Source organism: Bacillus sp. MYb56 (assembly GCF_002976445.1).
GTDB classification, from domain to species: Bacteria; Bacillota; Bacilli; order Bacillales; family Bacillaceae_G; genus Bacillus_A; species Bacillus_A mycoides.
On sequence record NZ_PCOH01000009.1, the window covers coordinates 57,672 to 115,342 of the forward strand.

Sequence of the window (57,671 nt, forward strand, 5' to 3'; positions counted from 1 at the left end):
TTCCTATTAATAAGAAGAAATGAGCAGAAATTAAAATGATGATTAAAATAAAATTCAAACGATAACTATTTGTAGATTCCATAACTTTGCTCGCTACAGCTGGTCCAAATGCCATACCGAAAAAGTTAATTAAATTATATAAACCAAGACCGACTCCAACTTTAGCTGGATGTAATGTTTTCGGTATAAATGTGTTTAATGATACTTGAATAGCTGAATAACTCATAAATGTTAAAATAACTGCCACTAAAATAATGATTAAGTTCCCGTTCGGAATAAGCCCTAAAATTAAAAAGCCAACGATCATAATGACAGACGCTACATAAATCATATTCACATTTCCAAACGAAGGGACAATCTTCCCCGTAATAAAACTAGATACAATACCAAAGAGTGATGCAACAAACAATGCAATTCCGATAACGAATGGCGACAATCCGTGCACTCTTCCTAACAGTGATGGCAATAATAATAGACTAGCACATAACGCCACATTAATTATAAACCCGACCGCTATTAAACGAAGAAATGGTTTGTTCGAAAATAACTCAATATCAATAAATGGATGCTCCGCGTTCTTCATACGAACCGTGAATAAAAATAAGAAAGCTATCGATAACACAAATAGCCAACTATTAATATTGACACCTAATAAAACAGTCGTAATGAATGCAAATAATAACACCGCTCCAATGTAATCAAAATGAAACGCTTCATCCGTATGCTGCGCTTCCTCTGGCATAAATTTTATAAGCAAGAAAATCCCAACTACTGAAATAGCCATAAATAAAAATAAATATGGCCACCCTAATGTATTTGTAATAGCCCCGCCAACTAAAGGACCAATGCCTATTGCTAATGCAATAGAAGAACTAATCATCGCTAATGCACCAGGCTTCTTAGCAGGAGCAACTAATTTTGCCACTGCAATCATACTAAGCGCAATAAACGCCGCGCCCCCACTCGCCTGCACTAATCTTGCAAGAATGGTAATCGCATAAGATTGATTCATAAATCCAATAATAGAACCCGCTACAAATATGATAATTGAAATAATCAATAGTTTTTTTACGCTATAACGATCAGCCAACTTCCCATATATCATCGAACCAATACCGACAACTAAGGAATAACCTACTACAACCCAACTTACTTTCGATTGACTAATAGATAAATCATTAGCAATATCCTCTAACGCTACATTAAATAAAACCGCATTCATCGGTCCTAATAAAACGATAAAACATAATGTGAAAACAAACCATTTTGAATGGTTACTTATATCTTTCCCCATGCGTAACACCTCTTCTGATTGTAGTAACTGTAAATGAAAAATAAAGTTATTTAGCTCCTCTATCACTACTAAACAACTTCATCAAATGTATAAATTTATCGCGCGACAAATTGAATTCGAAACGTAACATTATGTTGTTCGATATTCATGGAACTATCATAGTTTCAGCATTACAGTTTGTCAACGAAAAACATACAAAGTAAACTAATTTAGTGTTTTTAGTTTGCTTTGTCCAAAAGTTGTTATACACTAATTTCGAATCCGGTATAAGGGGGACTGACATGGTTATTCAAATTTGCAATTTCTAACTTAATACAATCAAGTAAATAAAGAACTTTTATATAGAAGAAACATTACAGGAGGATTATGATGAAGAAAAAAATGTTAGTTGTATTAACGAGCGTAGAAAAATACCCAAATTTAAATAGAGCTACCGGGCTTTGGCTTGGTGAAGCTGTCCATTTCGTTAAAAAAGTAGAAGAAGCTGGTTACGAAGTAGATTATGTCAGTCCACAAGGCGGCTATACACCGATTGATCCGCATAGTTTAGCGATGGCGGAGAGCATTGATTGGGAATGGTATCAAAAGAAAGAATTTATGAATCGTCTCGGTTCTACAATGAAACCGAGTGAAGTGAATCAAGAAGACTACGCTGTTATTTATTACGCGGGTGGTCACGGAGTTATTTGGGACTTCCCAGAAAACAAAGAACTTCAAACTATTAGCCGCAACATTTATGAAAATGGCGGAATTGTTTCCTCTGTTTGTCACGGAGCTGCTGGTTTATTCCATATCACATTAAGTAACGGGGATCGTTTAATTAACGATAAAAAAGTAACAGGATTCTCAAATGAAGAAGAGAAACTAGCTGAATTAGATCAATTCGTTCCATTTTTAACAGAAGATGAACTCGTTAAATATGGGGGACTTTACGAAAAAGCTGCGCAACCTTGGGAAGCTTACGCTGTAGAAGATAATTGTGTAATTACTGGTCAAAACCCTGCTTCAGGTGGTCCAGTAGCTGAATTAGTATTAAAACAGTTGCAAAAATAATATGTACTAAAAAAGCAGATTTCCCTCTAGTAAGGGAAATCTGCTTTTTTTACGAAATCATTTGTAGATTAGCTATAATTTCTTTTTCAATTTCAGAATCATCAACTACATCTAAAAATTCCGGTTTAAACAGTTGGTATTTCTTCAAATTGTAGAAATCAAGTATCGCTTGCTTTAACGTAATATCGTACTGAATGCAAAAAGTATGATCTATAATGCGTCTTAACATCACATCATCTTGCACCATAAATAGTTGCGCATTCATTTTATTAAAGTAACCTTGTTCCATACCCGATTCAAAAAACATTTGCAAATTACGATTGCGATTTTGTTGTGCAGCGACTAATTGATCCGACAAATGCGGATACGCTTCTTTCAAATCTTGTAAAAAGACATCCGAAATATACGTCACACATTTTAAAGAATGGATAAACGTCTTTTGGAAACGTTCTGCAAACGACATACTTTCATCTTGATTATCCGCATCTCCTTCAAGAAGATAGTTTATAAAATCCTCTACTACTGCCTCAATAATCTCATCTTTCGAAGAAAAACGTTTATATAAAGTAGCTTTACTAATATCCATATATTTCGCAATTTCATCTATTTTTAATTGGCTAAAACTCGTCTTTCGAATAACGGGCTTTATTTTATTAATATAAGTATTTGCACACGCTACTTTTCTCATTTAAAAGAGCCTCCCCTTTTGTTCATACAAAATAGTATAGCAAATTCATGAATCTTTATAAATGAAGTTATTATACTCATTACGTCTTTTTAGTTTATTACAATTTCAATCTACGCTATACATAAAAAGTACCCGCTACCTTTGTTAGTAGCGGGCACCTTTTCTATAATTTATTTACAACTCTTTTTATAGCCTTACTTATTCCCACACTAGACTGCGGATTCTGCCCTGTAATCAAACGCCCATCTACTACAACATGCGGCGTGAAATTAGGTGCTACATAAAATAATGCCCCTTCTTCTTTCAACTTACTTTCTAGCAAAAACGGAACTCGATTTTCTAAATGTACAGCTTTTTCTTCATCGTTTGTATAACCTGTTATACGCTTACCGGCAACAAAAAACGAGCCATCTTTATTTTTCACACCAACTAAAGAACTTACCCCGTGACAAACAGCCGCTACGATCCGGTTATTGTTATACATACTCACAATCAAATTCGCTACATATGGATTACCAGGAAAATCTACAATAGCCCCGTGCCCACCACCAAATAAAACTGCATCATAATCTGAAAAACGAACCTTCGAAATCGGCTTCGTATTTTGCAATAAAGAAGCGACATGCTTAAATTCACGAGGTATGCCATTCGGAATAGACACTCTATCAATTGGTACTCTCCCGCCTTTTATCGACACAATATCAACATCGAACTTAGCTTTTTTAAATAAATGATAAGGAGCTGCGAGCTCTTCCAGCCACAAACCAGTCGGGTGTCCATTCAAATCATGAGCGCTTGTTGAAACTAATAATACCCTTTTCAACATATCCCCTCCCTTACTACCTATTTATGTATGAAGCATCCTTATCATTCATATGTAGCATGAAACAAACAGAAAAATAGCCGACCTTTTGTATAAAAGTCGGCTGCTTTCTTATAGTTCTAGCTCTCCCATACGAAGAAGCTCAACAACTGCTTGTGAACGTCCTTTAACCCCTAGCTTTTGCATTGCGTTTGAGATGTGATTACGTACTGTTTTTTCACTTATAAACAGTTCACCTGCAATTTCCTTCGTCGTTTTATCTTGAACCAGTAATTCAAATACTTCTCTTTCTCTCTTTGTGAGTAACGGTTTAGATTGATACGCTTTTTCCTTCAACTGGTATAACCCTCCTTGCTTAAGCCAGAGCTGTATATGTGTAAGTTGGGTGTTTATTTAGTCAAGATATTGTATGAACGAAATGTGCAGGTGGTGAATGAAAATGGGCTTTATTTCTTATGTTATTTTAGACTTTTATACAGTGCGTACACCCTTTTTATCCACTTACTTTTCAGTACGCCATATTTGTTCTAGTAATATGCTGACAACTGTACCTACGAACAAACCATTTCCGAATATATATTGCATCACAGACGGCAAGGATTGGAGTGCTCCAGACGGCAAAAACATAACACCACTTCCAAATAATATAGCAACTCCTAAAATCGTTACATTCCTTTCGCTAAGTGGTACTTGTTTTATATTATGAAATCCAATTCCAATAAGCTGCACGAACGAAGCCATTAAAACCGCAGATGCGACCGCGGATGGCAGAGAGGCTAAGTAGCGGATAATACTTGGAAACAGCGACATACCGACTAATAGTACACATGCAAATAAGAATGAACGCATGTACTTTTGATTTGTTAAACGTATGAAACCTGCCGTTGCTGGTAGTGGAACGACACCTACAGTTGAAAACAAAGAGGAAATCATATGCGAAATCCCTCCGACCCACGTACCATTTCTCAACTGTTTTTGTTCAATAGTCGCTTTATGAATCGTAGCTTGATTGATTGCTATAATAGCTGCCACTGTATTTGAAACTAAAATACATACCATAACGAAACTTGATACAGCCATACCTGTATTCCATTTTGGAATTCCCCACGCGAATATATGTGGAAGTTGCACAAAATGAGTTACTTGAGATGGGATCGTCACTTTTCCTGCAATGAGAAAAATAATCCAGCCACTAATTAACCCCATTAAAACCGCATAACTTTTAACAAACCCTTTTCCGAAGTTGGAGAGTATGACTACGAATAAAAATATGCCAAAAGCAATTAATGCTGTAAATCCATCAATTTGAGAAACAGTAGCTGTAATTCCTAGCATTCCTTTTAAAAATACACCACTTAATTGTAAACATAATAAAAGTAAGAACGTCCCTGTCACGAGCGGCGTAAATAAAAATAAAATACGCCCGATAACTCCCGTTACTCCTAGCCCTATTAAAACAACTCCCGCAACCATCATTCCTAATTCTAAAATTTGCAATGTACTATGTAATTGATCCTGCCCTACAGTTGCATAAGCAAGCACGGTAAATACACCAACCCAAGATCCAGCTGGTCCATCCGCAATCGGAAGCTTATGTCCAAGCCATCCTTGTAAAAAAGAAGATATACCAACTACGAAAAACGTACGCTGCATTAAATAAAATACTTCTTCCGTCGTAAGATGAAATAATCCGCCAACGACAATTGGTAGCGCGATTGAGTTTGCTAATAAAAAAATAAACCATTGCAAAGTTCCCATAATATGATTTTGATTATGTTGATTGTCCAAACTTTTCATCCCTTCTTGCTTCCTTATAAGGAAGTATAGTACTTCCGTGTTTCTACTAAATAACAAAGAAGGGTTCTATTTTCACAATTAGAACCCTTCTCAAAACATCTAAACGATCCCTCTATACAAGATTATCAGATTTCACTTGATTTAAATCCCCTATAACAACATTCCCTTTATACATAACTACACGCTTCTCTGTTTGACGAGCCACTGCTTCCGCGGCGCATGTTGCATTCGTTAAAACAAAACTTGCCTCATCCCCTACATTCGGCCACACTCGTTTCCCTTCATTATTTAACGTTTCTTTCCCTCCAGTAATAAAACGAAGAGCTTTCCCTAAAGACCTTTCATCACTCCAACCAAATCGTTCTGCCAATCGATTTGCCTTTTGAAGCATATCACCTGTGCCAAACGGAGACCAATGATCTGTAATACTATCATTTCCTAATGAAACTTTAACTCCTTTTCGATCTAATAATGGAATTGGGATTACTTGTTTACCGATTGGAACGGTTGAAGTGATATCAATCTTTAATGCTGCTAGTCTTTCTGCCACTTCTTCAGCTTCTTTATCAGTAACACCACCAAGTCCAAGCGCATGACTAATTGTTACACGACCTTGCCATCCTGCTTCTTCCGTTAGACTTGCTAATCTCTTCATTGTAAACGTTCCAAGATTATTCGCATCGTGCAAATGAATATCAACATCCGCATTAAATTCTACCGCAATGTCCATAATCGTATGTAATGATTTTTCAATATCATTATCTACTGTAGCTGGGTCCACTCCGCCAACTAATTGTGCGCCCATACGCATCGCATCTTTCACAAGTTGCATAGAATTACTTCGCAATAATCCATGTTGCGGAAATGCAACTATTCTACCAGACAACCGATCTTTATATGTTCCTAAAGCCGCTAACGTTGCCTCTAAATTACGAAGTCCAATAACCGGATCCACATTACAATGCGTTCTAATATTTGTTGCGCCATTTCGAAGCAATAACTCTAGCATATTTTCCGCCCTGTCTTGAGCAGTTGCTAATTGCTTTGGTAAAATCCTTTTTTCTTCATTAAAACGTGTAAAAATATTTTCTGCTGGCATACAAGCTTTCCAAGGCCCACTATAATATGTTTTATCAATATGAATATGCATCTCTTCAAAAGCTGGTAAAACTAATAAACGATTAGCATCAAAAGTTAACGTTCCTTCCTCTTGGGCGATTCTCGATATAATTCTTTTAATTCGCCCATCTTCAATAAGAAGACTGCATATCTCAGTTTCCGTTTGTGAAATTTTCGCTTCTTCATATGTATAACCTGTTTCAAGCTTTACATTAGTCAACCAATATAATGTCATTACCATTTCCCCACCTTATATTAGAAAATACGTCACACCCTCATTTTCATTTTAATACCAACTGAAAATTAAGACAATTAATCCACTGTATTGTCCTTTCACAAAAAAATGTAATATAACCTAATGGTCTTCTCATAAAGTGAAACTATAATCAGTGGGGGGGGTCATCCCCCACTGATTATTAGCCTTCACCAATCGGGCGTTTACGGGCAGTTGATCTCCCACCTAACTTCTTTGCTTCAGCCGAATTTTGAGGTGGGAGTTTTACTGCCCGTTAATGCGGGATAAATTTCCATATAGAATAAAAGTACACTGTATCACTCATACATAACAGCGGTGATATAAAAAGGAGAGGATCATAATATGTCGAAGAGGTTATATAAATCCGAAACTGATAAAATGTTATTTGGTATATGCGGTGGTTTAGGAGAATATTTTGATATTAGCTCTACTCTCATTCGCATACTTTGGGTCATTGCTATTTTATGTTTTGGGACGGGGTTTTTAGTTTATTTTATTTGTTTATTACTTATGCCACGCTCTTACTAATAACATTCTTTCATATATTTGAGCATAGCGTATAAAAAATCCCCTATAGATTTTTCTATAGGGGATTTTTTCATGAAGAATATTTCATCGTTAAATGTAATACCGCTACTTCATCCTCTTCATTTTTATAACTATGTTTCTTATTAGCTTCAAACTGAATGGAGTCAAACTCATTTAGCACATATACGTCATTCTCAACTTGAATAGAAACTTTCCCTTTCATTACTGTTACCAGCTCAATTGCTCCTTCATGATGAGCTTCCGGTTCATATATACTATTCGCTCTTAAACAAGCACGGTGCATTTCCATCCCTGTTTCTTTCGTGTAACGGAACATCGTTTCTAAATGCCATGCTTGTCCTACATCTACTGCAAATCCTTCTCCGCAGCGCGCAACAGCTACAGGTTCTCCAACAACCATTAATCTCGATAAAGGAATCGATAACCCTTTCGTTATTTTCCAAATGACAGCTAACGTTGGATTCGTTTCGCCTCTCTCAATTTTCCCTAATGTTAATTTACTAACCCCTGTTTTTTGGGCTAATTCTTCTAAACTTAATTTTTGTTCATTTCGAATTTGTCTTAATAGCTGACCTACTTGCTGAATTACTTCTTTCGTTTGCATATCTTCATTTTCTTTCATATATAAAAACCACCTTAAAATATAGAATAGTTTACTTTTATTATCTTTAAGTATATTATACTATACATAAATACTCAATTCCGAAAGGAGTGCCATACTTCATGCGCGCAATATTACTAGGTCTTTTATCATCGGCCTTTTTTTCTGCAACCTTTATTATTAACAGAGCAATGAATGTATCTGGAACAAGCTGGGCTTGGACTGCTTCCTTCCGTTTTCTATTCGCTCTCCCTATTTTATTCCTTATCGTTTTATTTCGCAAAAACTTAGGAGTTTTATGGGCAGAATTAAAAAAACATCCATTTGTATGGATCGGGTGGGGCTCGGTCGCTGGCATCGGCTTCTATTCTTTATTAAGTTTCGCAGCTGTTTTTTCTCCAGCTTGGCTCGTTGCTGGAACTTGGCAAGTTACGATATTAGCAGGTTTACTTTTATCGCCATTATTCTTCATTAAAATAGAAACAAAATCAGGTACAAAACTTGTACGTGGAAAAATTCCACTACGCAGTTTATACGTCGCTTTATTTATTTTACTTGGTGTACTTTGTATGCAAGCTACTGAAGCCGGTCATATTACAATGACTCAATTCATTTCTGGTTTTTTACCTGTCGTTTTAGCAGCTTTCTTATATCCCTTCGGTAACCGAAAAATGATGGAACTTGTTGGCGGGCGTCTTGATACATTCCAACGTGTATTAGGAATGGCAATCGGAAGTCTCCCTATTACAATCCTACTTGGTATATACGGATTTTCCACTACCGGTATTCCATCATCAAGTCAAATGATGCAAGGATTTTTGTTAGCATTATGTTCCGGAGTTATTGCGACGATGACATTTTTCTTTGCTACTGACTTAGCAAAAGACAATCTTGCTTTACTTGGAGCTGTTGAAGCAACACAAGCTGGAACGATGGTCTTCACTGTGCTTGGTGAGATTATTTTCTTAAATGGTTCATTCCCTAGCGGGCTGTCACTGATTGGGATGATTATTATCATGCTAGGAATGATCGTAAATAGTGTTTTAAACCGTTCTGTTCCAGTCATTAAACAAAAAAAATCAGCATAAAAATAGATATGGTTCTTCTTCATAGAACCATATCTATTTTTATTATCTCCCTATTTCGCCTTATCAGAATAGTATTTCATTAGCTGTTTATACTAAAACCTATGTTATAATACGTTTCATGTGCATTAATAGGAGGTAAATTATGTTAAAAAAAGCAATTGCTGAATTTATTGGTACATTTGTACTTGTATTATTCGGAACTGGAGTAGCTGTCATTGGTGGCGGAATTGAAGGAATTGGAACATTAGGTATCGCTATGGCTTTCGGATTATCTATCGTGGCTATGGCATATAGCATTGGAACAATTTCTGGATGTCATATTAACCCAGCAGTATCAATCGCTATGTTCATCAACAAAAGAATGAACGCTATGGAACTTAGCTATTATTTATTAGCTCAAATTTTAGGTGGTTTATTAGGAACCGCAACGTTAGTAACAATTTTACGATCTGCTAAAACACCTTTAGATAATTTAGGACAAAATAGTTTTGGGACTCTTGGTTTATCTGGAGCATTTTTAGTTGAATTCATTTTAACTTTCGTATTTGTTTTAGTTATCGTTGCTGTAACAGGTAAAAAGGGAAGTTCTTCTTTAGCTGGACTAGTAATTGGTTTCACATTAGTATTAATTCACTTATTAGGTATTCCATTAACTGGAACATCTGTTAACCCAGCTCGTAGTATCGCACCAGCTCTATTCGCTGGCGGAGAAGCAATTTCTCAACTATGGGTGTTCATCGTTGCCCCAATTTTTGGTGGTATCGTAGCAGCTGTTGTAGGAAAGTTTATTTTAAATACGGAAAAATAGAACTTTCAATATTTCCGAATAAAAAAAGCGAGCCCTCATCATGAGGAAGCTCGCTTTTTTTTATTCTTTAATTTTCGACTTTAAATTTGTAACTAATTGCTGCACCGTTACATTTGCAAGTACGTTTTCCATCGCTTCTTGCGATTGTATTAAAATAATCTCTAATACCGATTGAATATTAGCTCCTACTGGACATTCAATGTTGGGATTTTCATGGAAAGAAAATAGATGTCCTTCTTCTACAACTTCCACAGCTTTATATACATCAAGTAATGTAATTTCATCTAAATCACGAGCAAGTGTCGTACCACCTTTACCAGCTTGTACATCAACAAGTCCTGCTCTCTTCAACATTCCTGTAATGCGACGAATCACAACTGGATTTGTATTCACACTACCAGCAATCCATTCAGAGGTACAGCGAGAGTTTCGATCTATTGCAAGTAACGTTAACATATGAACACCTACTGTAAAACGACTACTAATTCCCATCTGCACACCCTCCTTTTTATTCATTCTATTAAAAGACGACTCTTATCATTATATACTATTTTCAATTTATACATAAAGAAAAAGCATGATTCCATTAGAAAACCATGCTTTTCTCTATTATTGACGCTTTATAAATTTCGCTAAATCTTTAAACTTCACTTTATCAGAGTAATTCATTACACCGTTTACATAGATACGGCTTGTAATCGCATTTAATATACCAATCGTCGCCAATAAAACTACTAATGTTATCGTAATCTCTAGCATACCTGCTTCACCGGCTACAATCCGCGAGAAGGTGACCATCGGTGTGAAAAACGGAACATACGAACTTACAACAACAATAGTACTATTTGGATCACTTAATGATTTAATACTAATGAAGAATGCAGCCATGATCAAAATCATTATCGGGAAAGATACAGCTTGTAAATCCTCTGTCTTAGACACAACAGCTCCAGCCGCAGCGTACATCATCGCATAAAGTAAATACCCCGTAATGAAATAAACAAGAAACATACTTATAACCTTTGCATCTAATTTTGTAAAGTCAATTGGAACACCAAGTAATGAAGCACTTTCTAAATCGACCCAACCTAACAAATAAGGAATAAGGTAACCACACGCCAATATTACAAGTTGTAATAACGCCGTTGAAACAACCGCCAAAATTTTCGCATACATCATCGTAAGAGGCTTTACTTTCGGAAGCATTACTTCCATTACACGTGACGCCTTTTCAGATGCAATATTCATTGCGATTGTATTTCCGAAAGCTACAATAAACATATACAAAGCAAATGTAAAGAAATATGCAATTCCGAAAGAAGATGTACGATCTTTTATCGCTTCTTGCTTCACTTGAATTTCTGCTTGTAATTGCTGCGCAATTTCTGGTGAAACATTATTTTTTGCAATCGTCACCTTCGTATATTGTTGTTTTAAATAACCCGCCATAATCGCAGAAGTTGCTTGGCTTGGAAATCCATTATACATATATGTAACTGCTGGAGTCCCATCCTTTTCCGTCACATGGAATAGACCATCTAAATCGCCTTCTTCTACTTGCTTATGCAGTTTATCAAAATCATCCTTTGAACCAACCGTTATTTTTGCTGATGGCAATAGCTTATTTAGCTCTTCTTTTTGTACTTTGTATGTGGAGCTCTCTACTACAACTGCAATTTTATCTTTATCCTTATTTTTATCATCGCCTGAAGTAAAATGATTAAATGCAAAAATCCCAAACACAACTAAAAATAAAATCGCACTCGTAATTAATGATTTTTTAGATAAAAATGCTTCTTTAAAATAAAATGAAAATACATGAGAAAATTTACGCATCTTTATTTCGCCCTCTCTACAAAGATTTCGTTTAACGTCGGCTCTAACATTTTAAATTGTCGTAAACCAACACCTTGTTCTTGCAATTGTTGCAAAATCTTTAGAGCTTCTGCATCATCTTGTACTTTCACATAAAGAAGGCCTTGTTGTTTTTCATATGAAACATGTATAGCTTCTAATCCTTTTTCATTCTCTTTTGTATCTTCGATTGTTAAATTACGAAAACCGTATTCTTTCTTAATATCACTTAATTGTCCTTCTACGACTGCTTCACCTTTTTTCAAAATACATACATGTTGGCAAAAAGCCTCTACTTGCTCCATACGGTGACTAGATAAAATAATTGTCTTTCCGCTCTGTACTTGTTCTCCAATAATACTAGCCAACATTCCAGCATTAACTGGATCAAGTCCGCTAAATGGTTCATCCAAAATAAGAAGTTCTGGATCATGAAGAAGAGCAGCAATCAATTGAATTTTTTGCTGGTTCCCTTTCGAAAGTTCTCCTGCTGTTTTGAATTTATATTCTGGGATTGCTAAGCGCTCTAACCAGTGATCAATTGCAAAATCTACTTCTTTTTTCGTCATTCCTTCTAATCTACCAAAATATCGCAACTGGTCTATTACTCTACTTTTTGTATATAAGCCTCTTTCTTCTGGTAAATATCCAATTGTTACCCCGCTATCACCAAATGATTTTCCATCCCACGTAATAGAACCTTCATTTGGCGTTAATAAACCTAGTAACATTTTAATTGTCGTTGTTTTCCCTGCACCATTTCGGCCAAGTAACCCTAACACTTCACCTTTCGGTAACGAGATTTGCAAACCATTAACCGCTTTAGATTCTCCGAATATTTTTGTTAAGTTTTGAATTTGTAAACTCAATGTATAAAGCCTCCCCTTTAGTATCATTCGTACTCTCTATTAAAGACTATGATTGTTCGAAATAAAATATAGTACTATATTTCAATCTTTTATACGTATCATGATCCCCCATCCACCATTTGTTTTATTTAGTTAAAATTGTAAATAACAAAGATATATTTGTCAATTATAATTGTCATTTCGACAATAAAACACGTCAAATCACTTTTTGTTATTTTTCCCATCTTTCTAATATAGGACATACTACTATATATATAAAAGACAATATGCAAATGTTCATAAAAAAATTTTTATATTTTAATATATAATATAAGATGATTTTCTAACATCAAGGAGGATACATATGAAGATGAAAAGGGGCATTACCACTTTATTATCTGTGGCCGTTCTTTCCACATCGCTTGTAGCATGTTCAGGAACAGCTGAGAAAACAGTGGCAAAAGAAGAGAAAGTACAATTAACAGACCAGCAATTGATGGCCGATTTATGGTATCAAACAGCTGGCGAAACGAAAGCACTTTACTACCAAGGCTACAATATTGGTCAATTAAAGCTTGATGCAGCTCTTGCAAAAGGGACAGAAAAAAAACCTGCTATCGTACTTGATCTAGATGAAACTGTTTTAGATAACAGTCCCCATCAAGCAATGAGCGTAAAAACAGGAAAAGGCTATCCTTATAAATGGGACGATTGGATTAATAAGGCTGAAGCTGAAGCTCTTCCAGGCGCTATTGATTTCTTAAAATATACAGAGTCTAAAGGTGTAGATATTTACTACATCTCAAATCGTAAAACAAATCAACTAGATGCAACAATTAAAAACCTTGAGCGCGTAGGTGCTCCTCAAGCGACGAAAGAACATATATTACTACAAGACCCGAAAGAAAAAGGGAAAGAAAAGCGTCGTGAACTTGTTTCTCAAACACATGACATCGTCCTATTCTTCGGTGACAACTTATCTGATTTCACTGGTTTTGATGGAAAATCTGTGAAAGATCGTAATGAAACAGTAGCAGAATCAAAAGCACAATTTGGTGAGAAATTCATCATTTTCCCTAATCCAATGTACGGTGATTGGGAAGGTGCTCTATATGACTATAATTTCAAAAAATCAGATGCAGAAAAAGACAAAATCCGTCGTGACAATTTAAAATCATTTGATGCAAAATAACAAAGAGGATGGCCTTCGCCATCCTCTTTTATTGCATATTTCTTGTTAAAGGTAAAATAAATACTTCTACACGTCTATTTTTCGCTTTTCCTTCTGGCGTATCATTTGGTGCAATTGAACGGTATTCTCCATAACCAACTGCACTAAATTTTTCTGGTTGCAATTCTTTATTTTGGAGTAACACCTGCATAAAATTAACTGCACGCTGTGTACTTAACTCCCAGTTTGATGCAAACTGAGCATTTGCGATAGGAACCGTATCTGTATGACCCGACACTGTAATTTCACGAGGTGATGCTGAAACAAGTAGGTTAGACATCTCTTTTGCAATCCCTAACGATTCCAACTTCACATCTGCTTTCCCTGAATCAAATAGTACATTTTCTAATATCGTTAACATTAATCCTTTTTCAGTTAACTTAGTTTGAAAAGAAGAGGATATTTGTTTCTCATTAATATATTGATCAATCTTTTTTTGTAATGCTTTCAACTCATCCATTTCTTTTTTTTCTTTAGCTCTATCTTCCGCTTGTTTTTTTGCTTGTTCTGCCTCAAGGCTATTTGCTGATAATTCTTTTTCCTCATTTGGTTTTTGATCGCTTAAAAATTCTTTATTTCCTGTTCCACCGGCTAACTCACTTCGAAAAGCAACTGCCATCTGTTTAAACTTCGCAGCATCTATACTACTCATTGCGAATAATACGATGAACAATGCAAATAACAACGTTAACATATCAGAATATGGAATTAACCAAGTTTCATCGATATGCTCATCATGTTTTTTCTTTTTACCTCTTCTATTTTTCTTACTCCGCATTTTTTTCTGCTCCTTTTTCTAGCTTTTTACGCTCAGTTGCAGAAAGTGCACCTAAAATGCGGTTCTTCATAATAAACGGATATGTACCTTCTTGTAACATTAATAAACAATCAATAATTAAACGTTTCTTCTCTAATTCAGCAGCAGACTTTTGCTTTAATTTATTTGCAAACGGATGCCATAATACGTAACCTGAAAAAATACCGAAAATCGTTGCAATAAACGCACCTGAAATAGCATGCCCTAGCTTTTCAATATCAGTTAAATTTCCAAGTGCAGCTACTAGACCAATAACAGCACCTAAAACCCCTAGTGTAGGTGCATATGTACCAGCTTGCGAGAAAATAGCAGCCCCTTTTGCATGTCTCTCTTCAATCGCTTCTAATTCGGCTTCTAAAATTTGTTCTAAATCCTCTGCAGATACACCATCAATAACAAATTTCATACCAAGCAAAAGAAATTCATCTTCAATTTCATCTAATTGTTGCTCTAAAGACAAAATACCGTATTTTCTACTCTCAGATGTCCAATGAACAAATAATTCTAGCAATTGTTCATAACTTAAATCTTTTTTATTTGAACCAAAAAGAACTTTAAATAATTTTGGAACTCTTTTTAGTTGATTCATCGGAAATGCAATACACACTGCAGCAAATGTACCGACGAAAATAATTAGTGCTGCGGCAGGATTTAGTAAGGCTGTTATGTCAGCGCCCTTGACGACCATCCCTACGACTACCGCTAATACTCCTAAAATGATTCCAATAATTGTTGCAAAATCCATTCCCATTCACTCCTAGTCTATACAAGAAGTCTTTTATTCTCGATAATCGCTACATCTTCTTATATGTATATATTACATAAAAAATGGATTTCATGAAAGATAAGAAATGAATTATATGAAAAAATACTACATTTTCTGACATTTTCTTTGCATTTCTATTACGTTACGACTCTTATATTTCTTTTTCAATAAGCTAGACTTATAATAAAACCGATACATATTTTATTAAGAAAGGACAGTGATTACAAGGTATCATGAAAAAGATAATAATTATTTCTGCCGCTACTATTGTAATCGGTATCACATCTTTCGCTTACTTTGGTTCTAAATCACCACTGCAAAACGAGGCGAAAGCTGTCGAAAGTCAAAAGCATAGTAACCATCCAAAAGAAGAAATCCCTGCTTTTCCAAAAGCTAATCCTAATGCAAAGAAACTAAATGATAAATTTTCCGTTGTAACAAACCCAGATTCTGCTCTTGTATTAGTCAATAAACATCGTAAATTACCAGATGGGTACATTCCAGAAGATTTGACGAAACCGAACGTACCATTTACTAGTCCAAAAGATAAAGAGAAAACATTACTTCGTAAAGATGCTGCAGACGCTCTTGAGCAGATGTTCCAAGCAGCAAAAGAAGAAGGTTTAGAACTTACAGCAGTTTCAGGTTACCGTTCTTACAAACGCCAACAGTCATTACATAACACATATATTAAGCGCCAAGGAAAAGCTGAAGCTGATTCGGTAAGTGCAATTCCTGGAACAAGTGAGCATCAAACTGGTCTAGCAATGGATATTAGCTCAAAATCTGCTAAATTCCAATTAGAACCAATCTTCGGAGAGACAGCAGAAGGAAAATGGGTTGCAGAACATGCCCATGAGTTCGGATTTGTCATTCGTTATTTAGAGGATAAAACAAAGACAACAGAGTATTCATACGAACCGTGGCACTTACGCTACGTCGGCAATCCATATGCCGCATACATATATAAACACCATCTAACATTAGAAGAGGCGATGGAGGACAAAAAATAAGAGAGCGAATCGCTCTCTTATTTTTCTTTTATTCTATTATATCAGCAATTTTTTCCATTCCTCCGGCCACGGTTCGCCTCTTCCAGTTTTTTTCGATGCTTGCACCATCATACCGCGTCCAACTAAACAAACTTCTCCTTCTGCATTTTTGACCATATAGTGTAAATCTAAAGAAGAATTCCCAACCGTCTCTGCCTTTACATATACCTTCAACTGTTCATCAAAATAAATTTGCTTAATGAAATTACATTGTAAATCTGCAACAACGATCATCGTTTCTGATGATTCATGTGTCCATTCTTGCATAAATCCAAGTTCTTTAAATAATGCGATACGAGCTTCTTCAAAATATGTAAAAGCAACGACATTATTTACATGTCCAAACATATCTACTTCACCAAAACGAACTTTGACAGGATTATAAAATGAAAAACCACTTTCCCATTGCTCAAAGTCTTCAATATAAGAAATTCTCTTCATCGTTCCCTCTCCTTTTCACCCTTAAAATAAACAGAATAAACAGAAAAATAAACTTATAAACATTGCCTCTTCAACAAGAAGAGGCAATGTTTATTAATAGTTATTGTCGCTACCAAAGAAATCTTTGAACGATTGAATTGTTGTATCACGGTTTAATGCTGCAATTGAAGTTGTTAATGGAATACCTTTCGGACATGATTGCACACAGTTTTGAGAGTTACCACAGTTTGCAAGTCCTCCATCACCCATAATTGCACGTAAGCGATCTGCTTTATGCATTTCACCAGTTGGATGCGAGTTAAATAAACGCGCTTGTGAAAGCGGTGCTGGTCCAATAAAGTCAGACTTACTGTTTACGTTCGGACATGACTCTAAGCAAACACCACATGTCATACATTTCGAAAGTTCATATGCCCATTGACGCTTTTTCTCTGGCATTCTTGGACCTGGCCCTAGGTCGTACGTACCGTCGATTGGAATCCAAGCTTTAACCCGTTTTAACGCGTTAAACATACGGCTACGGTCAACTTGTAAATCACGTACAATCGGGAATGTCTTCATCGGCTTTAAGCGAATTGGTTGCTCTAACTGGTCAATAAGAGCTGTACATGATTGACGTGGTTTTCCGTTAATCACCATCGAACAAGCACCACATACTTCTTCTAAACAGTTCATATCCCATGCAATCGGAGTCGTCTGGTTTCCTTTTGAATCAACAGGATTACGACGAATTTCCATCAGTGCCGAAATAATGTTCATATTTGGACGATATGGAATTTCAAACTCTTGATCAAACTCTTGTGCATCTGGTCCATCTTGTCTCGTAATGATGAGGCGGATTGTTTTCTCAGACATGTTGCTTATCCCCCTTCTCTTCACCCTTAGCAGCTACATCATGTTTTGAGGAATAGTCACGTTTACGTGGTTTAATTAATGAAACATCCACTTCTTCGTAATGGAATGCTGGTGCCTTTCCTTCTCCCTCAAATTTCGCCATCGTAGTTTTTAAGAAGTTTGCATCATCACGATTTGGGAATTCTGGTTTGTAATGCGCTCCGCGGCTTTCATTACGGTTATATGCGCCAATTGTAATAACACGTGCTAACTCGAACATATTTGCAAGTTGGCGTGTAAATGAAGCACCCTGGTTACTCCATCTTGCTGTATCGTTAATGTTAATGTGTTTGTAACGCGCCATTAACTCTTCAATTTTCGCATCAGTTTCTAGTAACTTTTTATTTTCACGAACTACTGTAACGTTATCTGTCATCCATTCTCCAAGCTCTTTATGAAGAACATATGCATTTTCGTTACCATCAAGCATTAAAATATTGTTAAATTTCTCTGTTTCGATTAATTCATTTTGCTCATATACAGTAGATGAAACAGCATCAGATGATTTAGAAAGACCTTTCATATACTCAATTGCGTTCGGTCCTGCTACCATACCACCGTAAATTGCTGATAATAATGAGTTCGCACCAAGGCGGTTACCACCGTGCATAGAATAATCACACTCACCCGCTGCAAATAAACCTGGAATACTTGTCATTTGCTTATAATCAACCCATAATCCGCCCATTGAATAGTGAACTGCTGGGAAGATTTTCATTGGTAGTTTACGAGGATCATCACCTGTAAATTTCTCATAGATTTCAATAATTCCACCAAGTTTAATATCTAGTTCTTTCGGATCTTTATGAGAAAGATCTAAGTACACCATGTTTTCACCGTTAATACCTAGTTTTTGCTCTACGCAAACATCAAAGATTTCACGCGTTGCAATATCACGAGGTACAAGGTTTCCGTAAGCTGGATATTTTTCTTCTAAGAAGTACCATGGCTTACCATCTTTATACGTCCAAACACGTCCACCTTCACCACGTGCAGATTCACTCATAAGACGTAACTTATCGTCTCCAGGAATTGCCGTTGGATGAATTTGAATGAACTCACCGTTCGCATAATATGCACCTTGTTGATATACAGCAGACGCTGCTGTACCTGTATTAATAATAGAGTTTGTTGATTTTCCAAAGATGATACCAGGGCCCCCTGTTGCCATAATCACGGCATCAGCTTGGAAACTTTTTATCTCCATAGTTTGTAAGTCTTGCGCGACGATTCCTCGGCACACACCTTCATCATCTACAACAGCTCGTAAGAAATCCCAACCTTCATATTTCGTTACAAGTCCTGCTACTTCATGACGACGTACTTGCTCATCTAATGCATATAGTAATTGTTGACCAGTTGTTGCGCCAGCAAATGCTGTACGGTGATGTTGTGTTCCACCGAAACGACGGAAATCCAGAAGTCCTTCTTCCGTACGGTTGAACATAACACCCATGCGATCCATTAAATGAATAATACCAGGTGCTGCATCACACATCGCTTTAACTGGTGGTTGGTTCGCTAAGAAGTCCCCACCATAAATTGTATCGTCAAAGTGGATCCATGGAGAATCCCCTTCACCTTTTGTATTTACGGCACCGTTAATTCCACCTTGGGCACATACAGAATGTGAACGTTTTACTGGTACTAAAGAAAATAGTTCAACATTTACTCCTGCTTCTGCCGCTTTAATCGTTGCCATTAAGCCGGCCAAGCCACCGCCGACTACTATAAGTTTCCCTTTCATGCTCTCCCACTCCTTACTGGTTTGCTAGCTGTGGATCGATGAACGCTAATAATGCACTCACACCTACATAAGATAGACCTAAGAAAATAGCTAATGTTACATAAGTAGAGATTCTTTGTGAACGTGGAGATACTGTAATTCCCCAGCTTATACAGAATGTCCATAGTCCATTTGCAAAGTGGAAAATTGTTGAAACAACACCAACTAAATAGAAACCAAACATAAATGGGTTGTTTAAAATATCTGCCATCATATCATAGTTTACCTCTTTACCTAACAATGCTTGAATACGAGTTTCCCAGACGTGCCAAGAAATGAAGATCAGCGTAACGATACCTGAAATTCGTTGGAAGACGAACATCCAGTTACGGAAATAGCCGTAAGATACCGCATTGTTCTTAGCTGTAAATGCAATATATAAGCCATATATAGCATGGTACAGTATAGGTAAAAAGATGATGAAAATTTCTAGCGCATACCGGAATGGAAGGAGCTCCATAAAGCCTGCAGCTTTGTTAAAAGCCTCTGCTCCCCTTGTTGCAAAGTTGTTTACAATTAAATGTTGCGTCAAAAAGACACCAACCGGAATGACCCCCATTAATGAGTGCCACTTACGAAACGTATACTCGCGGCCTTTCATGTCCCCATTACCCCCTTGAATGTTTGACTGCTGTTTTCAGATTAATTTACAACAATAATGTTTTTTCACTATTGGCATAAGAAAAACTGAAAAAATTATTCAAAATATTTCAGCATAATTTGATAACAAGTTCATTTTACCCCTATTTTTGTCGAAGCGTCAAGAAAACGTATACATAATTTGTACATAATTTGCATATAATTTGCCAATTCTTTTTTTTTCTTATATATTCAGATTTCCCCAAAGAAAAATCTATTTTTATAAATGAAAAATGTTATATAATAATCCCTATAGAAAGAGGGGAATATTGTGAGCAAAAATACAATCGATATAACATCTTTAGAAGATGTTTCATTGAACGCCTTCGCTTATGAATTGCTACGTGAAGAATTACTACCTGATTTAATTGGTAACGATTTAGATGGTATTTTATACTGGGCCGGTAGAAACCTTGCGAGAAAATATCCGCTAGAAACAATTGAAGAAGTCATTCAGTTTTTTGAAAAAGCTGGTTGGGGCACTTTAAGCATCATTGAACATAAACGTCGTGAAATGCAGTTTCAACTTAAAGGTACACTTATTACTGAGCGTCAAAAACAAAAAAGACATTCATCTTATCAATTAGAAGCTGGATTTATCGCCGAGCAAATTCAAAGACAAAGAAACGTCGTTGCAGAGTCCTATGAGGAACAGAAAAAGCGTTCAGACTCTATTACATTTCTTGTTAAATGGGATATAAAAGATCTCATTGAAGTGTAGCATCTACTTACAGTCAACTAGACATATAAGTTTAGTTGACTTTTTTGTATATTCATTCAGATGAGTTTATTTTAAATCTTCAGAAATTATACCAAAAAACAGAAGACGTTGTAAACTACAACGTCTTCTTATCTGTTAAATAAGTATATATCATCTCTGCAACATTTTTCGGCATACCTGCTTCGACAAATTCAGCTATGGAAGCTTCTTTCATCTTTTTTAACGAGCCAAAATGTTTTAACAATACCTTTTTTCGTTTATCGCCGATTCCTGGAATATCATCCAATGCTGATTGAATGACCGATTTCCCGTGCAACTGGCGATGGAATGTAATTGCAAATCTATGCACTTCATCTTGAATGCGTTGCAATAAATAAAATTCTTGGCTATTCCTCTCAAGCATCACAGGTTCAGGTGGATCTCCAATAATTAAATGGGAGGTTTTATGTTTGTCATCTTTTACAAGCCCTGCCATCGGAATATATAAACCGAGTTCGTTCTCCAGAACATCACTTGTAGCGGCCAGATGGCCTTTTCCACCATCAATAATGATTAAATCTGGTAAAGGTAAATTCTCTTTAAGCGCCCTCGTATAACGGCGTCTTACAACTTCCCTCATAGATTCGTAATCATCAGGACCTTGAACCGTTTTAATTTTATATTTCCGATATTCTTTCTTTGCTGGTTTCCCATCGATAAAAGCAATCATTACGGAAACGGGATTTGTCCCTTGAATATTCGAGTTATCAAACGCTTCAATACGATATGGGGTTTCAATGCCCAGCTGCTTCCCTAAATTATCGATGGCTTTAACCGTCCGCTCTTCATCACGTTCAATTAAGTGAAATTTCTCTTCTAGTGCAATTTTTGCGTTTTTATTTGCTAATTCTACAAGGTCTTTTTTCTTCCCACGCTTCGGCTGTGTCGCTTCAACTTCTAAAAAGCGCTCTACTAATTCTGAATCTATACTTCCTGGAACAACAATTTCCTTCGGCTTGAAATGACTACTGTTTTCATAAAATTGACCGATAAAAGTTAAAAATCCCTCTTCTGGTTCATCATAAATCGGGAACATAGAAACATCACGTTCAATTAGCTTTCCTTTTCGAACGAAGAAAACTTGAACACACATCCACCCTTTATCAACTGCATATCCAAACACATCACGATCCACTAAATCACTCATAATCATCTTTTGCTTTTCCATAATTGCATCAATATGAGCAATTTGATCTCGCAACTCTTTCGCCCGTTCAAATTCTAGCTTTTCTGAAGCCTCATACATCTTCGTTTCTAATTCTGAACGAATTTCTTTATGCCCACCGTTTAAGAATTTAATAATTTCATCAACAATTTCTTTGTTTTGCTCATCCGTTACTTCTTTCACACAAGGTGCTAAACATTGACCCATATGATAATACAAGCAAACTTTATCTGGCATATTTGAACATTTACGAAGTGGATACATACGATCTAATAATTTCTTTGTTTCATGTGCCGATTGCGCATTTGGATAAGGCCCAAAGTACTTTCCTTTATCCTTTTTTACATTTCGCGTAATGAGTAAGCGCGGCTGTTTTTCAGCTGTAATTTTAATGAAAGGATATGTTTTATCATCTTTTAATTGAATATTATATTTTGGATCATATTTTTTTATTAAATTTAACTCTAAAATAAGAGCCTCCAAATTTGAGGAAGTCACAATATATTCAAAATCAACAATTTCTCCAACAAGCCGAAGTGTTTTCCCATCATGCGAACCAGTAAAGTACGAGCGCACACGATTTTTGAGTACCTTTGCTTTTCCGACATATATAACCGTTCCCTGCTTATCCTTCATTAAATAACAACCAGGTTGATCGGGCAAAATTGCTAACTTCTCTTTTAAATGCTCGTGCACTCGTCTCCCTCCATTTCTACATGCTTATGCTTATGCTTATCATTTTTATTTTCACATAAAAACATACTATGCCAAAACACCCAACATACGTTCTTTTATTGTAACGGAAAGGTTGTAAAAAAGAAAATAAAAAAGCTACCAAATGGTAGCTTCTTTATTTTAGAAGTGTTTAGAAACTAATTCTACTAACGCTTCTTTCGGTTTATATCCTAACGCTTGATCAACTACTTTACCGTCTTTTAATACGAAAAGAGCTGGAATGCTCATTACTTCGAATTGACGAGCAGTTTCTTGGTTTTCATCAACGTCCACTTTTACTACTTTTACTTTCTCGCCTAACTCTGAATCGATTTCCTCTAATACAGGAGCGATCATTTTACAAGGTCCGCACCAAGGCGCCCAGAAATCTAATAGTACAACACCTTCGCTAGTTTCAGCTGCGAAGCTTTGGTCATTTGCATTTATAATTGCCATTTTATTTCCTCCTTCAAGTATATTCTACCAAGAGTATATCATTAACTTTTATACGTGGCGAATATTATGTATCGTTATGTATTGTAACAAAAAAATGTTCCTTTATACTATATAAAAATATGGATGAAATACTAAAAAGATGAGAGACAGGGGATCTCTCACCTTTTTCTATATATAGGGGTACTTCACTTGGAACTCAAGGGTACTCAAATCATGAATGTACTTTTAACTTTTTAAACTCTTCTGTTAAAAGAGGTAATACTTCAAACAGATCACCGACAATACCATAGTCAGCTACTTTGAAGATACTAGCTTCTGGATCTTTATTAATCGCAACAATTATTTTTGAATTAGACATACCAGCTAAATGCTGAATCGCACCAGAAATCCCGCATGCAATGTATAGGTCTGGTGTAACAACTTTACCTGTTTGACCAATTTGTAATGAATAATCACAGTACTCAGCATCACAAGCACCACGAGATGCTCCAACAGCGCCGCCTAGTACGTCAGCTAATTCTTTTAACGGTTTAAATCCTTCTTCACTCTTCACACCACGTCCACCAGCTATAATAACTTTCGCTTCAGAAAGATCAACACCTTCTGCAGTTTTACGGACAACATCTTGAATGATTGTACGTAAATCTTTCACATCAACTGCAATAGAAGACACGTCAGCTGTGCGAGACTCGTCTTTTTCAAGAGTTGCAATATTATTTGGACGCACTGTCGCAAATAATATACCATCTGTTACAATCTTCTTCTCAAATGCTTTACCAGAGTAAATCGGACGAGTGAAGATAACATTTCCACCTTCAACTTCTAAAGCCGTTACGTCAGAAATTAAACCAGCTTCTAATTTCGCTGCTAATTTTGGTGATAAATCTTTACCAAGTGCCGTATGTCCAAATACAATGCCTTCTGGCTTTTCTTCAGCATATACAGCTAAAAACGCTTGTGCATATCCATCAGATGTATATGATTTTAATTTATCATTTTCAACTGTCACAACGCGATCTGCACCGTAATGAATCAATTCATTTGCAAAAGAGGCAACGCTGTCTCCAACTAGAAGACCTACCACTTCACCGCCTTCTGCAATTGTTTTTGCTGCTGCTACCGCTTCAAACGAAACGTTACGTAGCGATCCATCACGAACTTCACCCATTACTAATACTTTACGAGCCATAGATTTTCCCTCCTGCATATATAATTTCGTATTTTATTAGATTACTTTCGCTTCTGTATGGAGCAACGATACAAGTTCTTTTACTTGATCTTGCAGCTCGCCTTGTAACACTTTTCCTGCATCTTTCTTAGGAGGCAAATAGATTTCAATTGTTTTTGTTTTTGCTTCCACATCATCTTCTTCTAAATCTAAATCATCTAATTCTACTTCTTCTAGTGGCTTCTTCTTCGCTTTCATAATACCTGGAAGTGATGGATAACGCGGTTCATTTAAACCTTGTTGCGCTGTTACTAGAAGAGGTAATGATGATTCAATTACTTCTGTATCCCCTTCAACATCACGCTCAATCTTCACATTTGTACCATCAATTTCAAGCTTCGTAATCGTCGTTACGTATGGGATATTTAACGCTTCAGCTACTCGTGGACCAACTTGTCCAGATGCACCGTCAATCGCAACGTTCCCGCCTAAAATTAAATCGATTTCTTTATCTTTTAAATATTCAGCGAGCACTTTTGCTGTTGTAAATTGGTCACCATTCTCAACATCATCTTCAATGTTAATTAGTACCGCTTTATCGCAGCCCATCGCTAATGCTGTGCGAAGTTCTTTTTCACTATCCTCGCCACCAACTGTTATAACAGTAACTTCTCCACCTTGTGCATCTCTTACTTGAATCGCTTCTTCAATCGCATATTCATCGTAAGGGTTGATGATGAATTCCGCTTCGCCATCGTAAATTGCACCGTTTTTAATTACGATTTTTTCTTCTGTGTCAAATGTTCGTTTCATGAGTACGTAGATGTTCATTCCATTTACCCCCTTATTTTTCAGAAAGATTCTATCAATTTTAAAATTCTGTTAATTTTTATTAAAAAAATAATTGGACTACCTACCACTAAATGTAGGCTTACGTTTTTCTAAAAACGCTGCTACGCCTTCTCTTCCATCTTCACTCGTAAATACTTCACCAAAAATCTGTGATTCACGCTGTACACCTTCATAATAATGAGACGATTTTGTCGTTTGTAATAACTCTAGCACAGCACGAGTTGTTGCTGGGCTTTTTCCAGCAATCTGTTTTGCAATTTTAAGCGTATCTTCTAAAATGGATTCTTCAGAAAACACTCCGTTAACAAGTCCCCATTGTAATGCTTCTGCACCAGTAATTGGTGTACTTGTTAACATCATTTCACAAGCTTTCGCTTTACCAACATAACGTGGTAAGCGCTGTGTACCTGCAAAACCAGGGATTAATCCAAGTGTTAATTCAGGTAAACCAAGCTTTGTACTTTCAGTTACAAAGCGCATGTGGCAAGACATAGCAAACTCAAGGCCGCCGCCAAGTGCCGCTCCATGAATTGCCGCAATAACTGGTTTTGAGCATTTTTCAACACGCTCAAACGTAACTTGTCCAAGCTGTGCTAACTCTGTTGCTTCCTTCGCTTCAGTAACAGATGTAAATTCTTTAATATCTGCCCCTGCTGAGAAGAAGCGTCCTTCACCATGTAAAACAACAACACGAATGTTATCATCCTTTTCCACTTGATCGATTAATTCAGTAACGTCATGCATAACTTGTGAAGACATCGCATTAGCTGGCGCATGATTTAACGTCGCCACCGCGATATGATCTTCAACTTTTACAGATAGGAATTTCAACATGATCCCTCCCATTATTGACGATAACCACAAGCTGCAATAAGTAGCCCATGTACCGTTTTTGAAAGTGCGACCAGATCATACTTATGATCGCTCATTACCCAATTGGTCACAACTTCATCTACTGTTCCAAAGATCATTTGTCTTGCCACGCGAACGTTTAAATCCGCCTGAAATTCACCTTGCTTTATACCTGTCTCTAAAATCTCATCCATAACTTGTAAGTAGCCTTTTAATACTTCATTTATTTTAAGGCGCAAGTCTTGATTGGACTGCCTTAGCTCTAATTGCGTAACGATAGCAAGAGGATCATTTTGTGACAACAGCAAGAAGTGCGTTTCTACCAACATGAATAACTTCGCTACAGCGCTTTCAATTCCTGCTATTTTTTGACGAATTGTTTCAACAAATTCTCCCATCTTCTCTTGGAATAAGGATATTAATATATCTTCTTTATTTTTAAAATATAAATAAATCGTGCCATCAGCTACCCCAGCTTGCTTTGCAATTTTAGAAACTTGCGCTTGATGGTATCCATTCTCCGCAATCACAATGACTGCAGCATCAATAATCTGATTGTATTTCGGTCTATTTTTCTTCACTTTACTGTCCCCTTCAAGAAGATGACTGAATGAATAGTCATTCATATTCTTATAATACTGACTATTTAGAAAAGTGTCAATCCTATTTTTTCAAAAAGAAAGGGCCTTAGCCCGTTTGCTCATCCTCATTCTTTCTCTTCTCTTCATCTATTAGGACACGACGTAAAATTTTTCCGACTGTCGTCTTCGGCAACTCACTTCTAAACTCATATACCTTCGGAACTTTGTAAGCTGCTAAATATTTACGTGCAAACTGATCTAATTCTTCTTCAGAACTCTCAGCGCCTTCTTTCAAAACAACAAACGCTTTTACAGTTTCCCCTCGATACGGATCAGGAACACCGATTGTTACCACTTCTTGCACCTTTTCGTGTTCATATAACACTTCTTCTACTTCACGAGGATATACGTTAAAGCCACTAGCAACGATCATATCTTTCTTACGATCTTTCACATAGAAAAAGCCATCCTCATCCATGTATCCTACATCACCTGTATGGAGCCAGCCATCTTGCAGTACAGCTGCCGTTTCTTCTGGCTTATTCCAATACCCTTTCATAATTTGTGGGCCCTTTACAACAATTTCACCAATTTCACCTGGAGGTAATGACTCTCCTGTTTCAAGTGACATGATGATTGCCTCTGTATCCGGCCACGGTACCCCAATACTTCCCGGCACACGCTTTTCCCACAAAAAATTCCCATGTGTAACTGGTGATGACTCCGTTAATCCATAACCCTCTACTAATTTACCACCTGTAACTCTCTCAAACTCCTCCTGCACTTCTACAGGAAGCGGCGCAGAACCACTAATACAAGCCTGAATTGAAGAAATATCATATTCTTTTAAAAGGGGACTATTTAATAGAGCAATATAAATGGTTGGTGCTCCTGGAAATAGTGTAACTTTATGTTTCTTAATTGCTTCAAAAACCATTTTCATATCAAACTTCGGAATAAGCACCATTTTATATCCTTGCATAATACTTAAATTCATTACAGCTGTCATCCCGTACACATGAAAAAACGGAAGAACACCAAGAATTACCTCTTCTCCTTCTTTACAATTATATAACCAATGCGCTCCCATTAAAGTGTTCGAAACGAGGTTTTTATGCGTTAACATAACCCCTTTTGGAAACCCTGTCGTTCCCCCTGTATACTGCAAAAGGGCTAGATCATTTTCAGGATCACATGGAACTTCAACATCAGCATTACTTTCTCTTTCTACCGATTTCCAAAGATGAATCGTTTCGCTTTCCGACACATTCACAACAAGATTTGCCTGCTTTTTTTGTACAAATGGATAAAGTAAATTTTTAGGGAATGGTAAAAAATCTGCAATACGGGTTACGATAATATGCTCAAGCTTTGTTGCAGTTTGAACATTAGTAACTCTCGGAAACACTAAATCCAGGCAAAGAATAGCTTTTGCCCCTGAGTCATGAAGTTGGTACTCAAGCTCTCTTTCTGTATAAAGAGGATTCGTTTGTACAACAATCCCCCCCGCAAGCAAAGTACCATAATAACCAATTACAGATTGCGGACAATTCGGTAACATAATCGCAACTCTATCGCCTTTTTCAATACCAAGCCTTTGAAGGTAATTCGCAAATTTCTTTACCTTGTCATGGAAATCTGAAAATGTAACATCTTTACCTAAAAAGTGAAGCGCTTTCTTTTCTGGATAACGAGCAGCCATTTTCTCTAAATATCCATGAAGTGGCTGAATATCATATGAAATCGTACCTGGGATTTCCTCTGGATAACTCTGCAACCAAGGTTTTTCCACTCTCATTCCCCCTTCCAATACTTGTGAAAATAAATGAATGTTCATTCATGATGGTTGTTTTCATTATATTATAGTCGTAACATCGTTACAATCATAATATTCTGACTTTTTATAACTATGCTTTACTTCCTTAACTTCTTATTATATGTAGAAACTCTCCTAATTTTAAAAGAATAAGAGAGTTCACGTTACTTAGCTTAATCTTATAATCGTTAAAACTGCACCAGGTGTAGTCGTTGATAATGTGGCAACAGCTAACAATCCAAACAACTGCAAACTAATTGCACTCCCCGCTGCAAGAGTCGTAATAATTGTTGCACTAAATGATGTCGTTGCTAATGCAGGGGAATTGATAGTTCCAGCAAGCGGTGCACCATTAATTGTAATTCGCGAACTAACTAATAATGAAGCCGTTATATTAATTGTATATGAAATATAATAATTCCCCGCATTTGCGGCCGTAAATACTGTGTTCCCCCCCGATACTGTAATTCCTGGACCGATATTTTGATTATTTGGAAGTGGGACATTTGTTCCACCAAGAAGCACTGATATTGCCGCTCCTGATGTATTATTCGCAAATGCATACGTCGCAGTTATACTTGTACCTGTTACTCCCGTCGCTCCTGTTTCACCCGTTGCTCCTGTTGCTCCTGTTGCTCCTGTTGGGCCTGTTGGACCTGTTGGACCTGTCGCTCCTGTTGCTCCCGTTGAACCTGTCGCTCCCGTTGGACCCGTTGCTCCCGTTATTCCCGTTGCTCCTGTTGCTCCCGTTGCTCCCGTTGCTCCCGTTGCTCCTGTTGCTCCCGTTGAACCTGTCGCTCCCGTTGGACCCGTTGCTCCCGTTGCTCCCGTTATTCCCGTTGCTCCCGTTGCTCCCGTTGCTCCTGTTGCTCCCGTTGCTCCTGTTGCTCCCGTTGCTCCTGTTGCTCCTGTTGCTCCCGTTGCTCCTGTTGCTCCCGTTGCTCCCGTTGCTCCCGTTGCTCCCGTTGCTCCTGTTGCTCCCGTTGAACCTGTCGCTCCCGTTGGACCCGTTGCTCCCGTTGCTCCCGTTATTCCCGTTGCTCCCGTTGCTCCCGTTGCTCCTGTTGCTCCCGTTGCTCCTGTTGCTCCCGTTGCTCCTGTTGCTCCCGTTGAACCCGTTGCTCCTGTTGCTCCCGTTGCTCCCGTTGAACCTGTCGCTCCCGTTGGACCCGTTGCTCCTGTTGCTCCTGTTGCTCCCGTTGCTCCCGTTGCTCCCGTTGCTCCCGTTGCTCCCGTTGGACCTGTTGGACCTGTTGGACCGAGCTTAGGAACTGTCCCATCGCAACTAAAACAGCACGAATCAACATGTAAACCATTTTGATTATTACATCCACAATATCCATTTGCATTATTACTCCATAAAGACATGTTGACCCTCCTTCGTGTTCGATCTTTTAAGTAAGCCCACTAATTAAAAATATCTTTCTAATAAAAATCAGTTTTTATTTTCCTTATCAACTACCCGCTCTGGAACAAACCTTTTATAAACAAAGTTTTTTTCCTTACATTCTAATAAATATTACATGCAATACGCTCTCCTTTCGCTTGTACTTTCGCCTTCCTCATTAAAGGAATTTCAGCTCCTTCAACCTTGATACACGTATATATTTTAATACAATATATTAAAATCCGTATAAATCGTTATTGTTTCGTCAAAATTCCCAAAAAATATTAACACTTAAAATACCCTCATATTTTGTTAAATTAACATTTTTTCCTTCTACATATATTTTTTGCTGAAACTCTTGTAATTGATAGACCTTATTACTTTTTCGTTTATAATCAATGGCTTTAAATTTCGCAACAGATATAAGCCAATTTCTAAACTTCCCACGATTTTTATCATAACTATTAATGTTGTACCAAACGATTAATAAAATATCGTCAACACATTCATCCACTAGCACCTTACTATGTGCCGTATCTAAAACACTATGAACCACCTTATAAATTAAATCTCCATATTGATCAATGACTGTATGTAACGCTAACATTTCTTGTTTTCGAAGACCTTCTACTATTTCTATATCCTTCACCCTTATCACCACTCTTTACTCTATTCTTTATTCATTACATATACGAATGAAAAGATCGATTTTCTGACACTTTTACAAATATTTTCTAATTATTTTTATATCGTATCAATATATATTGAATTTTTTCTATAAAAAGGGAATGAATTAAGTATCTCGAATTTAATCTATGAACATAAGTAGGGGGGATAACAATAATGTACCAAACCATTGAAGGTTTTCTACAATCATGGACATACGAAGCTGAGTCTACTCAGAAGATGCTCGATGCATTAACCGATGAATCTTTATCACAAGAAATTGCACCTGGGCACTGGACGTTAGGCAGAGTTGCTTGGCATATCGTGACTGCAATTCCTGTTATGCTATCTGGAACAGGGCTTCAGTTTGAAGGAGAAACGAAAGATTATCCTGTACCAACTTCAGCAAAAACAATTGCAGATGGGTATCGCAAAGTGAATACGGCTTTTATTGAAGCACTTCAAAGTGAGTGGACTGATAAAGACTTAGCTACTATTAATAACTTCTTTGGTCGTCCTATGCCGAATTCTATATTTTTAATGACACTCATCAATCATCAAAATCACCACCGCGGACAGATGACTGTTTTAATGCGTCAAGCTGGCTTAACAGTCCCTGGCGTTTATGGTCCTGCAAAAGAAGAATGGGCTGCTACTGGAATGGAAGCTCCCCAAATGTAACGACAGAAAAAGACAAGGTGTTTATGCACCTTGTCTTTTTCTGTAACTTGTTTCATGTGAAACTATTTTCTACTAAATGGTATTTTATGAGAAAATACGTTAAGATAAATTCATATTAATTGGAGGGAACTAAATTGAATACAAAAAACAAAAAAATAACAATAAGAACTCTCTTACTAACTTCTATCATTGGAGTTATCGGTGTATCTCTTTATTTCACAAGTTATGGTACCCCTTGGGGAAAACAAACAGCAGTTACGGAATCAAAAGAATATATTACAAAATACTTTAATCTAGATGCAGAAGTCAAAAATACTTCTTACGATGCTAAAATGAATAGCTATGCAATCGCCTTTGAAACAATTGAAGATGGAGAGTTTACTATCGAATATAAAGGTCCTAATAACTTTAACATTTCTCCAGGAGTGCAAGAGTATTTAAGCAAACACTATAAATTTACAGAGTAGTAACGAAGCATACATATACAAAAAAGAGTTGGTATAACGCCAACTCTTTTTTACGTATTCTTGTCATACTGTTATATCTTCCTTCTCTATATTTTTAATTCCGTAATATGCAATCGCAACTCCAATCGCTGCAAATGTGAATTGAAGAGGAAGAAACGTCGCTATAGGAAATATGGACGGGTTATTAATTGCGATTAATACAACGATAATAGAAGAAACGATTGTAGCTGGCACAGAACGTTTACGCATCCCGAAATATAGAGGAATTAAGCTTATTCCTGCCGTGGCAATGGCTAAAGGAATAAGCTTTATCCCTTCTTGAATCAATTGATCTACTGTGAATGAATTAGGAAGAATTGAAAAATAACTATCTATCCCAAAGAAAATTCCTACTACTAAAATGTTCGATAAAATAACTGTTATAAATGTTAATGTCGCTGTAATAGCCAACTTACTAGCCATCATTTTCTTTCGGTTAATTGGATAAGAAAACATGAGTAGTATTGTTTTACTTTTATATTCATCAATTATTAACTTGGCTATTAGTACGCCACCAAAAATAATAAATGTTGCTCTTACTAACGCACTAGCCATCGACAAAATTATCTGCGGATCCCTTATTTTTGGATCCCCTTCTATTTGAGCAACGATACTAACGAAGATTAGTAGTGCCAGTATAACGATATTCGCAATAACCGCTCTCTTCACATACGATCCAAGCTTAAACTTCCTCAATTCTAGCTTCATAAGACGTAGCATGATAGTCCTCCTTTCATGTAAGTTACTGAAATTAACTTAAAATTGCAATTACTATTATTTTTTTCACTATTCATACCCCAGTTCGTTGTTGTTTTAAGCTTACTTCACGCCACATCAATTTTGTCGATTTTACGATATGAAAGATAACTAATAAAAATCCCTAATAAACAGAGCACTATTGGAATAGCGATAAAATTAAACATACTTACTTGACCGTTTCCAGAACCAACGTTACCATTAATTAGCATCCCAATTATTACTGCAGAAGTAATTGTTGTCGGTGTCGATTTTTTTCTCATCCCAAAAAATAAAGGAATTAAACTTATACCAGATATCATAAATGCACTTATAATAGTAGTTGGAACGCTAGCTATTAATTCGCCTATCGTAGCAGGCGTTTCAATCAGTCCGATCATTGGACTCACAAAATATACGAGCAAACTAATAATGAAAGTAGCAATAATCGTGCTCACAAAACAAAAACAAAAAACAATTGTTAATTTCGCCCTCATTAGCATTTTCCTTTGTAGCGGGTACATAAACGATAGTTGCATCGTTTTGTTCTTATACTCATCAATTACTAAACGTGATAAAAGGACTGAACTAAAAGTAATGAATGTTATCCTAATAAAAATGTTTATTAAAGCCATTTGTTGTGTGAAGTCAGAGAGTAGCAAATCTACCTCGCCTTTCCCTCCCAACATCATGAGGTTTACTACGGCGAAAATTGCTATAATACAAATTGCTACACTTTTAAAGTAACTAGATAATTGATGCTTCTTCCATTCAAGCTTCATTAATTTAAGCATATAAACCACGCCTCCATTCCTTATATAGCTGTCCTTACGCTACTAACATTCTAATTCCAGCAGTAACTACGCTTAACATTCCTATCACTAGTAAAATTAACAACCATTTCCGCACTGGTTTTCTATAATATAAAATCCCACTTATGAACATTACGATTAATCCGCTTACGAGATTCAACAACAATCCATTAAGCATGAATGCCCTCTCCATCCATTACATTTAAGAAATACTCTTCTAAGGAACTATGTTTCTTATTAATACTTTCAATTTCTACATCGTTCATAATAAGTGCTTTTGAAATGGCTTGCTGCGTCACCGCCACTTCATAAACACGAATCATGTTTCCACTCATTATTTTGTAATTTTTTATACCAAGTTTATCTTCTAAAGTGTAAGCTGCACGTTTTACATCAAGCACAGTAATTTCGATGTACTCTGTTTGTTTTCCGTTAATACTCTTCATGGAAACTTCTTTTATGAGTTTCCCATTTTGAATCACACCAATTGTATCCGCCATTTGTTCCATCTCGCCTAAAATATGACTAGAAACTAATAATGTAATGCCATATTCTTTGCAAAGCATTTTAAATAAGTCTCGTAATTCTTTAATACCAATTGGATCTAAGCCGTTAATCGGTTCATCTAAAATGAGTAACTCTGGCTTTGTCATGATTGCCCTTGCAATACCAAGTCGTTGCTTCATCCCTAATGAAAAATCTTTTACTTTTTTATCATCTATACCGTGCAGTTTTACTAAATTTAAAGCATGATCAATTGCGTTTTTATCGTAATACCCCATATATTCACAATGTAATTCTAAGTTTTCCTTCGCCGTTAATTTATCATAAAAGATTGGATATTCGATAATTGTCCCCATTCTTTTTAATACTTCATAAGATGTGTCTGTTAACTTCTCACCGAAAATTTCAATATCACCGCTCGTCGGTTTTATTAAATTTGTGATCATCTTCATAATCGTTGTTTTACCTGCACCATTCGGTCCTAAGAAACCGTATATCTCTCCTTTTTTCACATGCATGTTAACACTAGAAATAACTTCTTTCCCTTTAAACACTTTCGTTAACTGATTCGTTTTTAATATATATGTCATGTCACTGTCTCCTTTCGCACTACTTTATATTTCTATAATAGACAACGGAAATCTCTTTTTTCTTACCCGTTCCTTACAAATTCCTTACGCTGAAAAAAAAGCTTGTAGAATCTACTTCTCTACAAGCTAAAACAGCATCTTTGTTAATACAACTGTAAAAATTGTTTTTTCATACGGCTTACTAGAAAGATGTATTTCTCCGTCCATCGCTTCCACAAGCCTTTTCGTAATCGTTAACCCTAGACCACTTCCTTGGTACAATCTATTTCTTGAATCTTCAAGTGTGTACATACGCTCAAACACTTTATCAATATGAGATTCATCAATTCCTTTTCCTTTATCCCATACGTCTATATACACACTCGTTTCATCATCTCTTAAAGTCATACCAATTGTCTTTCCATCGTCCCCATATGTAATCGCATTTGATATTAAATTATTCAATACTCTGCCTAATACTTCTACATTTCCAAGTGCATATATATTTCTTTCTGCTATATCAATATGGACATGAAAACCTTTCGTCGTCACTAAATCATAAAAAGATAAAATCTTCTCGCGGCAAACTTCATTCATATTTACTTTTGTCATCTCGATTGCTTTGTCACCGGATTCTAATTTTGCTAAATCAAAAAACTTATGAATCAGTTCCATCACTTCTAGTGTTTTTACATGCACCTTTTCGAATAATATTTGCTGCTCTTTCTCGTTTATCGTTTTATCCTTATTTAACATTTCGGTATATCCAAGAATAACTGTTAGTGGTGTTTTCAAATCATGTGAAATATTTGAAAGCATTTTTCTCATCGAAATTTCCACTTTCGCATGATCTGCATTCGTTTTCTGTTTTGCATCTAATAAATGATTAATCGCCACTAATAACTTTTGCAATTCTAGATCATCTGTCATAATTAATAGCTTCTCACCAGTTTGTTCTTTTACAATTCGATTTAACTTCTCATACGTGTAGCGTAAATTCCTACTACTATTTTTCCTAATTTTATATTGCACGTAAATAACGATAAGCAATATAATAATCACCACTGTTAAAAATACAACCATACTACATCACTTCCAACTTATAGCCGATGCCCCATAATGTTTTAATATATTCTGGATTAGATGGATCACTTTCAATTTTCTCACGTAATCTTCTCATATGAACATTAATAACATTATCATCACCATAATATTCTTCATTCCAAACAAGCGTATATATTTGTGCTTTCGTAAAAACACGATTTTGATTCTTCACGAATAGCTTTAAAATCTCAAATTCTTTTAAAGTAAGTTTAAGCTGTCTTCCCTTTTTCTCCACAGTAAAATTAATTGGGTCAATTATTAAATCACCAATCTGAATCGCCTCATCTTTTGATTCCACAGCCGAATACTTTGTAGACCTCCGAATACCCGCTTTTACACGTGCAGCTAGTTCAATCATAGAAAACGGCTTACAAATGTAATCATCTGCTCCAAGTCCTAATCCAACCGCTTTATCAACATCTGTATCTTTTGCTGACATTATTAAAATCGGAACAGCACTCTTCTCACGGATAATTTTTACAACCTCTAATCCATCTAACTTCGGCATCATAATGTCAAGAATAATTAAATCAAATGATGATTTTAAAAAGGATAATACGCCTTCTTCACCATCAGATGCGATCGTAATTTGAAAGCCTTCTTTTACCAAGTACTTTTCAACCATCTCTTGAATTGAGATATCATCTTCAACTAATAAAATATGATATGACATATTTCTATCCCCCTTTCACAAATATTAACAATTCAATTGTATCGCAACTGCAAATTAGTTGGTACAATTATATGAATTTTCAAACCAACTTCCCTTCCTTCCTTAACAATGATATGATGAAATTCACTACTATTGTTCATAATTAACTTTATATAAAGGAGACTTATCATGTCAGAAAACAAAAAAGTAAGCTTAGCTGATTTAATGCGCGAACAACTTGCGAAGAAAAAGCAAGGAAATGGAAACGGCTCAAATAATGGAAGTCAAAGTCAAGAAACGAAAAAATTACAAAACCAACAAACGAAGAAAACAAACAACCAACGTAGACGTACAGGTGTATAAATGAATGGGCAAAAACGATCTAACATTTCATCAGGTCTTGAAGTTGATATTGTATTAAAACAAGATCAACGTACAGGTAAGCTAACAAGAGGAATTGTAAAAGATATTTTAACGAACTCACCTTCACATCCGCACGGCATTAAAGTAAGATTGCAAGACGGACAGGTTGGCAGAGTACAAAATATTATTCAATAAGAAAAGGAGCTCATTTAAACTTGAGCTCCTTTTCTTATTTTCATTAACCTTTAATTTTTTCGATGAAAACTACTTTTAAATAGTCTCCCTCTTTAAATTGATCAATTGTACGGAAATCTTCTGGTAAAGAATGTTCTTCTAATATTTTATATTTACCGTTCATTTCTTTAAATGCTGTATCGATAAAGCCATTAAACTTTTTCATATCGAATGCGCTACAATTTGTAGAAGCAACGATAATACCGTTATTTTCTGTAATGGCAATTGTTTCTTTTAATAAGTTTTTATAATCTTTCGCCGCACTGAACGTATATTTTTTCGAGCGTGCAAAGCTTGGGGGATCAAGTACAACCATATCAAATTTCATCTTTTTCTTAGCTACATATTTGAAATACAGAAATACATCTTCTACAATAATATCTTGTGCTTCATAATCAATTTCATTTACACTAAACTGCTCAATCGTTTTACTTAAACTACGATTTGCAAGGTCCACACTTGTTGTTTTACTTGCACCGCCAAGCGCTGCAAATACAGAGAAAGCCCCAGTATAAGAGAACATATTTAAAACCGTTCTTCCTTTTGCATATTTATCACGAATTTGTTTTCGAACGTTACGCTGATCTAAAAACACACCAACCATCGCCCCGTCATTTAAATATACAGCAAAGTTTACACCGTTCTCTTTTACGATAAGTGGGAACTCACCGCGCTCTCCTGCGACAAAATCATCACCTTCAATGTATTTCCCTTTCGTATCAAAACGCTTTTTCTCATAAATCCCTTTGAAATTTGCTACTTTTTGAAGTGCTGCTATAATCTCATCGCGGAAAGTATAAACCCCTTCACTATACCAACTTATTACGTAATAGCCGTCATAATAATCGATGATTAAACCACCAAGGCCATCGCCCTCACCATTCAGGGCACGAAATGCTGTTGTATCATTTGATTTATAAAAATCTTTTCGTTTATGTAAAGCAGATTTGATTTTACTTTCAAAGAAAGGTTGATTAATTTGCTCTTTCTCTTTTCTCGTTAAAATCCATCCATATCCTTTATTTTGTTTTCCATAATAGCCTTTTCCGATGAATTGGTTCTTCTCATCTACTACGTTGATGATTGTTCCTTCTTCACGTACATCATTTAAATTTTGAATAGCATCTTTTAAAATAAGTGGATATCCACTTTTAATTTCTTTTATAAACTTCGGTTTTATTTTTATAGTTACTTCAGATCGCATGTAATGTCTTCCTTTCCATTTGAATGCTTTCTAATTAGTAGGAAGCAATGTAAAAAACGAGGCTGAAAAAAGCCTCGTTTCACTATACCATATTATTGCTTTGCTAGTACAACTAGCTCATCTCCTGGTATAACCGCTATATATTTATACAATGTTGAAAAAGTAAGACTACCATCATCGTGACGAATAAATAATATTACATCCTCTGAATCGCTCTCTTCTTTATTAATTTTTTGTTCTTCCTCAACTTGTATCGTTTTAAATGTATAACCCTCTTCAATTTTTCTATCTAACTCTTCATAAATTTCATTTTGACCAAACAGTAAATGAGCTTTTTTCGAAAGAGAGATGCGTTCTTGCTCAATCTTTTCCACATCATGAATCGGAAGTAAAAATGTATTATGATGTCCAAACTGCGGTACATATGTGTTTGCGACTAATACATTGTAAGAATCCGTATCTGTAACTGAAATTAAGTATTCATACTGATTCATATCTACTTCAAATTGCAACTGCTCTGAGAGTACTTGGCCGTTATATGTATTAAGCCCTTTCACCTTTGCGCATTGCAAATGTTCTTCCGATACATCTACGATTAAGCTCGGAATCCCCATCTCTTTACAATGCATAGCGAATGCAGTTGAGAATGTACTAGCTCCTGAAATTAAAATACCTGGTGGCTGTGTATTCGCTAATCCTAATTTTTTTGCTAAAAATCCAATTGAAAATCCATGAGCACAAACGGTCGTAATTACGAGTGCAAATGTAAGTGCTGTTAATATAGAAGCATCTTTATACCCTTCTTGTAATAACTCCGTCGCAAAGTAACTTGAAACCGTTAATGCAACAATACCTCGCGGCGCAATCCAACCAACTAGCGCCCTTTCTGATCTTGTTAACTCTGTTCCGATTGTCGATACCCAAATTGATAAAGGACGAACAACAAATATCATCATAAGTACGAAGCTAATAATAGGCCAGCTAAAAATCTCCATAATCGTCGTTCTTGGAAGTGATGCTGTTAAGATGATGAAAACAGTCGATGTTAATAGTACGGAAATATTTTCGTTAAAATGACGAATATCACCGATAGAAGAAATATATTTCTTCATCCGTGCAAGTGTAATCCCCATTACTGTTACGGCTAGCATACCTGTTTCATGCATGACTTCATCTGCAATGCCGAAGCATAGTAATACCGTAACGAGCAAAATCGGTGCCTTTAAATATTCTGGTACTTTCCCTTTTAAAATCATATAACTCATAAAAATACTAAACGCATACCCAAGTACCATTGCAAATAACGAACCTGCAAAGAAATATAGTAACGTATGTAAGTGTACATTTTCTTTCGTTAAGAAATTTACAATTTGAAAGGCGAATACAGCAAGTAATGCTCCAAACGGATCAACGATAATCCCTTCCCACTTTAAAATTGCAGCTGTCCTTGGCTTTAATCGTGCTTGGCGTAACAACGGAATAATTACAGTTGGACCTGTCACAATAAAAAGTCCTCCAATAATAAATGCAACCGCCCAATCTAATCCAGCGACGTAATGAGCTGCAAGTGAGCCAGCAATCCAAGCAATAAACGCACCAAACGTAACAATACGAAATACTGGTTTTGATAGTCCCCTCAGTTCACGTACATCTAAACTTAAACTACCCTCAAACAATATAATGGCAACAGAAAGTGATACGAGTGGACTAAAAACATCTCGAAGCACCTCTTTTGGATTAATAATACCGAAAACTGGGCCAATTAATAATCCGGCAACTGCCATAACAACAATAGCAGGGAGCTGGAAGCGCCATGCAGTCCATTGTGAGGTGATGCCTAGTGTAATAATAACGATACTAAGTAACAGTGATTCGACCATAATACCCTCCTTGTTCATAGTATTGCGAAAGCAAGGTATAAACCATACTTTGCTTATGTATATTTCTTATTTTGTTTTATTTTAATAATATATAACTTCATTAACTATATGGTCAAATTATTTATATAATAGTAAATTCATCCTTAATTCTACATTTATATGAAAATTACTATTGACAATGATAATGATTTTCATTATCATTTAATGTATATGAGTTCTTGAAAATAAAGGCTACATTTATAGGAGGAATAAACATGATTATTGTTACAAATACAACTAAAATTACAAAGGGAAATGGCCATAAATTAATTGAGCGTTTTAATAAAGTAGGTAAAGTCGAAACAATGTCAGGATTTTTAGGATTAGAAGTTCTTTTAACGCAAAATACAGTTGATTATGATGAAGTAACAATTAGCACTCGCTGGAATGCAAAAGAAGATTTCCAAGGTTGGACAAAGAGCTCAGCATTTAAAGATGCTCACTCACATCAAGGCGGGATGCCAGACTATATTCTTGATAATAAAATTGCTTACTATGATGTAAAAGTTGTACGTATGCCAATGGCTGCAGCACAGTAAGCATATTTCTTTTTTAAAGTATAGAATATGAAGAGTGTTACCACTTCTCATATTCTATACTTTTTTTATTTAATGTCTTTTTACTAGTTTAGCATGTACTACTAATCTTCCCGCTTCTGGATCAAGTGCATAGTCACACGTCGAAAGTGTTACGATTTGATCACTTTCTGTCACTTTTGTATCCGTTTTGTACAGCGATTTCCCTTGAATTTTCTCCAAAAATGATTTGTATTCCGTATCACTACTAAAATCCGTTTCAATGTAATAAAAATCAGTTGTTGTTGTATACACCGAAAACACTTCAAGATCATATCCTTCAAATAATGTATCGTAATATAATTTACGATGCGACATGAAGAAATCTTCATCCAACATTTTCTTTAAACTTCCAAACATAGAACCATCTTTCATACGGTGACCATATAAAATAGTATTTCGATTTTGAGATTTCACATCATTACGATAGTCCATAAAAATGCTTCCTGCTCTCATATCTTCACCTTTATAATTTCGAAATAAATAGTAATCATTGTCTTTTGCTTGAACGATTGGATAATTAATTTGTGTATCATCCATCGTAATCCATCCAACTATTTCTTGGTTAATTTGCTGCAGAACTTTGAACTGTTTACGCACTTCCCCGTCTTGTGATTGCTCTTCCATCGGACTTTTTTCATAAATGTTTTGTGCTTCGGCCATTACTTTACGATTTTCATAGTAATCCATGAAAATATCACCTAATTCATATACTGAATAGAAAAAGGTACCTAAAAAAACAACTGTAAGTATTCGTTGAAAAAAAGAATTCTTCTTCCTTTCTTTTTTGCTACTCAAATTATCACCTCAAAACGGATTGTTCGCATGTTTAAATACCCATTGGGACCATATACAATCCTGTATCTTCATCTTGCTTTACAACGACATCTACACCGTATATCGTCTTTATCATACTTTCTGTCACAACATCATTCGGCTTGCCTTTTGTAACAATTTCGCCGTCTTTCATAACAATGATATGATCACTATAGCGAATCGCCTGATTAATATCGTGTAATACCATAACGATTGTCAATCCTTGTGCTTCATTTAATTCTTTTACTAACTCTAATATTTCAAGTTGATAATAAATATCTAAATATGTTGTCGGTTCATCTAAAAAGAGCATTGGCGTCTTCTGAGCTAACGTCATGGCAATCCAAACACGCTGTCTTTCTCCACCAGATAAAGCATGAATTTCCTTATCACGTTTACTTAGCAAATTCGTACATGCTAAAGCCCTTTCTATTGCTTCTCTATCTTCATCAGTTTGCGAAGAAAATATATTTTTATGAGGCATACGGCCAAAGCTTGTTAATTTCTCTACCGTCATATCTGCCGGTGCTTCATTTTGTTGATGGACAACGGCTAACTTTCTAGCAAATTCTTTCGGTTTATATTGGCTAATTGCCTTCCCATCAAGTATTACCTCTCCACTACGAGGATCGTGATTTCTTGACATCACACCAAGTAATGTTGATTTCCCGCAACCGTTTGGTCCAATAATTGTTGTAATTTTACCAATCTCTATTTCACTACTAACCGACTTTAATCGATCCGTCACATTATCGTACGAAAAGGTTACATTTTTAATTTCCATGAACTTTATCACTCTTTCTAAGCAAGAATATTAAGAATGGGCCACCAATAACTGCCATAATCGTCGCTGCTGGAATTTCGTTAGGTGGCACAATTAACCTTCCAATCGTATCCGCCGTCAAAATTAATAACGCCCCTGCAAGAGCAGAAAATGGAATTAATGCTTTATGGTCTGAACCAACTAGTTGTCTTGAAATGTGCGGAACGAGTAATCCTACGAAAGCGATAACACCTGCAATTGCTGTTGATACTGCCGCTAAGAGTACTGCAATGGCAGAAATAATAAGACGAACTCTCGTCACGTGCAAGCCTAAGTTTTTTGCAGTCTTATCTTGTAGAGATAATAAGTTACACCAAGCTCCGACAAACAGTGCAAGAATAAGACCAGTTATTCCATAAATAACCATTATTTCTACATCGCCCCACGTCTTCATCGTTATATTAGAAGTCGTCGTTTGCTTAATACTCTTAATGAAGTATCCACAAATCGTAATGAACGATTCATTTAATCCAGTGAACATCGCATTAATGGCAATACCAATTAAAATAATGCGAAGCGGACTTAATCCTGATTTCCATGAAAACGAATAAACGAGATAACATGCAAACGCACCACCTAGAAAGGCGAATACCGGCGTCCAGAAAAAGAATTGCGGGAATAGCGTAATAATAACAAGTGTCATAAAACTTGCTCCTGAAGATATCCCGATTACCCCAGCATCAGCAAGTGGATTTTTCATGACAGCTTGGAAGAGCACGCCCGAAACAGCAAGAGCTGCTCCAGTAAATAGTGCAATAATAATACGTGGGAAACGTAAATCTTTAATCACTTCAACATCTTCATTTGCCCCTGTAAATATTCCTTGTACAAGGTCAATAATACCTACTTCTAAACTACCTTTCGTCGCTGACAACAAAGTCATAATGATGAGTAATACAGTAACAATAAAGAAACTCCAAAATTTTTTATTCATGCTAATCTTCCTTTATATTAAAATGCATCACGGATACATCATTTTTTTCAATTCATCTAGCGCTTCAGTCGCTGCTAAATTTCCTGTCGTTCCAAATAAACGCTCTTCTAAATCGTAAACACGATTATTTTTAACTGCAGCGAAGTGTTTCCAAATATCATTTGTTTTAAATTCTTTATCAAACATTTTTACAACTTCATCAGGCATACCATGTGCCGCTCGTAAAATAATGTCTGGATCAGCTTTTTTTAAATACTCTGTATTAGAAGCTAAATACTCTACTTGTTCACCTTGTACAATGTTTTTACCACCTAATTGTTTCACTAAATCTCCAATATAAGAATGCTCTGTTGCTACTAAATAACTCCCCGGTACACCTAATAAAATAAGCACTGTCGGTTCTTTCTTTCCCTTTACTGCTTTTTGAATCTCTGCAACCTTGTTATCTAACTTAGTTACAACTGCTTCAGCCTGCTTTTCACGTCCATATTGCTTACCTAAATTACTAATGGAATTTTGCATATTTTTTAAACTTGTTAGATCTAAAAAGTTTGCTTTCATACCTACACCATCAAAAACTGGCTTTAATTCATATTCAAGTGTTGTCACGGATAATACTTCTGACGGCTTTAATGATTTTACCTTTTCCATATCAGGACTCATCGGATTCCCAACTTCAGGTAAACCTTTATATCTCTTTGGTAAATCTTTAGTACTTGTTGGTACACCAATTAAATCTACTTCTAACGCATCCATAATTTCAGTAACAGCAACTGTCGTTGCGACAATCCTCTCTTTACCCTCACTCTTTACCTGCTTCGCTGTTTCTTTTTGGGGCGCCTGGCATCCAGCTATACTCACTAATAAAATGATAGCCATTAGTACACTTACAATTTTCTTCACTCTTAATCACCACTCCTTTCCAAACAATATGAAACAAGTCTTGATGCATGCAAACATGCATCAAGACTCCAAAAATTACAATCTACCTGCTCTATATTTACGAACTAGTAAAGCAAGTGACCCAAGCAATAGCACCATGTATAAACCTAGTTGTGCTGTATCTGCCGTTTTTGAGTTTTTCTCTTTTTTCGAATCATTTTTTTGATCTTCTTTTTTCTTCTTATCATCTGCATTTCGGTTAAAATCAGGATTATCTACTTTTTTTACATTATCTACTTTCGGTGTAATCACTGGATTGTTCGGATCATTTTTCGGATCTTTTTTTGGATCATCTTTAATAGTCCCTAACGCACCAATATTATTTGTATCAAATTGAATTTGGACATCGTAGAAGTGGTGGTAGTTCATCTCATCAATGTCTACTTTCACTTTTGCATTTAATTTTTTAAATAAATCTTCTACTTCAAATTGTACTACTCGCGTATTTGCATTTTTATCTTCACTTACTACTTTTGCATCAGCAAAAAGACTATTGTTTTCTGTTTGAAATTTCGTAATCCACGCACTATTTTTCAGCGTCATCTCAATGTACTTTTTACCATCTTTAACGATTAATTTTGCTGGATTTACAGTATAGTCATGCATCTTTGAAAGTTCTTCTGTTTTGTCTTTTAACACTTTAAATGTAATATCATATTGACCATCTACTAAATTTTTCGGATCAACTATTACTTTCGGTGTATTATTTCCACCTTGATTGTCATTTCCGCCTTGGTTGTCGTTTCCACCTTGGTTATCATTTCCGCCTTGGTTATCGTTTCCACCTTGGTTATCGTTTCCACCTTGGTTCCCTAAAGCTTTGATACTATCTTGATCAAATACAAATTGAACATCGTAGAAATGGTGATAATTCATTGAATCAATATCTACTTTTACTTTTGCATTTAATTTTTTAGACAAATCATTTACTTCTACTTCTACTACTCTTGTATTTTGCTCTTTATTTTCACTTAATACTTTTGCATTAACGAACGAGCCATTCTTCTCAAAATCAAACTTTGTAATCCATGTACTATTTGTTAATGTAAACGATACATATTTCTTACCATCTTTTACTTTCAATACACCTGGGCTTTTTGTGTATGTATTCATCATTGATATTTCATCTGTTTGATCTTTTAATACTTTAAAGCCAATGCTGTATTCACCGTCTTTAAGAGCGTTTGGATCAATTGTTGTATTATTGCCTTGGTTGTTGTTTCCGCCTTGGTTGTTGTTTCCACCTTGGTTATCATTTCCGCCTTGGTTGTCGTTTCCACCTTGGTTATCATTTCCGCCTTGGTTATCTAACGGTTTAATGCTATCTTTATCAAATGCAAATTGAATATCATAGAAATGATGATAATTCATTGAATCGATGTCGACTTTTACTTTTGCGTTTAATTTTTTCGATAAATCTGCTACTTCCACTTCCACTACACGCGTATCAGCTTTCGTATCTTCACTCAATACACTCGCATCAACAAACGAACCATTTTTATCAAATTCAAACTTTGTAATCCAAGCGCTATTCGTTAATGTGAATGATACATATTTTTTACCATCTTTCACTTTTAACACGCCTGGACTCTTTGTATACGTGTTCATCATTGAAATTTCTTCTGTTTGATCTTTTAAAGCTTTGAAATTGATACTGTATTCACCATCTTTAATTGTTTCAGCATCTGGATTTTTGTTTCCATCTGGTTTTTCTACTTCCGGTTTCTCTACTTCTGGTTTCTCTACTTCTGGTTTTTCTACTTCTGGTTTTTCTACTTCTGGTTTTTCTACTTCTGGTTTCTCTTCATTTTTAATTTGTTCAAGCTTATCTTGTTCAAATAAAAGTTGCACATCATGTGTTTGCTTATAGTTTCTTGATGCCATTTCGATAAATACTTTTGTATTTAGTTTTTTAGATAAATCGTCTACTTCAAACTCTACTACTCTTGTATCTTTTTCTTTATCTTCACTCACTACTTTTGCATCAACAAACGCACCATCTTTTTCCGTTTGGAAATTTTTAATTAATGAGCTACTTTTTAGTGTTACAATTGCTTTTTTCTTACCATTTTCTACTTTTAATAACCCTGGATTTACCATGTAAGTATTCATCTTAGATTCTTCATCTGTTTGATCTTTTAACACTTTAAACGGAACGCTGTACTCACCATCTTTAATTGTTTCAGTATCTGGTTTTTCTACTTCCGGTTGTTTCTCTTCATTTTTAATTTGTTCAAGTTTATCTTGTTCAAATAAAAGTTGTACATTATGTGTTTGCTTGTAACCTTGTGATGCCACTTCAATAAATACTTTTGTATTTAGTTTTTTAGATAAATCGTCTACTTCAAATTCTACTACTCTTGTATCTTTTTCTTTATCTTCACTCACTACTTTTGCATCAGCAAATGCGCCATCTTTTTCCGTTTGGAAATTTTTAATTAATGAGCTATTTTTTAACGTTACAATTGCTTTTTTCTTACCGTTTTCTACTTTTAATACCCCTGGATTTACCATGTAAGTATTCATCTTAGATTCTTCATCTGTTTGATCTTTTAACACTTTAAATGGAATGCTGTACTCTCCATCTTTAATTGTGTTAGAATTTGGTTGTTGATCTGGGTCAGGCTTTTGGTCGGGCTTCTGACTCGGATCCGGATTTTCATTTGGATCTGGCTTATTAGCTGGGTCCTCTTTTTCATTTGGTTGTTCTACATGAATCGGTGTAATACTATTTTGATCAAATGCAATACGCACATCATAGTCATGATGATAATTTAAAAAATCAATGTCTACTTTTACTTTCGCATTTAATACCTTCTCTACATCGTCCACATCGAATTCTACGACTCTTGTATCTTTTTCTTGATCTTCACTAATTACATTTGTCGCAACAAACTGACCACTTTTTTCCGTTTCAAACTTTGTAATCCATGAACTATGTTCTAACGTAAAGGATACTTTCTTTTTCCCATTCTTCACTTTTAAAGTTCCTGGACTTACAGAGTATTGATTCATCATAGATTCTTCATCTGATGTGTCTTTAAGAACTTTGAAACCGATTGAGTATTCACCGTCAGCTAGTTGACTAGCAGCTTGAACTGCAAGTGGTTGTAGCGTTGATACGAATGTGAAAATCGTTAGAAACATTGCAACAACAATTTTAAAATACCTGTTCAATAGAATGACTCTCCTTTTTAAAAAATTTCCAATTATTTAATGCTGTTCCCATCAAATACAAAACGAATATCATATGAAGCGTTATAATTAATAATTGGGATGTTAATTTTCACCTTTCCTTTTAGTTTTTCTGACAAGTCAGCAACTTCAAATTCTACTACTCTAGTATTCTCTTTTTTGTTTTCACTTAAGACTGTTGTTTCTAAAAATTGACCATCTTTTTCTACTTGGAAACTTTTAATAGAAACACTATCTTTCACTTTCAATGAAACGTATTGTTTTCCATTTTTAACTGTTAATGTTGCTGGACTTTCAAAATAACTATTCATTCTAGATGATTCATCTTTATCGCCTTTCCATACAGTAAAAGCAATATTATATTTTCTATCAGCTAGTTGTGTAGCAGCTTTTGCATCTTGTAACCCTAGTGTTGCTATAAACGTAAGTAAGACAGCAAATACGGCAATAATCATTTTAAATTGTTTAAACATATATTCATCGCCCTTCCAAAGATTTATTTACCTAACTTCACTTTACGAACTAAGAAAACACCTGAAATAAGGAGTAATGCTGCAAATAATCCGATACGTGCTTCATCACTTGTTTTTGGGTTATCTGTTTTTTCAGCTTTCCCACTTTCATTTGTTCCTTTATTTACATCTTTATTTACATCTTTATTTACATCTTTGTTTGTTTCTTTGTTTGTTTCTTTGCTCTCTTCTTTCTTCACTTCTTCTTTTACTTGTGTATTTTTTTGAGTTTGATCTTCATTTTTTATTGCAGCAGTTGTCTTATTCTCTCCACCTACTGCTTTTACATTTGCATCAAACGCAAAGCGAATTGTGTAGTTATGGTCATAATTTACGTTCGGTACAACAACATGAATTTTTACAGCTGCTGGTTTAGATAAGTCGTCTATTTTAAACTCTACAGTTCTTTTATCTGCAGATTCATCTTTACTAACAACTTTTGCATCAACAAAGTTCCCGTTCTCTGGTGCTTTAAATTCTGTAATCCAAGCACTATGATTCATAGGAATTTGTACTCTCATCTCACCATTTTTTACAATTAACTTAGCTGGTTTTTCAAAATAATCATTTGCCATTGAAGCTGAATCATTTTCTGCTTTTTGTATGACATAGTTAATATCGTAAGTACCGTCAGCTACATTTGCCGAAGCTTGTCCGAATGGCACTACGAGAAAAGCTAGCATACATACGAATGTCATAATAAAAGCGGGTAATACCGAAAACTTTCTCATTTACCTTACTGCCTCCTTGTTTTTCTTTTTTGAAAATGATAATTATTCTCAATATATAAGAAAAAAAATAATCTTTCTATCTCTATTTTATAACGAGTAACACTATGTAGTTAGAAATATATTGATTATCATTCTCATTGATAGACAAAAAAATAATCCCACCAATTTTTCCTATAAGAATAAACATAAAACTCTTTCATCATTTTATTGATTATCATTCTCAACGAATTTCAAAAAAAATAAACCGCCTAATTCTATCGTTCTATCACCTCTTCTTACAAAAATGATATAGTCATAGAAAACCTCTTCCCTTCCAATATTTCCACAACTAAGTCAATCTTAGCCTACTGGTAATTTTTTTGTCAACTATATTACGTATAAAATTTTTAATATCTGAATTCTTCTATATATAATTTTTCTACAAAAAAAGAGGCTTTCTTTTAAAGAAAGCCTCTTTCCCTTATTTTTCTACAGCAATTTCTTGCTTTTGAAATAAAGAAACTACATATCCAATTGCAATTCCAATGATACCCGGAACTAGCCAACCAATCCCTACACTATATAATGGAATTTTATCTAAAATAGGAGCAAGGGCCGCTACTTGAAGATTTGCATTATGCAATCCATCAAAGAAGCTAATTGCAAATGCGCCTACAATACCGCCTACATACATAGCTAATGGAAGGCGAATATAGTTTTCAACAAGTGATAATACGATCAGTACGATACCAATTGGGTAAATTGCAATTAAAATCGGCAATGCTAATGCGTTTAACTGAGTTAAACCAAGATTTGCTACCATAAATGCTAATACAGAGAAAATAAAAATGACTTTTTGATAAGAAAGCTTTGGTAATAACGAAGAAAAATATTCTCCACAAGCTGCTACAATACCGACAGAAGTTGTTAAGCATGCTGCTGTAATTGCGATACCTAGTAATAATGTTCCGTAGCTACCAAATAAATGATTCACGACGTTTGTTAAAATAATTCCGCCGTTTGCTCCCATTCCAAGTGAAACACTTGAAGCTCCAAGGTAAGCAAGTGCTAAATAAACAAGAAGTAAGCCAAGTGCTGCAATAAATCCTGCAAAGATTGTTACTTTTGCAATACTGTTCTTATTTGTAATGCCTTTTGCTTTTAAAGCATTGATCACAACATTTCCGAAAACAAGTGCTGCAAGTCCATCTAAAGTTAAATATCCATCAATAAAACCTTTAAAGAGCGGGGCACTATACGCTTCTGTAGGGGCACCAAACTCTCCCATTGGAGTCATAATTGCTTTCGCTACAATAATTGCAATAACAGCTAATAAAATTGGAGTTAACACTTTACCAATGCGCCCCACTAATTTCGATGGGTTTAATGCTAAATAGAAAGTTACTGCAAAGAAAATAAATGTAAAGATAACAAGTGGATAGGATTGACCAGCTATCTCACTTGGTAAAAACGGTGCAACACTCATTTCATAAGCAACAGTCCCTGTACGTGGCACACTAACAAATACGCCTAAACATAAATAAATTGCAGTAATGAAAATTAGCGCGAATACAGGATGTACACGTCCTGCTAATTCATTAATATCTCCCTTTAGAGCTATAACAATAACTCCTAATAAAGGCAGTCCTACACCTGTTACGATAAAGCCAAATAACGCGATCCATACATCTGTTCCAGCACCTTGCCCTAACGCTGGTGGGAAAATCATATTACCGGCACCGAAAAACAGTGCAAATAACATTAAGCTTATTGCAAACATCTCAGAAAACTTTAAAGATGATTTCATTTCTACTACCTCCTAATTATTTTATTGACAAAATATTCTGAATTAAAATCCGTCACATATCCTCTTTCAAGCATACTTCCCCGTAAAAGAACGCAAAAAACACCCGTCCCTAACAAAGGGACGAGTGTTGAAATCGTGGTTCCACCCTTATTCTAATAAAATGAATTTATAACGAAATAAGCTCATTTTATAGCTCGTGTAAATTGATAACGGTTTTATCCGCCAAGAATTACAATGCATCTGCAGTTCACTCTTGAAGTTTAGAGGTGGTAAGTTTGTCTTTCCGTATTAGGAAGCTCACAGCCTAAGGCTTCCCTCTCTGAGAATCGTCAAAAACAACTCATGTCCTCATCATTACTTTTATAAAATATATTGTCGAAACTTGTTGTTTTTTATTATATGGGCTATTTTTTAAAAAATCAATAGTTTTATTTTTTCTGACAAAAAAATATAGGGAGAAAACTTTCCTCCCTATAACTGCCCTATTAATATTTCTAATTCCTTAGGTGTAATGTCTCGCCATTTTCCAGCTTCAAGCTCATTTAGCTCTATATTCATAATGCGTACTCGCTTTAGCTTTGTTACAGTAAATCCGAAAGCACGACTCATTCTACGAATTTGCCTATTCATTCCTTGCGTTAAAACGATGCGGAATGTAGACTGATTAACTCTCGTCACTTTACATGGCTTCGTCATTCCATCTTTAATCTTTACACCGCTGGACATCTCATCGATAAACCAATCTGTAAACGGCTTATCAACAGTGACAACATATTCTTTCTCATGCTCATGATCACCGTGCAAAATTTGATTCGCAATCGCACCGTCATTCGTTAATAAGATGAGTCCTTCCGATGCTTTATCTAATCGTCCAACAGGAAAGATTCGTTCTGGATAATCGATATAATCAATAATATTATCTTCAATATGTTCGGCTGCTGTACAAGTAATTCCGACTGGTTTATGGAAGGCAATATACACCTTTTCTTTCTCTTCTTTTGCAATAACTTGCCCATCAATCGTTACAATATCACCTTCATTAACGAGTGCACCGTGCGTACATACTTCACCGTTAATACAGGCACGTCCTGCTTTAATGAGACGGTCTGTTTCACGTCTTGAGCAGGATTTTACTTCGCTTATGTATTGGTTGATTTTCATGTTTTGTTCCTTTTCTTATAGATTAAAAGCGTCAATCCATGGCAATATCATTATGCCAAGATTGACGCTCCTTTACTTCGCAAAAACAACTAAATAAATAACCCCAATTACCAAAAATATTCCGCAACAAGCTAACAATACTTTTGCAAGTTTGTCCATAAACATATAATGGTTTCCCCTTTTGTTTGGTTGTTTGCTATTTTAATTCGACAACTGTTACGCCTAGGCCTCCCTCGCCCATGTCACCGTAGCGGTAGGTTTTCACACCGCGATGTTTCTTCAAGTAATCTTGTACACCTTGGCGAAGCGCTCCTGTTCCTTTACCGTGAATAATTGATACACGAGGATAGCTTGCAAGCTGTGCATCGTCTAAATATTTTTCAACGCGCATCATTGCATCTTCATAACGTTCGCCGCGAAGGTCTAGCTCTAACGACACGTGATAATCTCTACCCTTCACACTTGCGACTGCTTTTTTCTCAGTTTGCTTCGGTGTATTAATGTATTCCATATTGGATTCTTTCACTTTCATCTTCAGAATACCAATTTGTACGCTCCACTCTGTATCACTTACTTTTTCAAGCAATTGACCTTTTTGACCGAACGTTAACACTTTTACTTCATCACCTGATCGTAACTGTTGTTTCGGCGCTGTATTTTTCACATGTACTTTTTGTTTCTTCACAAGCTCTGGCGCCGCACCTTCTAGACGGCTCTTCGCTTCAATAAGCTCATGGTCTTTCACGTTTATAAGCTGTGCTTTACGCAATTGACGAAGTTCTTGAATAATGCCTTCTGCTTCTTGCTTTGCAGCTTCGACTTTTTCTTCCCCTTCTTTTTGCGCTTTTAATAATTTTTCATCGCGCTCATCGTTAAATTCAATAATTTGGCGCTGTAATTCACGATGAAGTTTTTCAGATTGCTTACGATGTTCTTCCGCTTCTTTTCGTTCGCTCTCTGCATTTTTTTGGCTTTCTTCTAGCTTTGCAATCATATTTTCGATTTTGTTCGTATCTGTACTAATATGGTTACGAGCGCGATCAATAACGCGATCAGACAAACCAAGACGCTTCGAAATTTCAAAGGCGTTACTACGTCCTGGTACACCGATTAATAATTTGTACGTTGGGCTTAATGTATTCACATCGAACTCAACGCTCGCATTAATAACTTGCTCACGATTGTATCCATATGCTTTTAATTCTGGGTAATGCGTCGTTGCAACAACGCGAGCACCACGGTTACATACTTCATCTAAAATAGAAATCGCTAGTGCAGCCCCTTCTTGCGGATCTGTCCCAGCACCTAATTCATCAAATAGGACTAAACTTTCAAAATCAGCTTTTTCTAAAATATCTACAATGTTTACCATATGAGAAGAGAATGTACTTAAATTTTGTTCAATCGATTGCTCATCACCGATATCAGCAAAGATGTTTTTAAATACACATATCTCTGATTCATCCATTACTGGAATATGAAGACCAGATTGCGCCATTAAGACACAAATACCGACTGTTTTCAGTGTAACTGTTTTACCACCTGTATTCGGTCCTGTAATAACGATTGTTGTAAAGTCTTTACCAAGCATAATGTTATTTGGCACGATAATTTCCGGATCAATAAGCGGATGACGTGCTTGTTTTAAATCCATGTAGCGTTCATTATTTACGATTGGCTTCGTCGCTTTAATTCGCTTCGCATAAAGAGCTTTCGCAAAAATAAAATCAAGATTTGCAACTACTTCTACGTTTGATAAAACAATATCAGCTTCCACTGCTACTTCTTCCGTTAACATCATTAAAATGCGTTCTACTTCTTGTTTTTCTTTCACACGTGCTTCTTGAAGTGCGTTATTTAATTCCACGATTACTTGCGGTTCGATAAATAATGTTTGTCCAGAAGCAGATTGATCGTGAACAATACCACCATATACGCCGCGGTATTCTTGTTTTACCGGGATTACGTAGCGTTCGTTACGAATCGTTACAATTGCATCTGATAACATTTTTTGCGCGTTTGAAGAACGCGTCATGTTTTCTAATTTCTCACGAATACGGCTTTCCGCAGTACGAATTTGATTACGAATACCACGCAATTTGTCACTTGCGCTATCGACTACTTCACCGCCGTCACCAATACAATTTGTAATCTTCTTTTCTAAATCATATAAAGACACAATTTGCGCGATATGTGTTTCTAAAATTGGAAGCTCAACACCGTTGTCAATCATATCGTCAATGAAACGTTTCATTTGGCGACTACCGTACATCGTACTTGCGATTTCAATTAATTCATAAGGACTTAACATACTTCCAATTTTCGCACGCTTAATATTTGAACGAATATCAGAAATCCCTCCAAGTGGTACATGTCCTTTTAAACGGATGACTTTCGCTGCCTCATCCGTTGTTTCTTGCAATTCCACAATTTCTTCAAAATCTGTGCTTGGCACTAAATTCTTCACTTTATCACGACCAAGTGAAGATGCTGTATGTTCAAGTAATTGTTCTTTTACTTTATTGTATTCTAATACACGCAACGTTCGTTCTAACATGTTGCAGGTCCCCCCTGTATTACTTATTACGTTTAATATAGTCTAATAAACGTTCAATATCCCATGTGTTAATCACGTTATCTTTTTGAATCCAACCTTTACGCGCTGCTGCTACACCTGTTTCCATATCTTCTAACATTTCAAGTGTATGGGCATCCGTATTAATCGCTACTTTTACACCAGCATCTTGTGCTTGTTTTAATAATTTCGCGCTTAAATCTAGACGGTTTGGATTTGCATTTAATTCTAAAACTGTATTTGTTTCTTTTGCGAGCTGGATTAATAAATCTGTATCTACATCGTAACCCTCACGGCGCCCAAGAAGACGTCCTGTCGGATGGGCAATCATTGTGACATGCTTATTCTCAAGTGCAGTGCGAAGACGCTTCATAATCGTTTCACGGTCTTGTGAGAAGCTAGAGTGAATAGCTCCAATGACATAATCTAGTTCTGCTAATACTTCATCGTCAAAATCAAGTGTCGCATCTGGTAAAATGTCCATTTCAATCCCGCGCAAAATTGTAATGTCTGGATACTTTTCATTCATACGTTCAATTTCTTTCGCTTGTTCACGAAGACGCTCTTTCGTTAAACCGTTTGCTACTTTCAAGTATTGCGAGTGATCAGTAATTGCCATAAATTTATATCCACGAGCGCGGCACGCTTGCACCATTTCTTCAATTGAAAAAGCACCGTCACTCCACGTTGTATGCATATGTAAATCACCCTGTATATCAGAGAACTGAATTAAGTTGGGATACTCTTTAATTAATTCAATTTCTTTTCCATCTTCACGCACTTCTGGTGGGATGAATGGAAGGCCAAAGTTGGCGAAGAATGCTTCTTCTGTTTCGAATGTTTTCACTTCACCTGTCTCTAAGATTTCCACACCGTATTCACTAATTTTCTCGCCTCTATCTTTCGCAATTTGGCGCATTTTTACGTTATGGTCTTTTGATCCTGTGAAATGGTGAAGAGTTGTAATAAATTCTTCTGGTTTTACTAAGCGGAAGTCAATTGAAATATCATATTCATATTGAAGACGAACAGATACTTTCGTATCTCCACTTGCAATCACTTCAATCATATTATCAAATTGTAGTAAATGTTCACGCACTACTGCTGGCTCTGTCGTTGCAATGATGAAATCTAAGTCCTTCACTGTCTCACGAACACGGCGTAAACTACCAGCGCGTGAGAAACGAATTATTTCAGCAACATTCGACAATTTCTCCTCTATTTCCCCGGCAATAGGCAATACCATCGCAATTGGTAAACGCTCTGGACGAGAGCCTACTTGATCAATTGCTTCTAATATTTTCTCTTCTGTTTTCTTACCGAATCCAGCTAAAGCTTGTACTTTATTTTCTTCACAAACAGCTTTTAACGTTTCCATATCAACAACACCAAGTTCTTTGTATAACTTGGCCACCTTCTTACCACCAAGGCCTGGTAGTTTTAATAGTGGTAATAAACTGCTTGGTACTTCTTTTTCAAGTTCTTGTAGTACTTCAGATGTTCCCGATTCTATATATTCTTGAATAACTGCTGCCGTTCCTTTTCCGATACCTGGAATCTTTGTGAAATCTTCAATTTCAGAAAGACTACGGTCATCACTTTCTAGTGCTGCCGCCGCTTTACGGAATGCAGATATTTTAAATGGATTCGCGCCCTTTAGTTCCATAAATAGGCCGATTGTCTCTAGTAATTTGATAACTTGTTTTTTATTCACTTTCATCATTGCCCCGCCTTTCTTTCATAGAAAAAAACTTCTCTTTCCGAAAAAAGAGAAGTTACACTCTGCTACCTGTCTGCCATAGTTCCTTCACCTTTTCAGAAAGAATCGGTGTATCGTCTACAATTATTTTGCTAATTGATGATTTTTGTAATGGTGTTTGTATTTGTTCAATTGGAAGAATTGTTCCAACAATAATTAAGACAAACAGAATGATATACACTTCTAAAAAGCCAAGAAGTGCCCCAGCAACCGCATTGACTTGCTTTAAAACTGGGATTTCTGCAAACATATTCAGTAAATTACCAAGTAGTGAAAGTGCGATTTTTGTAATAATAAATAATACAATAAACGCAATTGCTTGATAGAAGACACCCTCAATATTATTCGCATCTATCCATTCTGGAACAGATACATTCTTATCGAATGGATACGGAATAAATTTCGCAAGCGTTGGCGCTAAATCTTTACAGTACCAGTATGCAACGAGGTATGCGATAATAAAGCTTGTTAACTTTACAAGTTGCAAAATAAATCCTCTGCGTAAACCGAGGAAAAATCCCATAACAAGCAATAAAATGATAATAATATCAATCATGTTTATTCCATTCCTTTTTGTGTCATACTTTCTTTCAACTTCTCATGTTCTTCTTTTAATTTTATGTAATCGTGTATGACGTTTACCGCCGTCAATACCGCTAGTCTACTCGTATCAAGCGAAGGATTCTTGGCATTGAGTTCGCGCATTTTATCATCCACAATCGCTGCTACCATGCGGATATGACTTGTACTTTCATCGCCAACAACTGAATACTGTTGGCCATATATTTCTACATTAATTCGACTTTTATTTCCCTTTTGTTGTGACAACTCACCGGCCTCCAATCACGTACAGAATCCTAAAGTTTATCATACCATGAACCATCATAATATGGAAACAGAAAGAACAATCCGATATGATAAAAATAACAACATAAAAAAGGAGCGACCATTTTGTCAAATTCTATCGTAATACAAACAAGTTCTACAGTAATTGCAGACATGAAACAACAATACAAACAAGCACTTAGCCCCAAAATTCCGCAAGGCGGTATCTTTATGGCAAAGGTTCCATCTTGCACAATTACAGCTTATAAATCAGGGAAAGTGATGTTTCAAGGTGGACGTGCTGAAGCAGAGGCTTCTCGTTGGCAAACTGTCTCTCAAACACCAAAATCAGCTGTAAAAAAATCGGTCAATTCACATCGTTATGCGCCGCCCGCTTCCATCGGCACAATGTCTATTCTAGGATCAGACGAAGTAGGTACTGGTGATTACTTCGGACCGATGACAGTAGTTGCTGTATATGTGGATGCGAAGCAAATTCCACTTTTAAAAGAACTCGGTGTAAAAGACTCCAAAAACTTAAATGATGCTCAAATTGCTGAGATTGCAAAACAACTCCTTCACGTTGTTCCTTACAGCTCCCTCGTTCTCCATAATGAAAAATATAACGAGCTATTTGATAAAGGAAACAACCAAGGTAAACTAAAAGCTTTACTACATAACAAAGCCATCACAAACTTATTGGCAAAAATCGCGCCTACAAAACCAGAAGGCATCTTAATCGACCAATTTACACAGCCTGATACATACTATAAATATTTAGCGAAACAAAAACAGGTACAGCGTGAAAATGTTTACTTCGCTACAAAAGGTGAAAGTGTCCATTTAGCAGTAGCCGCCGCTTCCATTTTAGCTCGTTACTCATTCGTAAAACAATTTGACGAACTAAGCAAAAAAGCTGGTATGCAACTTCCG

The 57,671-nt window shown here is 35.9% G+C and carries 58 protein-coding genes, 1 pseudogene and 1 other annotated feature (2 of these 60 cut by a window edge); of the genes and pseudogenes, 13 read left to right on the plus strand and 46 right to left on the minus strand.

What is annotated here, in order from left to right:
• Nucleotides 1-1,294 carry the 5' portion of an MFS transporter gene (locus tag CQ058_RS13265; protein WP_105589752.1) on the minus strand. 32 nt of this gene lie to the left of the window's left edge, so the window shows 1,294 of its 1,326 coding nt (coding positions 1-1,294); it begins with the start codon at nucleotides 1,292-1,294; its stop codon lies beyond the left edge, outside the window.
• 369 nt (nucleotides 1,295-1,663) lie between these two features.
• On the opposite strand from CQ058_RS13265, the gene CQ058_RS13270 reads away from it, so the two are divergent.
• On the plus strand, nucleotides 1,664-2,347 hold the full coding sequence (locus CQ058_RS13270) for a type 1 glutamine amidotransferase domain-containing protein (RefSeq protein ID WP_142396347.1): 684 nt from the start codon (nucleotides 1,664-1,666) through the stop codon (nucleotides 2,345-2,347).
• 49 nt (nucleotides 2,348-2,396) lie between these two features.
• Here the strand turns inward: CQ058_RS13270 and CQ058_RS13275 are convergent, their stop codons facing one another.
• From CQ058_RS13275 to CQ058_RS13295, 5 genes are all read right to left on the minus strand, one after another.
• Entirely contained in the window at nucleotides 2,397-3,035 is a 639-nt protein-coding gene (locus tag CQ058_RS13275; RefSeq protein WP_002192450.1) for a TetR/AcrR family transcriptional regulator, read from the minus strand.
• A 163-nt stretch (nucleotides 3,036-3,198) separates the two neighbouring features.
• Nucleotides 3,199-3,861 (minus strand): type 1 glutamine amidotransferase domain-containing protein, encoded by a 663-nt coding sequence (locus tag CQ058_RS13280; protein ID WP_105589754.1) that lies wholly within the window; start codon nucleotides 3,859-3,861, stop codon nucleotides 3,199-3,201.
• Between the two features lie 108 nt (nucleotides 3,862-3,969).
• Nucleotides 3,970-4,194 (minus strand): spore germination transcription factor GerE, encoded by a 225-nt coding sequence (gene gerE / locus CQ058_RS13285; protein ID WP_000659484.1) that lies wholly within the window; start codon nucleotides 4,192-4,194, stop codon nucleotides 3,970-3,972.
• Between the two features lie 165 nt (nucleotides 4,195-4,359).
• Nucleotides 4,360-5,655: a purine/pyrimidine permease gene (locus tag CQ058_RS13290; protein WP_002192448.1), complete on the minus strand. Its 1,296-nt coding sequence runs from the start codon at nucleotides 5,653-5,655 to the stop codon at nucleotides 4,360-4,362.
• Between the two features lie 112 nt (nucleotides 5,656-5,767).
• Nucleotides 5,768-7,009 carry an amidohydrolase family protein gene (locus CQ058_RS13295; RefSeq protein WP_105589755.1) on the minus strand — a complete coding sequence of 414 codons (1,242 nt, stop codon included), beginning with the start codon at nucleotides 7,007-7,009 and terminating at the stop codon, nucleotides 5,768-5,770.
• A 363-nt stretch (nucleotides 7,010-7,372) separates the two neighbouring features.
• Here CQ058_RS13295 and CQ058_RS13300 point away from each other — a divergent pair, with 363 nt between their 5' ends.
• Nucleotides 7,373-7,558 (plus strand): PspC domain-containing protein, encoded by a 186-nt coding sequence (locus CQ058_RS13300; protein ID WP_002129290.1) that lies wholly within the window; start codon nucleotides 7,373-7,375, stop codon nucleotides 7,556-7,558.
• Nucleotides 7,559-7,628: 70 nt separating this feature from the next.
• On the opposite strand, the gene CQ058_RS13305 is transcribed toward CQ058_RS13300, so the two are convergent.
• Nucleotides 7,629-8,201 (minus strand): helix-turn-helix domain-containing protein, encoded by a 573-nt coding sequence (locus CQ058_RS13305; protein WP_002034214.1) that lies wholly within the window; start codon nucleotides 8,199-8,201, stop codon nucleotides 7,629-7,631.
• Nucleotides 8,202-8,302: 101 nt separating this feature from the next.
• Here CQ058_RS13305 and CQ058_RS13310 point away from each other — a divergent pair, with 101 nt between their 5' ends.
• Nucleotides 8,303-9,268, plus strand: coding sequence for a DMT family transporter (locus tag CQ058_RS13310; protein WP_105589756.1), 966 nt, complete (start codon nucleotides 8,303-8,305; stop codon nucleotides 9,266-9,268).
• A 142-nt stretch (nucleotides 9,269-9,410) separates the two neighbouring features.
• Nucleotides 9,411-10,076: an MIP/aquaporin family protein gene (locus CQ058_RS13315; RefSeq protein ID WP_002190800.1), complete on the plus strand. Its 666-nt coding sequence runs from the start codon at nucleotides 9,411-9,413 to the stop codon at nucleotides 10,074-10,076.
• Nucleotides 10,077-10,136: 60 nt separating this feature from the next.
• Here the strand turns inward: CQ058_RS13315 and CQ058_RS13320 are convergent, their stop codons facing one another.
• The 3 genes from CQ058_RS13320 to CQ058_RS13330 all read right to left on the minus strand — a co-directional run bounded on the left by CQ058_RS13320 (nucleotide 10,137) and on the right by CQ058_RS13330 (nucleotide 12,799).
• The gene (locus CQ058_RS13320) at nucleotides 10,137-10,568 is read right to left on the minus strand and encodes an Rrf2 family transcriptional regulator (protein ID WP_002088848.1); all 432 of its coding nucleotides are present in this window, start codon (nucleotides 10,566-10,568) and stop codon (nucleotides 10,137-10,139) included.
• A 117-nt stretch (nucleotides 10,569-10,685) separates the two neighbouring features.
• Nucleotides 10,686-11,912 (minus strand): ABC transporter permease, encoded by a 1,227-nt coding sequence (locus CQ058_RS13325; protein ID WP_002015418.1) that lies wholly within the window; start codon nucleotides 11,910-11,912, stop codon nucleotides 10,686-10,688.
• A 2-nt stretch (nucleotides 11,913-11,914) separates the two neighbouring features.
• Nucleotides 11,915-12,799 (minus strand): ABC transporter ATP-binding protein, encoded by an 885-nt coding sequence (locus tag CQ058_RS13330; RefSeq protein WP_002192446.1) that lies wholly within the window; start codon nucleotides 12,797-12,799, stop codon nucleotides 11,915-11,917.
• Nucleotides 12,800-13,142: 343 nt separating this feature from the next.
• Between CQ058_RS13330 and CQ058_RS13335 the strand changes: the two genes are divergently transcribed.
• Nucleotides 13,143-13,970 carry a 5'-nucleotidase, lipoprotein e(P4) family gene (locus CQ058_RS13335; protein WP_002190803.1) on the plus strand — a complete coding sequence of 276 codons (828 nt, stop codon included), beginning with the start codon at nucleotides 13,143-13,145 and terminating at the stop codon, nucleotides 13,968-13,970.
• A 28-nt stretch (nucleotides 13,971-13,998) separates the two neighbouring features.
• Here CQ058_RS13335 and motB read toward each other — a convergent pair whose 3' ends face one another.
• Together motB and motA are read right to left on the minus strand one after the other, a co-directional pair.
• Nucleotides 13,999-14,787: a flagellar motor protein MotB gene (gene motB / locus CQ058_RS13340; RefSeq protein WP_105589757.1), complete on the minus strand. Its 789-nt coding sequence runs from the start codon at nucleotides 14,785-14,787 to the stop codon at nucleotides 13,999-14,001.
• Entirely contained in the window at nucleotides 14,777-15,571 is a 795-nt protein-coding gene (motA, locus tag CQ058_RS13345; RefSeq protein WP_105589758.1) for a flagellar motor stator protein MotA, read from the minus strand. The genes motB and motA overlap by 11 nt, the downstream gene beginning before the upstream one ends.
• 254 nt (nucleotides 15,572-15,825) lie before the next feature.
• Between motA and CQ058_RS13350 the strand changes: the two genes are divergently transcribed.
• Complete coding sequence (locus tag CQ058_RS13350; protein WP_002190805.1) at nucleotides 15,826-16,605, plus strand: M15 family metallopeptidase; 780 nt, start codon at nucleotides 15,826-15,828, stop codon at nucleotides 16,603-16,605.
• 36 nt (nucleotides 16,606-16,641) lie between these two features.
• On the opposite strand, the gene CQ058_RS13355 is transcribed toward CQ058_RS13350, so the two are convergent.
• The 4 genes from CQ058_RS13355 to sdhC all read right to left on the minus strand — a co-directional run bounded on the left by CQ058_RS13355 (nucleotide 16,642) and on the right by sdhC (nucleotide 20,366).
• Nucleotides 16,642-17,085, minus strand: coding sequence for an acyl-CoA thioesterase (locus tag CQ058_RS13355; protein ID WP_002190806.1), 444 nt, complete (start codon nucleotides 17,083-17,085; stop codon nucleotides 16,642-16,644).
• A gap of 93 nt (nucleotides 17,086-17,178) precedes the next feature.
• Nucleotides 17,179-17,940: a succinate dehydrogenase iron-sulfur subunit gene (gene sdhB / locus CQ058_RS13360; RefSeq protein WP_002088861.1), complete on the minus strand. Its 762-nt coding sequence runs from the start codon at nucleotides 17,938-17,940 to the stop codon at nucleotides 17,179-17,181.
• Complete coding sequence (sdhA, locus tag CQ058_RS13365; protein ID WP_002190809.1) at nucleotides 17,933-19,726, minus strand: succinate dehydrogenase flavoprotein subunit; 1,794 nt, start codon at nucleotides 19,724-19,726, stop codon at nucleotides 17,933-17,935. Before sdhA ends, sdhB begins: the two co-directional genes overlap by 8 nt.
• 13 nt (nucleotides 19,727-19,739) lie before the next feature.
• Nucleotides 19,740-20,366: a succinate dehydrogenase cytochrome B558 gene (sdhC, locus tag CQ058_RS13370; RefSeq protein ID WP_002015407.1), complete on the minus strand. Its 627-nt coding sequence runs from the start codon at nucleotides 20,364-20,366 to the stop codon at nucleotides 19,740-19,742.
• A 309-nt stretch (nucleotides 20,367-20,675) separates the two neighbouring features.
• Here sdhC and CQ058_RS13375 point away from each other — a divergent pair, with 309 nt between their 5' ends.
• Nucleotides 20,676-21,125, plus strand: a complete 450-nt coding sequence (locus CQ058_RS13375; protein ID WP_002015405.1) for a YslB family protein — start codon at nucleotides 20,676-20,678, stop codon at nucleotides 21,123-21,125.
• 115 nt (nucleotides 21,126-21,240) lie between these two features.
• Here the strand turns inward: CQ058_RS13375 and uvrC are convergent, their stop codons facing one another.
• The 9 genes and pseudogenes from uvrC to CQ058_RS13420 all read right to left on the minus strand — a co-directional run.
• Nucleotides 21,241-23,025, minus strand: coding sequence for an excinuclease ABC subunit C (gene uvrC, locus CQ058_RS13380; RefSeq protein WP_105589759.1), 1,785 nt, complete (start codon nucleotides 23,023-23,025; stop codon nucleotides 21,241-21,243).
• A gap of 159 nt (nucleotides 23,026-23,184) precedes the next feature.
• Nucleotides 23,185-23,499, minus strand: a complete 315-nt coding sequence (gene trxA / locus CQ058_RS13385; RefSeq protein ID WP_000974757.1) for a thioredoxin — start codon at nucleotides 23,497-23,499, stop codon at nucleotides 23,185-23,187.
• Nucleotides 23,500-23,710: 211 nt separating this feature from the next.
• Complete coding sequence (gene etfA / locus CQ058_RS13390) at nucleotides 23,711-24,688, minus strand: electron transfer flavoprotein subunit alpha (protein ID WP_002190811.1); 978 nt, start codon at nucleotides 24,686-24,688, stop codon at nucleotides 23,711-23,713.
• A gap of 36 nt (nucleotides 24,689-24,724) precedes the next feature.
• Nucleotides 24,725-25,498: an electron transfer flavoprotein subunit beta gene (etfB, locus tag CQ058_RS13395; RefSeq protein ID WP_002088867.1), complete on the minus strand. Its 774-nt coding sequence runs from the start codon at nucleotides 25,496-25,498 to the stop codon at nucleotides 24,725-24,727.
• A 78-nt stretch (nucleotides 25,499-25,576) separates the two neighbouring features.
• Nucleotides 25,577-26,353, minus strand: coding sequence for an enoyl-CoA hydratase (locus tag CQ058_RS13400; protein WP_002192441.1), 777 nt, complete (start codon nucleotides 26,351-26,353; stop codon nucleotides 25,577-25,579).
• 11 nt (nucleotides 26,354-26,364) lie between these two features.
• Entirely contained in the window at nucleotides 26,365-26,952 is a 588-nt protein-coding gene (locus CQ058_RS13405; protein ID WP_012261773.1) for a fatty acid metabolism transcriptional regulator FadR, read from the minus strand.
• Nucleotides 26,953-27,058: 106 nt separating this feature from the next.
• Nucleotides 27,059-28,744 carry a long-chain-fatty-acid--CoA ligase gene (locus CQ058_RS13410; RefSeq protein WP_142396348.1) on the minus strand — a complete coding sequence of 562 codons (1,686 nt, stop codon included), beginning with the start codon at nucleotides 28,742-28,744 and terminating at the stop codon, nucleotides 27,059-27,061.
• 192 nt (nucleotides 28,745-28,936) lie between these two features.
• Nucleotides 28,937-30,136 carry a BclA C-terminal domain-containing protein gene (locus CQ058_RS13415; protein ID WP_105589761.1) on the minus strand — a complete coding sequence of 400 codons (1,200 nt, stop codon included), beginning with the start codon at nucleotides 30,134-30,136 and terminating at the stop codon, nucleotides 28,937-28,939.
• 320 nt (nucleotides 30,137-30,456) lie between these two features.
• Nucleotides 30,457-30,762: pseudogene (locus CQ058_RS13420) on the minus strand (sigma factor); the annotation flags it as partial.
• A gap of 236 nt (nucleotides 30,763-30,998) precedes the next feature.
• On the opposite strand from CQ058_RS13420, the gene CQ058_RS13425 reads away from it, so the two are divergent.
• Together CQ058_RS13425 and CQ058_RS13430 are read left to right on the plus strand one after the other, a co-directional pair.
• Nucleotides 30,999-31,502 carry a DinB family protein gene (locus CQ058_RS13425; RefSeq protein ID WP_002192435.1) on the plus strand — a complete coding sequence of 168 codons (504 nt, stop codon included), beginning with the start codon at nucleotides 30,999-31,001 and terminating at the stop codon, nucleotides 31,500-31,502.
• A 134-nt stretch (nucleotides 31,503-31,636) separates the two neighbouring features.
• A complete protein-coding gene (locus CQ058_RS13430) occupies nucleotides 31,637-31,969 on the plus strand; it encodes a YfjL-like protein (protein WP_002192434.1) in 333 nt (110 codons plus the stop codon).
• A gap of 63 nt (nucleotides 31,970-32,032) precedes the next feature.
• Here the strand turns inward: CQ058_RS13430 and CQ058_RS13435 are convergent, their stop codons facing one another.
• The 6 genes from CQ058_RS13435 to CQ058_RS13460 all read right to left on the minus strand — a co-directional run bounded on the left by CQ058_RS13435 (nucleotide 32,033) and on the right by CQ058_RS13460 (nucleotide 36,405).
• On the minus strand, nucleotides 32,033-32,728 hold the full coding sequence (locus CQ058_RS13435; RefSeq protein ID WP_002192432.1) for an ABC transporter permease: 696 nt from the start codon (nucleotides 32,726-32,728) through the stop codon (nucleotides 32,033-32,035).
• A gap of 104 nt (nucleotides 32,729-32,832) precedes the next feature.
• Nucleotides 32,833-33,537, minus strand: a complete 705-nt coding sequence (locus CQ058_RS13440) for an ABC transporter permease (protein WP_002192431.1) — start codon at nucleotides 33,535-33,537, stop codon at nucleotides 32,833-32,835.
• Between the two features lie 34 nt (nucleotides 33,538-33,571).
• Nucleotides 33,572-33,733, minus strand: a complete 162-nt coding sequence (locus tag CQ058_RS31815; RefSeq protein ID WP_002192430.1) for a hypothetical protein — start codon at nucleotides 33,731-33,733, stop codon at nucleotides 33,572-33,574.
• Nucleotides 33,726-34,649: an ABC transporter ATP-binding protein gene (locus CQ058_RS13450; protein ID WP_002192429.1), complete on the minus strand. Its 924-nt coding sequence runs from the start codon at nucleotides 34,647-34,649 to the stop codon at nucleotides 33,726-33,728. The genes CQ058_RS31815 and CQ058_RS13450 overlap by 8 nt, the downstream gene beginning before the upstream one ends.
• A 126-nt stretch (nucleotides 34,650-34,775) precedes the next feature.
• A complete protein-coding gene (locus CQ058_RS13455) occupies nucleotides 34,776-35,711 on the minus strand; it encodes a HAMP domain-containing histidine kinase (RefSeq protein ID WP_002192428.1) in 936 nt (311 codons plus the stop codon).
• A gap of 1 nt (nucleotide 35,712) precedes the next feature.
• Nucleotides 35,713-36,405: a response regulator transcription factor gene (locus tag CQ058_RS13460; RefSeq protein ID WP_002192427.1), complete on the minus strand. Its 693-nt coding sequence runs from the start codon at nucleotides 36,403-36,405 to the stop codon at nucleotides 35,713-35,715.
• A 168-nt stretch (nucleotides 36,406-36,573) separates the two neighbouring features.
• Here CQ058_RS13460 and CQ058_RS31820 point away from each other — a divergent pair, with 168 nt between their 5' ends.
• Together CQ058_RS31820 and CQ058_RS13470 are read left to right on the plus strand one after the other, a co-directional pair.
• Complete coding sequence (locus CQ058_RS31820; RefSeq protein ID WP_002015431.1) at nucleotides 36,574-36,747, plus strand: hypothetical protein; 174 nt, start codon at nucleotides 36,574-36,576, stop codon at nucleotides 36,745-36,747.
• Nucleotides 36,748-36,942, plus strand: coding sequence for a YwbE family protein (locus CQ058_RS13470; protein WP_001014315.1), 195 nt, complete (start codon nucleotides 36,748-36,750; stop codon nucleotides 36,940-36,942).
• A 43-nt stretch (nucleotides 36,943-36,985) separates the two neighbouring features.
• On the opposite strand, the gene CQ058_RS13475 is transcribed toward CQ058_RS13470, so the two are convergent.
• The gene (locus CQ058_RS13475; RefSeq protein WP_002192425.1) at nucleotides 36,986-38,185 is read right to left on the minus strand and encodes a class I SAM-dependent rRNA methyltransferase; all 1,200 of its coding nucleotides are present in this window, start codon (nucleotides 38,183-38,185) and stop codon (nucleotides 36,986-36,988) included.
• A 92-nt stretch (nucleotides 38,186-38,277) separates the two neighbouring features.
• Nucleotides 38,278-40,065: a cation:proton antiporter gene (locus CQ058_RS13480; RefSeq protein WP_105589762.1), complete on the minus strand. Its 1,788-nt coding sequence runs from the start codon at nucleotides 40,063-40,065 to the stop codon at nucleotides 38,278-38,280.
• A 254-nt stretch (nucleotides 40,066-40,319) separates the two neighbouring features.
• Between CQ058_RS13480 and isdG the strand changes: the two genes are divergently transcribed.
• Nucleotides 40,320-40,643, plus strand: coding sequence for a heme oxygenase (gene isdG, locus CQ058_RS13485; protein WP_002015426.1), 324 nt, complete (start codon nucleotides 40,320-40,322; stop codon nucleotides 40,641-40,643).
• Between the two features lie 69 nt (nucleotides 40,644-40,712).
• On the opposite strand, the gene srtB is transcribed toward isdG, so the two are convergent.
• The 13 genes from srtB to zapA all read right to left on the minus strand — a co-directional run bounded on the left by srtB (nucleotide 40,713) and on the right by zapA (nucleotide 56,741).
• Nucleotides 40,713-41,477 (minus strand): class B sortase, encoded by a 765-nt coding sequence (gene srtB, locus CQ058_RS13490; RefSeq protein WP_105589763.1) that lies wholly within the window; start codon nucleotides 41,475-41,477, stop codon nucleotides 40,713-40,715.
• Between the two features lie 31 nt (nucleotides 41,478-41,508).
• Entirely contained in the window at nucleotides 41,509-42,279 is a 771-nt protein-coding gene (locus tag CQ058_RS13495; protein ID WP_002088890.1) for an ABC transporter ATP-binding protein, read from the minus strand.
• Nucleotides 42,269-43,252 (minus strand): FecCD family ABC transporter permease, encoded by a 984-nt coding sequence (locus tag CQ058_RS13500; RefSeq protein WP_105589764.1) that lies wholly within the window; start codon nucleotides 43,250-43,252, stop codon nucleotides 42,269-42,271. Before CQ058_RS13500 ends, CQ058_RS13495 begins: the two co-directional genes overlap by 11 nt.
• Before the next feature lie 27 nt (nucleotides 43,253-43,279).
• Nucleotides 43,280-44,155: a heme ABC transporter substrate-binding protein IsdE gene (gene isdE, locus CQ058_RS13505; RefSeq protein WP_002192422.1), complete on the minus strand. Its 876-nt coding sequence runs from the start codon at nucleotides 44,153-44,155 to the stop codon at nucleotides 43,280-43,282.
• A 75-nt stretch (nucleotides 44,156-44,230) separates the two neighbouring features.
• Nucleotides 44,231-47,371 (minus strand): NEAT domain-containing protein, encoded by a 3,141-nt coding sequence (locus tag CQ058_RS13510; RefSeq protein ID WP_105589765.1) that lies wholly within the window; start codon nucleotides 47,369-47,371, stop codon nucleotides 44,231-44,233.
• A 32-nt stretch (nucleotides 47,372-47,403) separates the two neighbouring features.
• Nucleotides 47,404-47,862 carry an NEAT domain-containing protein gene (locus tag CQ058_RS13515; RefSeq protein WP_002192419.1) on the minus strand — a complete coding sequence of 153 codons (459 nt, stop codon included), beginning with the start codon at nucleotides 47,860-47,862 and terminating at the stop codon, nucleotides 47,404-47,406.
• A gap of 23 nt (nucleotides 47,863-47,885) precedes the next feature.
• Nucleotides 47,886-48,632, minus strand: coding sequence for a heme uptake protein IsdC (isdC, locus tag CQ058_RS13520; RefSeq protein ID WP_105589766.1), 747 nt, complete (start codon nucleotides 48,630-48,632; stop codon nucleotides 47,886-47,888).
• A gap of 460 nt (nucleotides 48,633-49,092) precedes the next feature.
• Entirely contained in the window at nucleotides 49,093-50,418 is a 1,326-nt protein-coding gene (gene brnQ6, locus CQ058_RS13525; protein WP_002192417.1) for a branched-chain amino acid transport system II carrier protein BrnQ6, read from the minus strand.
• A gap of 113 nt (nucleotides 50,419-50,531) precedes the next feature.
• Nucleotides 50,532-50,782: a binding site (T-box leader), on the minus strand.
• Between the two features lie 107 nt (nucleotides 50,783-50,889).
• A complete protein-coding gene (locus CQ058_RS13530) occupies nucleotides 50,890-51,579 on the minus strand; it encodes a 23S rRNA pseudouridine(2604) synthase RluF (protein ID WP_002192416.1) in 690 nt (229 codons plus the stop codon).
• 196 nt (nucleotides 51,580-51,775) lie between these two features.
• Entirely contained in the window at nucleotides 51,776-54,136 is a 2,361-nt protein-coding gene (locus CQ058_RS13540) for an endonuclease MutS2 (protein WP_105589767.1), read from the minus strand.
• Nucleotides 54,137-54,155: 19 nt separating this feature from the next.
• A complete protein-coding gene (polX, locus tag CQ058_RS13545) occupies nucleotides 54,156-55,874 on the minus strand; it encodes a DNA polymerase/3'-5' exonuclease PolX (RefSeq protein WP_105589768.1) in 1,719 nt (572 codons plus the stop codon).
• 55 nt (nucleotides 55,875-55,929) lie between these two features.
• Nucleotides 55,930-56,469 carry a CvpA family protein gene (locus CQ058_RS13550; RefSeq protein ID WP_002034246.1) on the minus strand — a complete coding sequence of 180 codons (540 nt, stop codon included), beginning with the start codon at nucleotides 56,467-56,469 and terminating at the stop codon, nucleotides 55,930-55,932.
• Nucleotides 56,470-56,471: 2 nt separating this feature from the next.
• Entirely contained in the window at nucleotides 56,472-56,741 is a 270-nt protein-coding gene (gene zapA / locus CQ058_RS13555; protein ID WP_002088902.1) for a cell division protein ZapA, read from the minus strand.
• Between the two features lie 123 nt (nucleotides 56,742-56,864).
• Here zapA and rnhC point away from each other — a divergent pair, with 123 nt between their 5' ends.
• Nucleotides 56,865-57,671, plus strand: the 5' portion of a protein-coding gene (gene rnhC, locus CQ058_RS13560; protein ID WP_002190834.1) for a ribonuclease HIII. The gene runs 129 nt beyond the window's last position; the window shows 807 of its 936 coding nt (coding positions 1-807); its start codon is at nucleotides 56,865-56,867; the stop codon falls past the right edge of the window.

Excerpts from the sequence above, each read along its gene's own strand:
- etfA (WP_002190811.1), bottom strand. The coding sequence starts at position 24,688 with ATGGCTCGTAAAGTATTAGTAATGGGTGAAGTTCGTGATGGATCGCTA.
- CQ058_RS13540 (WP_105589767.1), bottom strand. The coding sequence starts at position 54,136 with ATGTTAGAACGAACGTTGCGTGTATTAGAATACAATAAAGTAAAAGAA.
- CQ058_RS13450 (WP_002192429.1), bottom strand. The coding sequence starts at position 34,649 with ATGACATATATATTAAAAACGAATCAGTTAACGAAAGTGTTTAAAGGG.
- CQ058_RS13325 (WP_002015418.1), bottom strand. The coding sequence starts at position 11,912 with ATGCGTAAATTTTCTCATGTATTTTCATTTTATTTTAAAGAAGCATTT.
- CQ058_RS13350 (WP_002190805.1), top strand. The coding sequence starts at position 15,826 with ATGAAAAAGATAATAATTATTTCTGCCGCTACTATTGTAATCGGTATC.
- etfB (WP_002088867.1), bottom strand. The coding sequence starts at position 25,498 with ATGAACATCTACGTACTCATGAAACGAACATTTGACACAGAAGAAAAA.
- motA (WP_105589758.1), bottom strand. The coding sequence starts at position 15,571 with ATGGATTTTGCAACAATTATTGGAATCATTTTAGGAGTATTAGCGGTA.
- CQ058_RS13475 (WP_002192425.1), bottom strand. The coding sequence starts at position 38,185 with ATGCGATCTGAAGTAACTATAAAAATAAAACCGAAGTTTATAAAAGAA.
- sdhA (WP_002190809.1), bottom strand. The coding sequence starts at position 19,726 with ATGAAAGGGAAACTTATAGTAGTCGGCGGTGGCTTGGCCGGCTTAATG.
- CQ058_RS13500 (WP_105589764.1), bottom strand. The coding sequence starts at position 43,252 with ATGAATAAAAAATTTTGGAGTTTCTTTATTGTTACTGTATTACTCATC.
- brnQ6 (WP_002192417.1), bottom strand. The coding sequence starts at position 50,418 with ATGAAATCATCTTTAAAGTTTTCTGAGATGTTTGCAATAAGCTTAATG.
- CQ058_RS13550 (WP_002034246.1), bottom strand. The coding sequence starts at position 56,469 with ATGATTGATATTATTATCATTTTATTGCTTGTTATGGGATTTTTCCTC.
- CQ058_RS13440 (WP_002192431.1), bottom strand. The coding sequence starts at position 33,537 with ATGCTTAAATTAATGAAGCTTGAATGGAAGAAGCATCAATTATCTAGT.
- CQ058_RS13295 (WP_105589755.1), bottom strand. The coding sequence starts at position 7,009 with ATGACATTATATTGGTTGACTAATGTAAAGCTTGAAACAGGTTATACA.
- CQ058_RS13480 (WP_105589762.1), bottom strand. The coding sequence starts at position 40,065 with ATGGTCGAATCACTGTTACTTAGTATCGTTATTATTACACTAGGCATC.
- CQ058_RS13335 (WP_002190803.1), top strand. The coding sequence starts at position 13,143 with ATGAAGATGAAAAGGGGCATTACCACTTTATTATCTGTGGCCGTTCTT.
- CQ058_RS13320 (WP_002088848.1), bottom strand. The coding sequence starts at position 10,568 with ATGGGAATTAGTAGTCGTTTTACAGTAGGTGTTCATATGTTAACGTTA.
- CQ058_RS13530 (WP_002192416.1), bottom strand. The coding sequence starts at position 51,579 with ATGAAAATCAACCAATACATAAGCGAAGTAAAATCCTGCTCAAGACGT.
- CQ058_RS13435 (WP_002192432.1), bottom strand. The coding sequence starts at position 32,728 with ATGCTACGTCTTATGAAGCTAGAATTGAGGAAGTTTAAGCTTGGATCG.
- CQ058_RS13400 (WP_002192441.1), bottom strand. The coding sequence starts at position 26,353 with ATGTTGAAATTCCTATCTGTAAAAGTTGAAGATCATATCGCGGTGGCG.
- CQ058_RS13305 (WP_002034214.1), bottom strand. The coding sequence starts at position 8,201 with ATGAAAGAAAATGAAGATATGCAAACGAAAGAAGTAATTCAGCAAGTA.
- CQ058_RS13310 (WP_105589756.1), top strand. The coding sequence starts at position 8,303 with ATGCGCGCAATATTACTAGGTCTTTTATCATCGGCCTTTTTTTCTGCA.
- CQ058_RS13290 (WP_002192448.1), bottom strand. The coding sequence starts at position 5,655 with ATGAAAAGTTTGGACAATCAACATAATCAAAATCATATTATGGGAACT.
- CQ058_RS13270 (WP_142396347.1), top strand. The coding sequence starts at position 1,664 with ATGAAGAAAAAAATGTTAGTTGTATTAACGAGCGTAGAAAAATACCCA.
- CQ058_RS13515 (WP_002192419.1), bottom strand. The coding sequence starts at position 47,862 with ATGTTTAAACAATTTAAAATGATTATTGCCGTATTTGCTGTCTTACTT.
- CQ058_RS31820 (WP_002015431.1), top strand. The coding sequence starts at position 36,574 with ATGTCAGAAAACAAAAAAGTAAGCTTAGCTGATTTAATGCGCGAACAA.
- CQ058_RS13425 (WP_002192435.1), top strand. The coding sequence starts at position 30,999 with ATGTACCAAACCATTGAAGGTTTTCTACAATCATGGACATACGAAGCT.
- CQ058_RS13460 (WP_002192427.1), bottom strand. The coding sequence starts at position 36,405 with ATGTCATATCATATTTTATTAGTTGAAGATGATATCTCAATTCAAGAG.
- CQ058_RS13275 (WP_002192450.1), bottom strand. The coding sequence starts at position 3,035 with ATGAGAAAAGTAGCGTGTGCAAATACTTATATTAATAAAATAAAGCCC.
- CQ058_RS13470 (WP_001014315.1), top strand. The coding sequence starts at position 36,748 with ATGAATGGGCAAAAACGATCTAACATTTCATCAGGTCTTGAAGTTGAT.
- CQ058_RS13415 (WP_105589761.1), bottom strand. The coding sequence starts at position 30,136 with ATGTCTTTATGGAGTAATAATGCAAATGGATATTGTGGATGTAATAAT.
- sdhB (WP_002088861.1), bottom strand. The coding sequence starts at position 17,940 with ATGTCTGAGAAAACAATCCGCCTCATCATTACGAGACAAGATGGACCA.
- motB (WP_105589757.1), bottom strand. The coding sequence starts at position 14,787 with ATGCGGAGTAAGAAAAATAGAAGAGGTAAAAAGAAAAAACATGATGAG.
- CQ058_RS13355 (WP_002190806.1), bottom strand. The coding sequence starts at position 17,085 with ATGAAGAGAATTTCTTATATTGAAGACTTTGAGCAATGGGAAAGTGGT.
- sdhC (WP_002015407.1), bottom strand. The coding sequence starts at position 20,366 with ATGAAAGGCCGCGAGTATACGTTTCGTAAGTGGCACTCATTAATGGGG.
- isdG (WP_002015426.1), top strand. The coding sequence starts at position 40,320 with ATGATTATTGTTACAAATACAACTAAAATTACAAAGGGAAATGGCCAT.
- isdC (WP_105589766.1), bottom strand. The coding sequence starts at position 48,632 with ATGAGAAAGTTTTCGGTATTACCCGCTTTTATTATGACATTCGTATGT.
- trxA (WP_000974757.1), bottom strand. The coding sequence starts at position 23,499 with ATGGCAATTATAAATGCAAATGACCAAAGCTTCGCAGCTGAAACTAGC.
- CQ058_RS13455 (WP_002192428.1), bottom strand. The coding sequence starts at position 35,711 with ATGGTTGTATTTTTAACAGTGGTGATTATTATATTGCTTATCGTTATT.
- CQ058_RS31815 (WP_002192430.1), bottom strand. The coding sequence starts at position 33,733 with ATGCTTAATGGATTGTTGTTGAATCTCGTAAGCGGATTAATCGTAATG.
- polX (WP_105589768.1), bottom strand. The coding sequence starts at position 55,874 with ATGAAAGTGAATAAAAAACAAGTTATCAAATTACTAGAGACAATCGGC.
- CQ058_RS13315 (WP_002190800.1), top strand. The coding sequence starts at position 9,411 with ATGTTAAAAAAAGCAATTGCTGAATTTATTGGTACATTTGTACTTGTA.
- CQ058_RS13300 (WP_002129290.1), top strand. The coding sequence starts at position 7,373 with ATGTCGAAGAGGTTATATAAATCCGAAACTGATAAAATGTTATTTGGT.
- CQ058_RS13495 (WP_002088890.1), bottom strand. The coding sequence starts at position 42,279 with ATGGAAATTAAAAATGTAACCTTTTCGTACGATAATGTGACGGATCGA.
- CQ058_RS13280 (WP_105589754.1), bottom strand. The coding sequence starts at position 3,861 with ATGTTGAAAAGGGTATTATTAGTTTCAACAAGCGCTCATGATTTGAAT.